Origin of the sequence: Nocardia sp. NPDC050630, assembly GCF_044457245.1 — a bacterium.
Lineage (GTDB): Bacteria > Actinomycetota > Actinomycetes > Mycobacteriales > Mycobacteriaceae > Nocardia.
Genome location: NZ_JBITGN010000004.1, coordinates 448,761 through 500,138, shown reverse-complemented (window position 1 = coordinate 500,138; position 51,378 = coordinate 448,761). Strand labels below are relative to the sequence as shown.

The window sequence follows — 51,378 nt, the reverse complement described above, 5'->3', positions numbered from 1 at the left end:
GTCCGAGTCGTCGAAGCGCATGCGACGAAGTCGCGAGTCTCGACGGCTCGGACGCGAGACACCAGGGGGCCGCGAACACGCGGCGCCGCAGGCGCCGCAATCAGACAGAGTCCGCGAACACGCGCTGCGGAGCCGCGGCCAACAATTCAGTCGGTGACGTAACCGTTCAAGCTGCTGCGCAGATCGGCGAGCAGTGCACGGGCCGCGGTGAGTCCGTTACCGTGCCACACGGTGTCTTCGACCGCGAAGACGCGCTTATCGGCGGAGGCGCTGAGATCCTTCCAGGCATCGCTGCGCAGCACTGCCTTACCGTGCTGCTCACCGGTTTCGCCCGCGAAGATGACGTAGATGATGTCGCCCTCGACCTTGGTCAGATCCTGTTCGGTCACCTCGAATGAGGTGCCGCGCTGCGCGGTCGGCCGCTGCACGCCCACATCGGCGAGGACCTGTCCCGCGAAACTATTGCTGCCTTGGACCTGATCCTGATCGGCCGTGAAGCGCACCACCGAGGCTTGGGACTGGCTGGCGCCCAGGGTATTACCGGTCTCGCGTGCTTCGTTGCGGTAGTTCTCCAATGCCGTTGCCGCGGCATTGCGACGCCCGAGACCGGCTGCGAGCGTGTTGAATTCGGCCTGCCAGCCGCTGGCGGGATCGGCCAGAACGGTCGGCGCGATCGCCTGCAACGCGGCGAAACCGCCTGGGCCACTGGATATATCGCCGACGATCAGATCCGGATGCAGGGCGGCGATCTGTCCGAGATCGGGCTGTACCGCCGAACCGACCGCGGGAATCTTCAGCACGCCGTAACCGAGATACATGGGCTGCGAGCGGGGTCCGTCGATCGGAACCGCGCCGACGACCCGTTCCCACAGGCCGACCGCGCAGGCGGCGTCCAAGGCGGAGGTGGACAACACCACGACGCGCTGCGGATCCGCGGGCACTTCCGAGGTGCCCGCGGCGTGGGTGACGGTGCGGGTCTTGCCGTTCGACGGATCGGGTGCGCTCGGCAGCGGACAGGCCTGCGAGGTGTCGCGCTCGAGGCCTACTACACCCGCGCCCGCGATATTCGTCGTGGTGCGAATGATCGAGCTGGCGTCGTCCTGCTGACTGCAGCCCGCGACCAGCAATGCGGCGCAGAGCAGGGCGACCGCGGTGCCCCCGTGCCGGACCGCGTGATTCCTGGCGGTGTCGTATCGGCGGAAGTCTGTGCGGTTTCGGGTGCGAACAAGAGCGCTCACCGGCATGCGGGTGAGGGTACCGCGTGGTGTGGGTGCCGGGACGCGAAGGCCACCACCGCGCGCATGCCGCGTCCGCGCCGGAGCGGCGGGCCGCGCGGAATCCTGCTGTCCTACAGCGGATTCCGTGCGGTCGATCGGCTACTTCGTATTGCCGCCGATGCTGAAACGTGCCCCGGTCGGGTCGGCGACCTGCGCGATCCGGCCGTAGGGGGTGTCCTCGGGCTGGGCCAGCACGGTGCCGCCCAACTCGACGACCTTGGCTACGGCCGCGTCGACGTCATCGGCGCCGAAGTAGATCTTCCAACCCGCCGGTACGCCCTTGGGCAGGTATGCCGAGGCATCCATGACACCGCCGAGCATCGGGGTGGTGGCGTGGATGGTGGTGTAGCGGAACTCCGGGGAGTCGGAGATGGCGAAGGTATCGTTCCAGCCGAAGACCTCGCGGTAGAAGTCGAGCGAGCGCGCGTAATCACGGGTGTGGAGTTCGAACCAGGACGGGATGCCGACGTGGTCGCTCCATTTGCCGCCCGAGGCGATGCCGATGGTCTCGAAACCGCCGAAGGTGCCGGGTTGCCAGATACCGACGCCCGCGCCGCCGACATCGCCGAGCACGGCCATCGCGCCGAGGTCGCCCACATCCATGGGTGGCACGACGACCACGCCGCCGTGCGCAGCGGCCGCATCTGCGGTGGCCTTGGCATCGGGCGAGGCGAGGTAGACCGTCCATTGGTCGGGTCCCTCGACTCCGTCCTTGCTCTTGCCCATGCCACCCGCGACGGCCTTTCCGTCCTTGCGGAAGGTGATGTAGCCGCCGAATTCCTCGTCCGCGCGATCGGCGGTCCAGCCGAACAACTGGCCGTAGAAGTCAATGGCACCGTCTGGATCAGAGGTGTAGACGTCGACCCAGCAGGGATCGCCGGTCTTTGGTGCGGGCCCACCGGTTGCCCGACTGCCGCCGCTCATCGAATCACTACGCGATGCTGTACTCATCAAGGATCTCCTTGCCGAGAGAGTGGATCACTGTCACCGATAGAGACGTCGGCGGGTCGGGAAAGTCATCGCACGCGCCGCGGCCGAATGCAGATTGTCGCCGTAGTTGCCCGCAGCGTGAAATACGACGCAGAGTAGGACCCGTGCGGATCGCCGCGACAGCACCGTTTACGATCTCAGGAGCGCAAGCGAACTCCTCGTCTGTCCCCGGTTGTGGGGCGGATGCGAGCAGCGGAGCCTGCGGAGCGACCTAAAGGCACCTTTCAGGAGGATCAGTGACTGCCGTAGAGCCAAAGCCAGTCCCTCAGTTGGAAGCGACTCGGCCGTATCCGGCTCGGACCGGGCCGAAGGGCTCGTTCATCGTCAAGATGGTCACCACCACCGACCCCAAGGTCCTCGGTGTCATGTACCTGACCACCTCGATGGCGTTCTTCCTCATCGGTGGTCTGATGGCCCTGCTGATGCGTGGTGAGCTGGCGCGGCCGGGTCTGCAGTTCCTGTCTCCGGAGCAGTTCAACCAGCTGTTCACCATGCACGGCACGATCATGCTGCTGTTCTACGCGACCGCGATCGTGTTCGGCTTCGCCAATATCGTGCTGCCGCTGCAGATCGGCGCACCCGACGTCGCCTTCCCGCGACTGAATGCCTTCAGCTACTGGCTGTACGCATTCGGCGCGACCATGGCGACCGCGGGCTTCATTACCCCCGGCGGCGCCGCGGACTTCGGGTGGACGGCGTACGTGCCGCTGACCGATATCCTGCACTCGCCCGGCGTGGGCACCGACCTGTGGATCCTCGGCCTTGCGGTCTCCGGTCTGGGCACCATCCTCGGTGGCGTCAACATGCTGACCACCGTGGTCTGCCTGCGTGCCCCCGGCATGACCATGTTCCGGCTGCCGATCTTCACCTGGAACATCGCCGTCACCAGCGTCTTGGTGCTGCTCGCCTTCCCGCTGCTGACCGCCGCGCTGTTCGGCTTGGCCTACGACCGCCACCTCGGTGGCCACATCTACGATCCGGCCACCGGCGGCATCCTGCTCTACCAGCACCTGTTCTGGTTCTTCGGCCACCCCGAGGTGTACATCATCGCGCTGCCGTTCTTCGGCATCGTTTCGGAGATCTTCCCGGTCTTCTCCCGTAAGCCGATCTTCGGTTACACCACATTGGTCTACGCGACCCTGGGAATCGCGGCGCTGTCGATCGCGGTGTGGGCGCACCACATGTACGCCACCGGTGCGGTGCTGCTGCCGTACTTCTCGTTCATGACCTTCCTGATCGCCGTCCCGACCGGTGTGAAGTTCTTCAACTGGATCGGCACCATGTGGCGCGGCCAGCTCACCTTCGAGACGCCGATGCTGTTCTCCCTCGGCTTCCTGGTCACCTTCCTCTTCGGCGGCCTGTCCGGCGTCATCCTGGCCAGCCCGCCCCTGGACTTCCACGTCACCGACTCGTACTTCGTCGTAGCCCACTTCCACTATGTGCTCTTCGGCACCATCGTGTTCGCCACCTACGCCGGTATCTACTTCTGGTTCCCGAAGATCACCGGACGCATGCTGGACGAGCGCCTGGGCAAATGGCACTTCTGGACCACCTTCATCGGCTTCCACACCACCTTCCTGGTGCAGCACTGGCTCGGCGCCGAAGGTATGCCGCGCCGCTACGCCGACTACCTGCCCGGTGACGGGTTCACCACGCTGAACACCATTTCCACCATCGGTGCCTTCATCCTGGGCGCGTCGATGCTGCCGTTCATCTGGAATGTGTTCAAGAGCTACCGTTACGGCGAGGTCGTCACGGTGGATGATCCGTGGGGTTACGGCAACTCACTGGAGTGGGCCACCACCTGCCCGCCGCCGCGGCACAACTTCTACGAACTGCCGCGCATCCGTTCCGAGCGTCCCGCTTTCGAACTGCACTACCCGCACATGGTGGAGCGGATGCGGGCCGAGGCACATGTCGGCTGGGGCTCGGGCAAACATGCCACCGAGGTACACGAAGGCGCCCTGGCAAAGCACTAGGCGCAGTAGCGTCACCACGATGAGTCGTGCACCTGCTGGTATCAGTGGGTGCACACTCATTTGTGGGAGAAGCATCAACCGGAGCGTTGCGACATCGGGGTCCAGCACAGCTCCGGCAAACAACTAACTTGGAGCACCTCAGTTGGCCGACACCACCGTCCTCGCCACCGTCACCGGACCCGACCGGCCCGGTGTGACCTCCGTGCTGCTCGCGGCGATGTCGCGGCATCACGTGAGCCTGCTGGATGTGGAGCAGGTCGTCATCCGTGGCCGATTGACCCTCGGCGTGCTTGTCACCTGCCCGAGTGATCCCGAGGCGCTGCAGGACGAGCTCGAAGAGGCGATGAATACCGTCGGTATGCATGTCGATGTCGAAGTCGACGCGCAGATCGGCAGGCAGCCGATGTCCACCCATGCGGTGGTCATCCTCGGCGCGCCGGTGACCGCGCGCGCATTCAGTTCGGTCTCGCGCCAGCTCGCCGCGCTCGGCGCCAATATCGACACCATCCGCGGCATTGCCGACTACCCGGTGACCGGCATGGAACTCATGGTTACCGCCACCGATACCGGCCCGGATTCCGATGCCAGGCTGCGCACGGCGCTGGCCGAGGTCGCGGTCGCCGAACAGGTCGACGTCGCGGTGGAGCGGGCCGGACTGGCCCGCCGGGGCAAACGACTGATCGTCTTCGATGTCGATTCGACCCTGATTCAGGGCGAGGTGATCGAGATGCTCGCCGCACACGCCGGGGTAGAGGATCAGGTCCGCGAGGTCACCGAGGCGGCCATGCGCGGCGAAATCGACTTCGCCGAGTCACTGCGTCAGCGGGTCGCGACCCTCGAGGGGCTGGACGAATCGGTGATCGAGGAGGTCGCGGAGCGGATCGAGCTGACGCCGGGCGCGCGCACCACCATCCGAACCTTGCGCCGCATCGGGTTCCGCTGCGGTGTGGTGTCGGGCGGCTTCCGGCAAGTGATCGAACCACTCGCGCATGAGCTGGAATTGGACTTCGTGCAGGCCAATACGCTCGAGGTTGTGGACGGCAAGCTCACCGGCCGGGTAGTCGGAGAAATCGTCGACCGTGCCTTCAAGGCCACTGCGCTGCGCAAGTTCGCCGCGGAGGCGGGGGTGCCGATGGAGCAGACCGTGGCGGTCGGCGACGGTGCCAACGACATCGACATGCTCAATGCGGCCGGGCTCGGTGTCGCCTTCAATGCGAAGCCGGCGTTGCGCGAGGTCGCCGATGCGGCTCTCTCGCACCCCTACTTGGACGCCGTCCTGTTCATCCTCGGCGTGACCCGCGACGAGGTGGAGGCTGCCGATGCACGCGACGGCGGAATACGTCGCGTGCCGCTCGTCGGCAGCTGACTCACGTCCGGCGATTATCTCCGGAGGATGTGGTGCTGGAAGTCGCTCCAGACGGTTCGGCGTACAGGACTCGAGCGGGAATTCGGCGGGCTTCACGAAACTTGCACTCGAGTGCGACCAGCCGAGAGAGGTCGCGTCCGCGCAGCATGTCGACGATCGAGGTGGAGTGATGTCGAGTATCCCGGAGAGCACCGCCGGATTCCGGGACGGTGGTACGGCGGAGCCCGAATTGTCAACGGGTGTCGAGGGTTTCCGCATTCGACATGCGGAACTGGCGCGCGGTTACGGCGGTCTCGGCGATCCCGAGGATCCCGCCCTGGTGCAGGCCATGCAGATGGTGCTGCACATTCCGAAGGTCGATCCGCCGCGACGCACTGCGCTGCTGGAGGCCGCTGCGGCGGCCACGGTGGCGCTGTGCCTGGATGAGCGGGTCGGACCTGAGGGGGTGTGGGAGCAGCGGTTCCTGGCCTGGAAGCGGTCCCGGATCCGCAAGGTGGCGCGGCGGGCGCGCGGTGCGCAGTGGCTGGCCGCCGATGAGGTCGACGGGGTGACCGTCGAGGTGGATGGTGCGCAGGCGCGGGCCTTCGTGCCGGGGCCGGTCGGTGCGGTCGACCCGCGGATCAGGCGGCTGCAGATCAATGGCACCGATCTCGAACACGACGATCCCGGACCCGCCGATCCCGACCTGCCGGTGCTGTGGGTGAATGCGAAGCTCGGCATGACGCTCGGCAAGGCCGCAGCGCAGGTCGGTCACGCCAGCATGTTGCTCGCCGGTGCGCTTACCGCGGAGGAGGCGCTGCGGTGGTCGCAGCGCGAGTTCCGATGCGCGGTGCGCGAATCCGGACCGCAGCGGTGGGCGTCGCTGTGCGAGCAGGTGTCTCGCGGACAGGCCGTCGCGGTCCGGGACGCCGGTTTCACCGAGGTCGCGCCGGGTTCGATAACTGTGATCGCGGTACCGGGACAATCATGATTGCCCGCTGGCAATGATCGTCGCGCGGATGTTCGGCTGCACCGATGAGTCCCCTGAAAATCCGCCACGAGCGGTGCGCCCACCGGCCGCGGCGGCCTGTCTTCGCGGCCGAATGGCCACGTCATGGCTACCGGCATGGGTCGGTCGTACGAACAGCGCGCATTTGGGCCAAGATGGAGCCCGTGCCGCAACCGGATCCCGATCTGCTCATTGATTTCACCGACGTGACCATCCGACGTTCGGGTCACACCCTCGTCGGCCCGGTCACCTGGCAGGTCGAGCTCGACGAACGCTGGGTGGTCCTCGGACCCAATGGCGCGGGCAAGACCTCGCTGCTCCGCATGGCCGCCGCCGAAGTGCATCCGACCTCGGGCATTGCCCATCTGCTCGGTGAAGTCATCGGCAAAACCGATGTCAGCGAGCTACGACCGCGCATCGGCTGGTCCTCGGCCGCGGTGGCCAGCCGGATTCCGCGCGAGGAGAAGGTCAGCGATCTGGTGGTCTCCGCCGGGTACGCGGTCCTCGGCCGCTGGCGCGAGCGTTATGACGATGTCGATACCGACCGCGCCATCGATATGCTCGAAAGTCTCGGAGCCGAACATCTTTCCGATCGCACCTACGGAACGTTGTCCGAGGGGGAGCGCAAGCGGGTGCTGATCGCGCGCGCGATGATGACCGATCCGGAGCTGCTGTTGCTCGACGAGCCCGCCGCCGGGCTCGATCTGGGCGGTCGCGAGGAATTGGTGGAACGTCTCGGCGATCTGGCATCGGATCCCGATTCCCCCGCCATGGTCCTGGTGACCCACCATGTCGAGGAGATTCCGCCGGGCTTCACCCATGGCCTGCTGCTGAACGAGGGCGCGGTCGTCGCACAGGGGTTGCTGCCGGATGTGCTGACCGCCGAGAACCTGAGCGAGGCGTTCCGACAGTCGATCGCGCTGGATCGCGTCGACGGTCGGTACTTCGCGCGGCGCGCGCGTCGTTTGGGGCGGCACCGTTCGCGCTGACGTCATACGAGTGATCTGGATTACGCCGTAAAACAAGCACGCGTTAGGGTGCAAGAGTGAGCGGGCGTGAATCAGCAACAGAGCGCGCAATCGCGCATGACAGAGCCGAGCGTGAGCGAGGTGCGGTCGTGCGCGGGCGTCAGCGAGTGAGCCGTCAGCACAAAGCGCGATCGCGCATGACGGCGCCGGATGTCAGCGCGGCACGGTCATGAGCGAGACGAACGCGCAGCAGCCGATTCCGTCGCTGAGGGACGCGTCGACGGTGATGTTGGTGCGTGACGGTGCCACCGGTCCCGAGGTATTCCTGCAGCGCCGGGTCGGGGCGATGGCCTTCGCCGCCGGTATGACCGTTTTCCCCGGCGGCGGTGTCGATCCGTCCGACGGCACCGCCGATATCGAATGGGCCGGACCCGAACCCGCTTGGTGGGCCGCGAAATTCGGCACCACCGAACCGAGGGCCAAGGCGCTGGTGGCCGCCGCCGTACGCGAAACCTTCGAGGAATGCGGTGTGCTGCTGGCCGGGCCGACCGGCGAAACCATCGTCTCCGATACCACCGGCTACCACGATGCCCGTGCTCGGCTGGAGCGGCGTGAGGTCTCGCTCGCGGCCTTCCTCGCCGAGGAGAAACTGGTGCTGCGCGCGGATCTGCTGCGGCCGTGGGCGAATTGGATCACCCCGGTGATCGAGCCGCGGCGCTACGACACCCGGTTCTTCGTCGCGGTCCTGCCGCAAGGACAACTCGCCGACGGTGCCACTTCCGAGGCAGCCGAGGTGCAATGGCGCACCGCGGCGGAGGCGCTCGAGCGTTGGCGCGCTGGCAGCGATGTGCTGTTGCCGCCGACCTGGTCGCAGCTCGACGCCATTGCCGAATTCGCTTCCACCGCGGAGATTCTGGCCGTCGACCGGGTGATCGAACCGATCATGCCGGTGCTCACCGGTGACAACGGGCGCCAGGTGCTCGAATTCCCCGAAAACCAGCGCTACTTCGCCGGATTGCCGGATACCAGCAGGCTCCGGGGATCCGCGCGTCCGTGAGGCAGTAGGTTTCCTGCCATGGCCGAATTCGTGACCCTGGAGTTGCCCGAGGATCCCGCCGTCCGCGGCGTTGCCGTCCTCCGGATCGACCGCCCGCCGCTGAACTTGCTGAACGCACAGCTGGTTCGGGAGGTGGCCGAGGCGGCGGCGGTTGTCGCCGCGCACCCCGGGGTAGCGGCATTGGTCGTCTACGGCGATGAGCGGGTCTTCTGCGCGGGCGATGACCTCGTCGAACTCTCCGGGCTCGGCCCGGATCAAGCCGCAGCCATGGCCGCCGATCTGCAGGTGGCACTGGGCTGCCTTGCCAAGGTGCCCCAGCCCACCGTCGCCGCGATCAGCGGCTACTGCCTCGGTGGCGGTCTGGAACTCGCCCTTTCCGCCGACCGCCGCATCGTCGGCGACAATGTCAAACTCGGCCTGCCGCAAATCAAAGCGGGCCTCATCCCGCTCGCGGGCATCCGCCGCCTGTCCCTACTGATCGGCCCCGGCCCCGCCAAAGACCTCGTCTACACCGGCCGCTTCCTCGAGGCCGAAGAGGCCCGCACGCTCGGCCTGGTCGACGAAGTCGTCGCCCCCGACGATGTCTACACCACCGCCCTGCGCTGGGCCCGACAATTCACCGACGCCCCGACCCGAGCCCTCGCCGCCGCCAAGTCCGTCTTCGAGGCAGGCCCCCACGGCCTGGACCGCGCCCGCACCGAATGGACCACCCTCTTCACCACCGACGACCGCCGCATCGGCACAGAGTCCTACCTTGCCGACGGCCCAGGTTCGGCAACGTTCGTCGGACGCTGACTCCATCGGTCGAGTGCGATCGACGGCTTCGTCCGGCTGACGCTTCGGCGTGTTTGTCGTTACTGCTCGGTAGCTCAGGTTTTGCGGTGCTGCGGTCGGTTGCCTCGGGATTGGGCGAGCCGAGTGCCGGCGTGGGGCATAAACAGGAACATGTTCCTGGGTGGTGGGTGGGGTGACTTCCGCAGCGCTCGATGATCGTGAGCCCCGCTCGAGCCCCAGGTTGCTGGCCGCATCCGGGGTAGTCGGCGACGCGCGGGTAGATCATCGGGCAGGATCAAAACCAGAACGAGTCTCGGGTTAAGTGACGGCAAGCCGAAATCAGGGTCCTGCTCACTGGTCCGCTGCACACGTGCGGCGCGGGGTTGGCTAGGCTTGCCCACCATGACGGTCCACCCCGATGACCCGGCGCCGAACCCGCATGCCACCGAGGCCGAGGTCGAAGCAGCGCTGAAGGATACGAAGCTCGCCCAGGTGCTCTATCACGACTGGGAAGCCGAGACCTATGACGACAAATGGTCGATTTCCTATGACGAGCGCTGTATCGACTATGCCCGCGGCCGGTTCGACGCCGCGGTCGGCCCGGCGCCGCTGCCGTACGAGCGTGCGCTGGAACTGGGCTGTGGCACCGGTTTCTTCCTGCTGAACCTCATGCAGGGCGGCATCGCGAAGTCCGGTTCGGTCACCGACCTGTCGCCGGGGATGGTGAAGGTCGCACTGCGCAATGCCGAGAACCTCGGGCTCGATGTCGACGGCCGTGTCGCCGATGCCGAGACCATCCCGTACGAGGACGACACCTTCGATCTCGTCGTCGGCCACGCGGTGCTGCACCACATCCCGGATGTGGAACTGGCGCTCAAGGAGTGCCTGCGTGTGCTGAAGCCGGGCGGACGTTTCGTCTTCGCCGGCGAACCGACCACCGCGGGCAACTTCTACGCTCGCTGGCTCGGCCGCATCACCTGGAAGGCCACCACCACCGTGACCAAGCTGCCCGCACTGTCGGGTTGGCGGCGTCCGCAAGCTGAACTGGACGAGTCCTCGCGCGCCGCGGCGCTGGAGGCGGTCGTCGACCTGCACACCTTCGATCCGAGCGACCTGGAGGCCATGGCCCGGCGTGCCGGTGCGACCGACGTCAAGGCGAGCACCGAGGAATTCGCGGCGGCGCTGTGGGGCTGGCCGGTGCGCACCTTCGAGGCGGCCGTGCCGGACGAGAAACTCACCATGGGCTACCGGATGGCCATGTACCGCGCGTGGCTGCGGCTGAGCTGGTTGGACGAGAACGTCATGCGCCGGGTGGTGCCGCGCCAGTTCTTCTACAACGCCATGATCACCGGCGTGAAGCCGGGCGCCGCCGCCAAGTAGTGGGTTACCGCTTCGGTCGCGAGGATGTCGTCTTCCTCGGCAGTGCGGCGGGTACCGCCGCGCTGACCGAGGTGGACCGGCTGGAGCTGACTCCCGCGACGCACCTGCGCGATTTGGAACGGGTGCGTCGCGAATTCGGCGAGCGGTCGGGGGCTCTCGTCGAAACGGTGCGCCTGCGCCGTCGTGCGGCGGCCAAACTCGTCGATACCGAGCAATGGCTGTTCACCGATGACGCGCTGCAACAGGCGACACCGACGCTGGTCGCCCGCCACCGTGCCACCCGCCTGTCCGGACGCGCCGTACACGATGTGACCTGCTCGATCGGCGCGGAACTCGCCGAGTTGGCCCGCACCTGCCCTTCCGTACTCGGCAGCGACCTCGACGACGTGCGCCTGTCCATGGCCGCACACAATCTCGCCGCATTCCGAAATGTCCTGCTGGCCAAGGCCGATGCCCTTGTCCCGACCAGTACCGGCACCGTAGTCATCGCCGATCCCGCCCGCCGCGCGGACGGCCGCCGCACCCACGATCCGGCCAAACTGCAACCGCCGCTTCCGGATCTGCTTGCCGCTTATCCCGGCCGCGACCTAGCCGTAAAGTGCGCTCCCGGACTGGATTTCGACCGCCTGAACTGGTCGGGCGAGATCGAGGTCGTCTCCCTCGACGGCGCGGTCCGCGAAGCCTGCCTGTGGTCAGCAGGTCTTTGCGACCCCGGCACAACGCGCCGTGCGACAGTCCTCACCTCCCGTGGCGAATCCGCCACCTACACCGACGCCGCCCCCGATGAGATTCCGCAACAGCCCCCCGGCGAGTGGATCATCGACCCCGACGGCGCCATCGTCCGCGCAGGCTTGGTCCGCCACTACGCCGCCGAACACGGTCTCTGGCAACTGGACCCGCAAATCGCCTACCTGACCGGCAACACCGTCCCTCGAGGCGTCCGCGGCTTCCGCATCCTCGACCGTCTCGAATTCCGCGAAAAATCCCTCCGCCAAGAACTGACCCGCCGCAACTGTGGCCCCCTGGAAATCCGCATCCGCGGCCTCGACATAGACCCCGACACCCTCCGCAAACGCCTCAAGCTCCGCGGCACCACCCCCTACACCCTCATCCTCACCCGCCTATCTCGTACCGCCGCCGCCTTCCTCTGCACCTAACCCCCCGGGAATGCACCTCAACCACCGGGAATGCACTTGCGCCACCGATAATGCACTGGCGGCGCCCCCGGTCCCGACGCAGACACGTGGCAATCAAGGCCCCAGAACTGCGCCCGCCCCCACACAGCGCCGTTGCCTTCTCGGCCCGGCCACCCCGTGCTAGCTGCGTCGAGAATGTAATGGGGCCGGGCCACTTCGGTGTTCGCCGCGACCAGCGCCTGGTGATCACGGGACCAGGACCGCGCTGCAACCAAACCGCACGCGACGCCGTCGACTAGCCCGTGGCCCCTCGCGCTCGCCGGCGTCGAGAATGCCACATGCTCTCGACAACCAGCAGCGCCTACCGCTCGGGCTTGAAGGTGAAGACTTCGCCTATCCGGGTCGCAAGGACTACCTCGCCCTTGGGGCCGATGGAGGTGCCGGTGGTGGTGCCCTTCGCGTTCGGGAGGACATCCGAGTCGACGGTTGTGCCGGTTTTGGTGTCGAAGGTGATCAGGTTGATGCCATCGCCGATGGCGGCGGCCGTGTAGCCGGTGTCACCCGCGGTTTGCACGGGGATGCCGCGTAGGGTGAGATCCTTACGTTCCCAAGCGATTTCGGCGGTATCGCCCTTATCGCGCAGTGCGAGCAGGTGGCCGTCGTCGCCCGCCGGGATGATCAGGCCGTCGCTGGAGACCGAAATGCCGCCGCGCGGAGCCCAATCCAGCGGCTGCACCCATTTGGTGCGACCGTCGGCGGCATCGACCGCGATGAGGCGCTTGGAATTGTCGCCGATGTAGACGGTGCGGCCGTCGGCGGACAGCGTCGGACTGGTCGCGCTGCCCTCGGTCAGCAGGTCCGCGCTCCATTCCTGCTGAATCTTATTGTCGGCGTAACGCAATGCGACCAGTGCGGCAACCGGCTTGCCCGGCTTCCACAGCGTGACGAAGAAGCGGCCGCTGGACACCTCGATCGGCGAGATATTGGCGACCGGGCACTGCGGCCCGCCGACCGCGCAGTCGTCCAGACCCTGACCGGATGCGGGGCGGATGAGGTCCGGGTACTCCAGGAAATCGGGGTCGCCGAGCAGTTGGGCGGTGCCGACGACGCGCTCGCCGGTCTGGCGGCTCAGCACATCCATCTGACCGGACTGGGTGACCGTCAGGATGTTCCCGTCACCGGTGAATTGCGCCGAAACCGGCACGCCCGCAACGGGAGTCCGCCAACGCGGCTGTCCGATGGAGTTGAACGCATTGACCCCGCTGTCGTCACCGACGTAGACATTGGTCCCGCTGTCGACCACCGACGGCGCGGAGATCGCATTCGGTCCCAGCGCGTTGCAGAAGCGCTTGCGGCCGGTCGGCATCTGCAGCGAGAGAATGGCGCAGTTGTTGGGGGCCGACGTGGTGAGGAACATTTGCCCGTCCGGGCCGATTGTCAAGGGTTCCTCGATCGGCCCACCGACCGGTCGTGACCAGCTCAGTGATAGCTTCCGCGAGCCGGTGACCGGGCTGACGCCACTGTTGCGGCCGCCGTTGTGCGCGGTGGTCCAGCCTTTGCCGGATCCGACGGTGATGTCGTCGACATCGGTACCGCAGCCCGTCAGTATCAGGGCCCCGATGGCCGCCACCGCACCCAGTCGGGACAGGGTCAGCCCGCGCGCCGGATTGGCCAGTACGCCGCCGCTTCGCACCTGCTGCACTCCTGTCGTCGTGGACGTGACCGAAAGCGTGTCCGCCCCCCGGGTACGTGCACCGCCCAAGTCGGGTTGCCCGCGTGGAGGTTCGCCGCCGTCGGCGGCGCAGCGATCACTGTACGGGAGGGGCTGCCGACGTTGTACGGGTCCCGGCGGTGTTTGTCGACCGGATAAGCTCTAAGCCGTCGCGACCGGGACGGTCGCCATGGAAGGACCACGACAGGAGATGAGTTCGTGACGAGCATGTGGGGCGCACCGTTGCGCTCGCGGTGGCGCGGCTCGCGCCGCCGGGATCCGCAGCAAGCGCGATTTCTGACGCTGGCTTCGCTGCGCTGGGTCCTCGCGAACAAGGCGTACACGCCTTGGTACCTGGTGCGGTACTACCGGCTGTTCAAATTCAAGGCGGCCAACCCGCATATCGTGCTGCGCGGCATGGTCTTCCTCGGCAAGCGCGTCGAAATCCACGCGACCCCTGAACTGGGCCGGATGGAGATCGGACGCTGGGTGCATATCGGCGACGGCAACGCCATTCGCTGCCATGAGGGTTCGCTGCGGATCGGCGACAAGGTCGTCTTCGGCAAGGACAATGTGGTCAACACCTACCTCGATATCGAGATCGGTGAATCCACGCTGGTCGCGGACTGGTGCTACATCTGCGACTTCGATCACCGCATGGACGACATCAATATGCCGATCAAGGATCAGGGCATCGTCAAGAGCCCGGTCCGCATCGGTCCGGACACCTGGATCGCCGCCAAGGTGACCGTGCTGCGCGAAACCCGCGTCGGCCGCGGCTGTGTGCTGGGCGCGCACGCGGTGGTCAAGGGCGAGATTCCGGACTACAGCATTGCCGTCGGGGCACCCGCCAAGGTTGTCAAGAATCGCAAGGCGACTTGGGAGGCCGGAGCCGAGGAGCGCGCCAAATACATTGCCGCGCTGGAAGATATCGAGCGCAAGAAGAACGGCGCCACCCAGTCGGTCTAAATACCATCGAGCCCCGGGATCCGGACTGGACCCGGGGTTCGTGTTATTTCGGACGTCGGGCGTCGGTGCCAGTCGGTACGGTCACGGCATGAACAGGTACGCGGCGCTGTTGCGCGGGATCATGCCGACGAACCCCAATATGAAGGGGGAGAAGCTGCGCGGGGTGTTCGAGGGACTCGGATTCGAGAAGGTCGCCACGGTATTGGCCAGTGGGAATGTGGTATTCCGTACCGCGGACACCGATATCGCGAAGTTGGAAGCCCGCATCCAGGACGCGCTGAACAGCGAACTCGGAATTCCAGGCGGCACCGTCGTGCGCACCTACGACGAACTGCGCGAGCTGCTCGATACTGATCCGTTTCCGGGCCTGACCCACGGTCGCGGCACCTACCTCACCGCGACCTTCCTCAAACAGGCACCGCCGAACGTTGCCGAAGAGCTGCGCGAACACTCCGAACCCGGCGTCCGGATCGTCGGCTACGACGCGGCGGCCCGCGTCGTCCTCGCGGTCATCGACAACACCGAACCGCGCACCCCGAACTTCATGGCCTGGATGGAGAAGACCTACAGCAAGGAGATCACCACCCGCACGTGGCTCACCGTCCAGAAGATCGTCAAGAAGATGGAGAGCTAGCGCTACTTCGGATCCCGCTCGGGGAGGGGGCGTTCGATGATGGTGGGGCGGCCGAGGGGGTTGCGGACGCGGCGTTTGGCCGAGGAGTAGACCAGGGCGGTTTCGGCGGCCACCACATCCCAGGCGAAGTCGGCGGTGAGGCGTTCGCGGGCGGCATAGGCGCGGTCCTGGGCGGCGGCCGGATCGTCGAGGGTGGCGCGCACCGCTTCGACGATGCCGTCCACGTCCGCCGGTTCGAACGACGCGCCGGTGACGCCGTCGATGACGGCCTCGCCGAGACCGCCAGCGGTGGAGGTGATCAGCGGAGTACCGGCGGCGGCGGCTTCGAGTGCGACGATTCCGAAGGGTTCGTAGCGGCTCGGCAGCACGATGGCATCGGCGCCGTGCAACCAGCCGAGCAGTTCCTCGTGATCGAGCTGACCGGCGAAGGTCACCGCCCGCGCGACCCGATGCACCCGGGTGCGTTCGCGCAGCCATTCGAACTGGGTGCCGATACCGGCGACGGTCAGTGTGGTGCCGGGGTGGGCGCGGCGAATGCGTGGCAGCGCGGCGATCGCGTCCTGCACGCCCTTCTCGTACTCGAGTCGACCCACGTAGAGCAGACGCGGCGGGCCGGTACGCGGTGCGCGCGGCCGAAAAGTCCAGGCGCCCACATCGATTCCATTGCGGATCACCGTCATCGGTACCCGCTCGGGCCCATAGAGCCGCTCCACCTCGTTCTGCATGGACGTGGAGCAGGTGATCAGGGCATCCGATTCATTGGCCAGCCACCACTCGACCGAATGCACCTGCTTATTGACCCGACCCGAGACCCACCCGCTGTGCCGCCCTGCCTCGGTGGCGTGGATGGTCGACACCAGCGGCACGTCGTAGTACTCGGCCAGCGCGATCGCCGGATGCGCGACCAGCCAATCGTGTGCGTGCACGACATCCGGGACCCAGCCGTCGCCGATGCCGGGCTTGCCGAGTGCGACACCCGCGCGCACCATGGCGTGGCCCATGGCCAGCGTCCAGGCGAGCATGTCCTCGCCGAAGTCGAAACACGGCGGATCCTCCGCGACCGCGACCACCAGCACGCCCTCGGCGATGAAGGAGTGGGTGGGGTGGGTCACGGAGTCGGTGCCGGAGGGGCGGCGGGCGAGCACGACAACTTCGTGACCGGCCGCGGCCAGTTCGACTGCCAGGTGATGCACATGGCGGCCCAACCCACCGACCACAACCGGTGGGTACTCCCACGACACCATCAAGATCTTCATGAATGTCCTTATCAGGCGGAGTCTCGGTCCGCGATCGCCAGCCGCCGTGCGTCCAAACTCGGGAAGAACCCGTCGGCCGCCCCCCATCCTGCCGCCAACTGGTGTGCTTTGGCGACTTGGCCCGCGCCGACGGCGGCCGCTATTTCCCGCACGGCGTGGGCGTGTCGGTGCGCGCGGTCGCGTGCGTAGCCGGCCGCGGAGTCCTTGCTGACCATGAATGCCCAGTCGCTGGAGACGGTGAGGATGGCCTCGCGCAGCAGCTGATCGGCGACCGGGTCGCGCAGTGCGGGGCCGCCGTCCGCAGCGCGCATTTTGTCGACCGTATCGAGGGTGAGCCGGACTATATCGTCGTTCAGTTCGACCAGGTCTTCGACCTGGTCACCGGCCCACACTCGCCAATCCTTACCCGAACCCCAGGACGAATCGGCCAGCGGCACCGGTTCGCCAACGAACCCACGCGCCCTGGCATCGGCCAGGGTGCCGACCGTGACGCCAGCCTCGGGCAGTGCCCGTAGCACCTTGGCCAGCCACTGTGGGCCCTCATGCCACCAGTGTCCGAACAATTCGGTATCGAATGCGGCGACGACCAGGGCCGGACGTCCGATCCGCGCCGATTCGTCGATCAGTCGTTCGCGCACGGTACGCACGAAATCGTCGACATCGCGAACCACCGCCGCGGCCGCCAGTTCCGGGTCGTACGGGGCCTTGTCCGGACCGGCGATCGTTTTGCCGGTGACGCGGGCGGGCTTGAGACCCGTGGCATGGTCATAGTGATGAAAGTCACGGTAGGCGCTCTGCCCCGGATAGCCGGACTTGGGCGACCAAACCCGGTAGCTCACTTGCAGATCGCGCCCGAAGGCCACCACATCCGATTCCCGGACCGGGCGGCCGAGGGTGGTATCGCCGCGCAAGGCGGGCCCGTCGACCATGAAATGCGTCACACCGGCGGCCGCGTATCCGGTCTCCATGTCGGGGGTGTAGCCGCACTCGGGTGCCCAGATGCCGGTCGGGGTGTGACCCCAACGGTGTCTGGCATCGATCAGACCCTCGCTGAGCTGGAACGCGCGTAACCGCGGGTGCAGCAGGGGCTGGAACGGATGCGCGAGCGGGCCGCCGAGTAGTTCGATGGCCTCGGCGTCGATCAGCTGCCGCCACACCGGCGCCGCGCCATGGCGCCAGTGCAGTTCGAATTCCGCGAGTGCCGCCGCGGCCAGCCGGTGCTCATGTCTGCCGAGCGCGATATTGCCCGCCATCGCGGCTTCGTCGGCGCGCAGCTGCCAATTGCCGAGCCAATGATGCATGCCCGCAAGACAATGTGGATCATCGAGCTGGGCGGCGAGCACCGGTGTGATGCCGAGGCTGAGCAGATGCGAATGACCCTCCGCGGCAAGGGTTCTCAGTACATCGACGACCGGAAGGTAAGAGGCTGCCCAGGATTGGTAGAGCCATTCCTCGCCGACTGGCCAGCGGCCGTGGTGGGCCAGCCAGGGCAGGTGGGAATGCAGGACCAGGGTGAACTGGCCCGGAACTTCTTGTCTACTCAAGGCTTCACCGCGATGGCGACCAGGTCGAGGCTCGCATCGATGTCCTCGGTGCTCAGTGCGAAATCATCGATGGCGACCGCTGCGACATCTGCGGTCAGCTCAGCGGGCCACGGCTGTCCGGCCAGCGCGCGCTCGATCTGTGCATCGATGAACGAACCACCGTGTTTGGCATCCAGCGCCTTCAGCGTCGGCCCGTGGTGCACACCGGTCATGAGCGTGACTCGGAAACCCGCGTCGACGAGCAGTTCGGTGAGTTCGTCGGCATTGAGTTCACGGGTGTGGAACGGGTTGAGCGGGGTATCGCGGCCGGGGGAGAAGGTGATCCGGTTCGGCGTGCTGATCAGCAGCTCGCCGCCGGGACGCAGCACCCGCAGGCACTCCCGGATGAACTGGCCCTGGTCCCAGAGGTGTTCGATCACTTGAAAATTCACCACGACATCGACCGACTCGTCCTCCAACGGCAGCGCGGCGAGATTGCCCTGGATCATCTCCACTCGCGGATAACGCGCGCGCACGTGCTCGACCGCACTGGTGTCGTAGTCGAGACCGATCACTTTGGTGGCCACATCGGCGATCATGTTCGCGCCGTAACCCTCACCGGATCCGGCCTCCAGCACCGTCTTTCCGGCGCATCGCTCGAGCAGGCGCGCATAGACGATCTCGTGCCGACGGAACCAGTAGTTCTCCTCGGCGATGCCGGGTACGGTCCGCTCGCCGGTCAGCGGCAACGGCTCCAAGGCCGACTCGGGAGTAATGCCCGGGGTGGTGCCCACTGCGGCAGGGATCACAGCCTCGCTCATCGCTCCGACGTTACTGGTACGGCGGCCGCACATTATCGCCAGGATCGCTGTTGTGAGAGAGAAGCAACTAAGTTACCCATGGGTAACTTAACGTAGGGTAGTGTCACGCCCTGAGCTACCAACAAGGACGTACGGCGCCGTTCGTGCGACCACCACACCCGTGTAACCAAGAACAGGAGGTCGACGAAGACCGATGCCGAACATCGTCGTACTCATCAAGCAGGTTCCCGACACCTGGTCCGAGCGCAAGCTGACCGACGGTGATTTCACCCTCGATCGCGAAGCCGCCGACGCCGTTCTCGACGAGATCAACGAGCGCGCCGTCGAAGAAGCGCTGCTGATCAAGGAGGCCCAGGGCGGCGAGGTCACCGTGCTGGCCGCCGGTCCGGACCGGGCCACCGAGGCCATCCGCAAGGCGCTGTCCATGGGTGCCGACAAGGCCATCCACATCAACGATCCGGCGATCCACGGCTCCGACGCCGTGCAGACCGCCTGGGTCCTTGCCAGCGCGCTGGGCCAGGTCGAGGGTGTCGAGCTGGTCATCGCGGGCAACGAGGCCACCGACGGTCGTTCCGGTGCGGTCCCCGCGATCATCGCCGAGTACCTGGGCCTGCCGCAGCTGACGCATCTGCGCAAGCTGACCGTCGACGGTGACAAGATCACCGGCGAGCGCGAGACCGACGAGGGTGTGTTCAAGCTGGAGGCCACCCTCCCGGCCATCGTCAGTGTCACCGAGAAGATCAACGAGCCGCGCTTCCCGTCCTTCAAGGGCATCATGGCCGCGAAGAAGAAGGAAGTGCAGACCTTCACGCTGGCCGACCTGGGCGTCGACCCGTCGACCGTCGGTGTCGCCAACGCGGGCACCGCCGTCACCGCGGCCACCCCGAAGCCCCCGCGCACCGCGGGCGAGAAGATCGCGGACGAGGGCGACGGCGGTACCAAGATCGCCGCGTACCTGGTTGGTCAGAAGATCATCTGATCCCGCCCGAGACTGCTTAGGAGAGAACACAAATGGCAGAAGTACTTGTGCTCGTCGAGCACGCCGACGGTGCGATCAAGAAGGTCAGCACCGAACTGCTCACCGCCGCGAGCACACTCGGTGAGCCCGCCGCCGTCGTGACCGGCCCGGCCGGTACCGGTGAGAAGCTGGCCGACGCGCTGGCCGCCGCGGGCGCCGCGAAGATCTACATCGCCGAATCCGACGATGTCGAGAACTTCCTGGTCACCCCGAAGGTCGATGTGCTCGCGGGTCTGGTCGAGTCGATTTCCCCGGCCGCCGTGATCGTCGCCGCCACCGCCGAGGGCAAGGAGGTGTCGGGCCGCCTCGCCGCGCGCATCGGCTCCGGCCTGCTCGTCGATGTCATCGACGTCAAGTCCGACGGTTCGGTCGTGCACTCCATCTTCGGTGGCGCGTTCACCGTCGACGCCAAGGCCACCGGCGATGTGCCGGTGATCTCGGTGCGCCCGGGCGCCGTCGAGGCCACCGCCTCGGCCGGTGCGGGTGAGAAGGTGACCGTCGAGGTACCCGCACAAGAAGAGGGCGTCGTGAAGGTGACCTCGCGCGAGCCGATCATCGGTGGCGACCGTCCGGAGCTCACCGAGGCGAGCATCGTCGTCTCCGGTGGTCGCGGTGTCGGTTCCGCCGACAACTTCGCGGTCGTCGAGGCGCTGGCCGATTCGCTCGGCGCCGCCGTCGGCGCCTCGCGGGCCGCGGTCGACTCCGGCTACTACCCGGGCCAGTTCCAGGTCGGGCAGACCGGTAAGACGGTCTCCCCGCAGCTCTACATCGCCCTCGGCATCTCCGGTGCCATCCAGCATCGCGCCGGTATGCAGACCTCGAAGACCATCGTCGCGGTCAACAAGGACGAAGAGGCCCCGATCTTCGAGATCGCCGACTACGGCATCGTCGGCGACCTGTTCAATGTCGCCCCGCAGCTGACCGAGGCTGTGAAGGCGCACAAGGGCTAGTCCGCGTCCCCGAATATTCAGGCGGATCGGTCAGACCCGGGGTGAGTTGTGTTTCCGGCCTGCGGGATCTCGGTTAGCTGGGTCAGCCCGTCCCCGGTGAGTTACCCCTGACTCGCCAAATCTGTTGTTGCGTAATGCGGCAACAGGTTTGGCGAGTCTTTGCGTTTCTGGGGAAACTCGCGACCACGTCCAGGTGGGATAACCTGCGGTTATGGCTGTTCCTACGACTCGGATGCTGGTGCTCGCCGTGGTGCGGCTGCTTGCGCCGGTGCACGGTTATGACGTTCGGCGCGAGTTGTTGTCGTGGCGGGCGGACAATTGGGCGAATGTGAAGCCGGGCTCGGTGTACGGCGCGCTGAATACCTTGCAGCGCGACGGGCTCATCGCGGTGGAGGGCGTCGGACAGGACGGTGCGCGACCGGAGCGCACGACCTATCGGCTCACCGCCGAGGGGGAGAAGGTTTTTGCCCAGATGTTGCGCGAAGCCCTGTGGGATGCCGAGCAGCCGAAGCATCCGTACGCCGCGGCGGTCGCGCTACTGCCGCAGGCACCTCGGGACGAGGTCATCGCCGCGCTGCGCAGTCGGATCAAGAAATTCGAGGCCGAACTCGATCAGTTCGATCGCGAGGAGCGTCGCGTGATGGCCGGTAGCGGCGATCCAGCGGAGACCGAACCGCATCATGTCGCCGACGCGATCCGGTTGGCCTCCGAGCATGTCCGTGCCGATCTGCGCTGGTCGCAGAAAACATTGGAGCGTATCGAAAGTGGCGAGTTGGAGATCTGGGATCGGTTCCCGACGCGGCTGGACGGCCGCAGTGCGATCATCGACTGATCAAGACTGAATAGTAAAGCTTGACTATTTGATCGATCGTTTCTACCGTTGTTCGGGTGGAAACGATCGATTCGGTTCGCGATCGCACCCGCACCTCGGTGATCCGGGTGCGCGGGCTGGCGCGGACGTTCGAAACCAAAACCGGCCCCGTCCAAGCGGTTACGGGCGTCGACTTCGATGTGTACGACGGTGAGATCCTCGGTCTGCTCGGCCCCAACGGCGCGGGTAAGACCACGACGCTGCGAATGCTCAGCACCCTGATCGCCCCGACCGAGGGTGAGGCGGTCATCTCCGACGCTGATCTACGGGCCGAACAGCGGACCGTGCGTTCGCGCATCGGTTACGTCGCCCAAGGCGGAATGACCAATGACGATGCGCTGGTCATCGATGAATTGGTGCTGCAGGCAAGGCTTTTCGGGCTGAGCAAGGCGCAGGCGGGCCGCAATGCCGAAGAACTGCTCGTCGCGCTCGACCTGGACGGACTCGGCAGGCGCAAATGCAATCAGCTCTCCGGCGGTCAGCGCCGCCGTGTCGATATCGCGCTCGGGCTGGTGCACGGCCCGAGACTGATCTATCTCGACGAGCCGACCAGCGGCCTGGATCCGCAGAGCCGCGCGAATCTGTGGAAGCACATCCGGCGCCTGCGCGAGCAGGGCACCACGGTCGTGCTCACCACTCACTATCTGGACGAGGCCGACGCACTATGTGATCGCCTGCTGATCATGGACCACGGCGGCATCGTCGCCGAGGGTTCGCCCGATGAACTCAAGCGCCGCATCTCCGGTGACGTGGTGAGCTTCGAAATCGATGACGACCACGTGGATCTCGCGATCCAGGTCGCCCGATCGGTGCTCGAAGTGCGTTCGCTGGTGCGCTCGGAAGATACGGGTGCGGACCGGATCGGCGCGACGCTGGTGCATCTCACCGTGGATCGCGGCGACGCCGCGGTCGTACCTCTGTTGCGTGCCATGGACGAGCGCGGTCTCGCACCGGGTGCGCTCACTGTCAAACGTCCCAGCCTCGATGATGTCTTCCTCACCATCACGGGGCGTTCGCTGCGGGAGGCGAGTCACTCATGAGGTTCATGCGCGAGACCGGACTGATCTTCTGGTCCCAACTGCGGAGCAATCTGCGAAATCCGGTGTGGGTCTTGATCGGGCTTTCCCAGCCGGTGCTGTACCTGGTGCTATTCGGGCCGTTGGTCAAGGGCATCGCGCCGGCGCTCGGCACGGATGCCGATCCGTGGAAGCTGCTCACGCCCGCGCTGGTCATTCAGACCGGACTGTTCGGCGCCATCTATGTCGGATTCAGCATTGTGGCGGAATTGCGCGCGGGGGTGGTCGAACGACAGCGGGTCACGCCCGCGAGCCGGGGCGCACTGCTGACCGGACGCGTGCTCAAAGACATGGTCGTGCTGGTGGTGCAGGCTCTGGTGCTCGTCGGAGTTGCCATGGCTGCCTTCGGGGTACGACCGGATCCACTCGGCGTTGTGCTGTCGGTCCTGTTGATCGCGGTAATGGCAGCCGGTTTGGCGGCCGCGTCCTATGCGCTGGGTTTGTGGGCCAAATCCGAGGATGTGCTGGCCTCGGTGCTCAATAGTCTCGCGGTGCCGCTGATGCTGCTGTCCGGGATTCTGCTGCCGTTGAGCGTCGGGCCGAGCTGGTTGCGCACGATCGGGAAGGTGAATCCGTTCTCGCACACCGTCGATGCGGCCAGGGCACTGTTCCGCGGTGACTTCGGCGCATCCGAGGTGTACCTCGGGACCGGGCTCACACTGGCCGTCGCCGCGGTGGCGATGGTGATCGGGGCGCGCGGTTTCACCCGCGAGAACGCCTGACACCGATGTCGCTGAGATCTGCTCGGTGACGGCGGATCTCAGCGGCGGTGCAGCCCCGCCAGCAGCGTAGTGAGGATCGGGGAGCGGCGGGCATCGCTGCGCAGGACCGCGGAGACCGGAATGCGTAGTCGGTGCTCGGCGAGGTGCAGCACGACCAGGCCCTCGGTCGGACTGTCGGCGTAGAGCACGGTCCAGGCGTCCGGGCGATTGATCAGTTCCATGGTCGCGGTGTGGTCCGGTGGAATCGGTGGACCGAAGGTGGGGCCCGCGGCTAGATCGGCGAAGGCGGCCCGAATCACATTGTGCAGCAGGACCTGTTCCTGCTCGGGCGGGAGCAGCAGCGGATACGGGCTCAGATCCGCCAGCGTCACCTGATCACGCGGGGCCAGCGGATGGGCGGCGGAAGTCGCGATGACGAGGTCCTCGATCCACAGCATCTCGACCGCCAGACCCGGCTCGTCGACACTGCCGCGGATGAGCGCGAGATCGCAGTCGCCGTCGGCTACCGCGGTGATCCGCTGCCGGAACGGTTTGATGACGAATTCGATCTCGGCATCCGGATGCGCGGCGCGCGCCCCGGCGATCGCGGACAGCGATCGGGTGGCGAAGGACATATTGGCGGCCAGCCGGATGCGGTGACCGGAGGTGCGCACGGTGGCGCGGATGGCCGACTCCAGACTGAGCATCTGTTTAGCCAGGGGAAGTAGCCGCATGGTCGCGTCGGTCGGCACAACGGCCCTGGTAGAGCGCTCGAACAAGGTTACGCCGAGGTCACGCTCCAGCCGGGCGATCTGATGGCTGATCGCCGATTGGGAGATGTAGCAGCGGGCCGCGGCCCTGCTGAAACTCAGCTCCTCGCACACCGCGACGAAGTAGGTGAGCTGGCGAAGCTCCACTTGATCTCCAATTCATGAGCAATCCAGATAAGAGTCATATCTATTATGCGCCTGAACACCTGAAATATCTGCGGATCGAATGACGGTTGGTAATGAGAGAAGGAGGCTGTCATGGAACACGCAGATGTTGTCATCGTTGGATCGGGATTCGGGGGGCTTGCCGCCGCTAAGCAGTTGGCCAAATCGGGCATTAGTTACGTTCTTATCTCGAGCACTCCGGAGCATCTCTTCCAACCGTTGCTCTACCAGGTCGCGACAGGTGTGCTGGCCTCGCACGAGATCGCTCCGCCGATCGCCTCGGTGCTGCGTAGGCATAAAGAGGCCGATGTCCGGCTCGGCAAGGTCGTCGCCATCGACGCCGACAACGCGGTGCTCACCTATGAGCACGACGGCGCGCGCACCCAGATCCGGTACGGCTCACTGATCGCCGCCACCGGCGCCTCGCAGTCGTACTTCGGCCGCGATGACTTCGCGGACAAGACGTTTTCGCTCAAGACCATCGACGATGCGAAGTTGCTGCGCGCACAGATCGAACGGGTCTTCACCGAGGCCGAGGACGCGGATGCGGAGACCCGCAAGCGACTGCTGAGCTTTGTGGTGGTCGGCGCGGGCGCGACCGGTGTCGAAGTTGCCGGTCAGCTGAAGGAACTCGCGAAACGGCATTACCACCAAGAGGTTTCGGTGACCCTGGTCGAGGGTGCGGGCGAGGTGCTGCCGCCCTTCGGTGGCGGACTCTCGGAATATGCGAAGGCGTCGCTGACCAAGAGCGGCGTCGAGGTGCTGCTCGGCACGTTCGTGACCGATATCGAATACGGCAAGGTGACCGTCAAGGATAAGCAGGGCCATGAGCGCCGTATCGCTGCCGAGACGGTGGTCTGGTCGGCGGGTGTGCAGGCCGGCGGATTCGCGCGGATCCTGGCCGAAGCCACCGGCTGCGAAACCGACCGGGCCGGAAGGCTTTTGATCAACCCGGATCTGACCGTCGGCGGACATGCCGATATCTACGCGATCGGCGATATGACCTCGCTCAACGGCTATCCGGGCCAGTCGCCGGTCGCCATGCAGGAGGGCAGGCACGCCGCCGACATCATTCGCCGCAAGCAGCTCCCCGGCACCCCGTTCAAGTACTGGGACAAGGGCAGCATGGCGGTGATCAGCCGGTTCAGCGCGGTGGTGAAACTCAACGAGCACATCACCTTCCGCGGCGTCATCGCCTGGACCATGTGGCTCGCGGTGCATCTGCTCTACCTGGTCGGGTTCCGCAACCGCTTCGCCGCCGTGGCCTCGTGGCTGGTCGCCTTCATCGGCACGGGTCGTCCCGGTTTTGACGAGGTGGACGCGGCCCGAGAGCCCGAACGTCTGCCGGAGCGCGATGCCGCTTGATCCACTCCGACATCGCGTCGGGTCGATGTGACCCGACGCGGTCCCGCATCTTCGGGTGGTCGCCACCGCAACGACTGATTTCCTGAGGCGCACCTGAGTCTGCCCTGAAGACGCGGGGAGGCGGCCAAGCTCATCATCTCGTTCACCGAACCGGCATCGCGGCGACACTTCGAGGTTGCTCCTGCGCAGTTTCGGGCTGGCTTCATCACGGATATGACTATTTCGTCCGTGTTGACAGCCCCGGCTCGACCGACGGACTCCGGGGCGGAACGGTCTCGGTATTCGCTGGTCGTCTCATCCGATTCGGCGCACCGGCTGGCCGCGCAGCGCCTGCGCTACGGCGTGTTCGCCAGTGAGCCCGGCTTCCACATTCCCGATAACGGAACGGGTCTGGACGCCGACCGTTTCGACGAGCACTGCGATCACCTGCTGGTCCGCGACGATCGGACCGAGAAATTCGTCGGCTGCTACCGAATGCTGCCGCCGGACAAGGTGACTGCCGCGGGCGGTTACTACACGGCCACCGAATTCGATCTGGCCCAACTGGATCCGCAGGGAAACCGGATCGTGGAAATGGGCCGTGCGTGCGTGGTGCCCGACCACCGCAACGGCTCGGTGCTGACCCTCATGTGGGCGGGCATCCTGCACTACATCCAGCTCACCGGATACGAGTGGGTGATGGGCTGCGTATCGGTGCCTATGCAGGACACCCCCGCCGATCCGGTCGGTGTGAATGTGCGCGGGGTGCGCGATATGCTGCTCGGCCGTCACGGATCCGATCCCGAGCGGCGGGTACATCCGCACCGCCCGGTGGTCGTCGACGGGCTGACGCTGGACGAGATGACACCGCCCGCGCGCCCGAAGCTGCCCCCGCTGCTGCGCGGCTACCTGCGCCTGGGCGCGGAGATCTGCGGTGAACCCGCGCACGATCCGGACTTCGCGGTCGCCGATTTCGTCGCACTGCTCGGCCTGGACACGATCAACACCCGCTACCTCAACCGATTACAAGACGCGGCCAATGCACTCGACGGGGGACGGTGAGTCAGATGGTGTTCGACGCGCCGCCCGCGCAGCGCACCGCGCATTCCTGGATGCCGTCGAGCCCGTGTGGGCCCGGCTGTATCGATTCCGTCGACGAGATCGGCACCGCACGGGTGATCGGCCGACTATTCGGTGTGGTCGGGTTGTTGGTCAGCTTTCCGGTTGTCAATGTCGTGACGCCGCGCGGTCGGCGCGAACAGTTGCAGCGGCGGTATGCGCGAACTGTTTTGAGCTGTCTCGGGATTCGGTTGCGCGTTGTCGACAACCGAGCCGATGCGGGGGATACGGCCGATGCCCGCTTCGGCGATTCGGGTGCCGGGTTGCTGATCGTGGCCGGACATATCGGCTGGACCGATGTGGTCGTCCTGGCCGCGGTGCAGCCACTTGGTTTCGTGGCCCGCGCCGATATGGTCGACTGGCCGCTACTCGGTGGACTGGCCAAACTGATGCGGGTCATTCCGATCGAGCGCGAACGGCTGCGCGAATTGCCCGGTGTGGTGGCGCGTCTGGGCGAGCGGCTGGCGGCGGGGGATCGAGTCGCGGTCTTCCCGGAGGGCACCACCTGGTGTGGCCGCGCCTACGGCACGATGCGGCCCGCGCTCTTCCAAGCGGCGGTGGACACCGGAACATCGGTGCAGCCGGTGCGGCTGCGGTATCTGGACGCACACGGCACTCGGTCGACCGTTCCCGGATTCGTTGGTGACGACAGCTTCGGCACTTCGGCGAGGCGGGTGCTGCGCTCGCGCGGCATGGTGGCCGAGGTGGTGCTCGAACCGGTGGAGTATCCCGGACTCGATCGTCGTGATCTGGCTCATCGGTGTGAACAAGCGGTGCGCGGTGCCGATCTGTCGCGCCACGGCGCCATCGAGGCCTCGGATTGGATCGAGGCGACGGCGACCCGCGTACAGGATCCGGAATCGGCCGATGCGCAGCCACAACGGCCGTCGCGGCGGTTGCGACCGTTCCGGCGCAGGGGCTCCGGACACCGGGTCGCGGTGTCGACAGACTGATCCGTCCGGCTGGCGATGCCGACATGACCCGTGGCACGGCCGCGCCCGTGCAGGTGAAGCACAGCTCGCGAACGAGTTGATCCGCGACCGCAGCGTGGTGGCTGCGGATTTGCTGGCCGGGGTGTCGGAGGGTCGGGTACGTTGAGCCAAGGCGAGAACGGCGATGCCCGTGCACGGGCGGATTCATCGAGCGAACTCGGCGGGCGATCGGCGGCACCTTCGCAGCGGGAGCGGCGCTATGGATCTGAATACGATCACCGATATTGTTCGGCGTCCTTCCGAGCAACCGGGCGCGGACTGGCGCGACGGCGATGCGTGGCTGGCCGGGGGGACGTGGTTGTTCTCGACCGAGCAGCCGGAACTGCGCCGTCTCGTCGATATCACCGCACTCGGCTGGGACAGTCTGGTGCCGAGTCCCTCGGGACTGGAGATCGGCGCGACATGCACCGTCCGCGAGCTGAATGCTTTTGCGCCGCCGCGTGATTGGCTCGCCGGGACGCTGTTCTCCACGTGTTGCGATGCGTTTCTGTCCTCGTTCAAGGTCTGGAATGCGGCGACGGTCGGCGGCAATATCTGCATGTCGCTGCCAGCGGGGCCGATGATCACGCTGACGGTCGCACTGGACGCCACGTACACCGTGTGGGCCACCGACGGCTCCGAACGCACCATCGATGCGGGCGACTTCGTCATCGGTGACCACCGAAACATCCTCGGCCCCGGCGAGATCCTGCGCCGCATCGATATCCCGGTGACCGGACTTCACAAGCGGTGTACGCACCGGCGGTTCAGCCTGACGCGCCTTGGCCGCTCGACGCTGTTCCTGATCGCCACCCAATCGCCGGAGTCCCGGGACCTGCAGCTCACCATCACCGCGGGCACCACCCGCCCGGTGCGCTTGGCGTTCGACACCATGCCCGACGCCGAGACGCTGCGCGAGCGCGTCGACGCCATCCCCGAAGACCTGTGGTTCAGCGACCCGAACGGCACACCCGAGCACCGTCATCACCTCACCAGGTACTTCGCCGAGGAGATCCGCGTCGAACTCACCGAAGGCGGTCGGCCGTGACGTACACCGTGAACGCGAACACCTTCGACGCCGAGCCCAATCCGGGTCAATGCCTGCGCACATTCCTGCGCTCGCTCGGCTTCCACGGTGCCAAGAAGGGGTGCGACGCGGGCGATTGCGGTGCATGCACGGTATGGCTGGACGGTGCGCCCGTGCACAGCTGCATCACGCCCGCGTTCCGTGCCGATGGACGTGCGGTCACCACCATCGAGGGCCTCGGTTCGCCCGAAGATATGCACCCGATGCAGCGGCAGTTCCGCGACGCTCCCGGCTTCCAATGCGGCTTCTGCACCGCTGGCATGATCATGACCGCGGTGGCGCTCACCGACGCCCAGCGGGAAGACCTCTCGCGCGCGCTGAAGGGCAACCTCTGCCGCTGCACCGGCTACCGGGCGATCGAAGACGCGATGCACGGTGTCGCCGAGATCGAAGTCGCTCAGCCGGGCCGGGTCGTCGGGACCAGCGTCGGCGCTCCGGCGGGCACCGAGGTGGTGACCGGTAGCGCCGAATTCACCATGGACACCGTGATCGACGGCATGTTGCACCTGAAGCTGCTGCGCTCTCCGCACGCCCATGCCCGCATCGTGTCGATCGATAAGACCGCGGCGCTCGCGGTTCCCGGCGTGCATCGCGTCTACACCTGGGAAGACGTGCCGCGCAAGCACTTCACGACCGCCATTCACACCGATCACCTCGTCGATCCCAGCGACACCTACATCCTCGACGACGTGGTGCGCTTCGTCGGTCAGCGCGTGGTCGCGGTGTTGGCCGACACCGTGGGAGCTGCCGAGCAGGGCTGCCGCGAGGTGGTCGTCGAGTACGAGGTGTTGCCCGCGGTTTTCGATCCGGAAGCGGCCATGGCCGACGGCGCTCCGCAATTGCACGGTTCCCAAGATCCGTTCGTGCGCGATCCCGAGCACAACATTCTGCTCGAGATCCACGGGGATATCGGTGATGTCGCGGCGGGTTTCGCCGAGGCCGATGTTGTCCATGAGGGCACCTACTACTCGCCGCCCGTGCAGCATGCGCATCTCGAGACGCACGGATCGATCGCGTGGATGCAGGACGGTCGCCTGCATGTACGCACCAGCTCACAATCGCCCTCGATCGCCAAGAACAAGCTCGGCTATCTGTTCGACCTGCGTCCCGATCAGCTGCGCGTGTTCTGCAAGCGGGTCGGCGGCGCTTTCGGCGGTAAGCAAGAGGTCATCACCGAGGACTTGGTTGCCTTGGCCACGTTGGATACCGGGCGGCCGGTCTGTTTTGAGTTCACGCGCGAGGAGGAGTTCACGACAGCATCACCGCGGCACCCGATGTCGCTGACAGTGAAGCTGGGCGCACGGTCCGACGGCACGCTCACCGCGATCCAGGTCCGCAATGTGTCCAATACCGGCGCCTACGGCAACCACGGCGGCGAGACGCTGTTCGCCGGTGGGACGGCCGTCGCGGCCTACCGCTGTCCCAGCAAGAGGTTCGACGCATATTCCGTCTATACGAACAACGTGCCGGGTGGCGCGCTGCGCGGCTACGGCATGACCCAGCCCGCCTTCGCGATGGAGTCGGCCATGCACGAGCTGGCGGTGGCGCTCGATATGGATCCGCTCGAGCTGCGGCGGCGCAATATCGTGCGTCCCGGTGATGCTCTCGTCGCATTCGACGACGGTCCGGACGATGTCATGTTCCGCGAGGACGGCCTCGTCGAATGCATCGATCTCGTCGATGACGCGTTGCGGCGCAACACCGTCGAGCCGCCACCGAGTATCGATTGGCTCATCGGTACCGGCACCGCCAGCTCGCTGCACGAAACCGCGCCCCCGACCGACCACCTCTCCGAGGCCTGGCTGACCCTCGGTGACGACGGTAGCTACGAACTCGCCGTCGGTACCGTCGAATTCGGCGAGGGCACCTCGACCGCCCACGTGCAGATCGCCGCCGACCGGCTCGGCACGACGCCGTCACGGGTGCGGCTCATCCAATCCGATACCGACCGAACGGGATTCGACACCGGCGCGTTCGCCAGCGCGGGTCTCTTCGTCGCCGGGAACGCCGTGCTGCGAGCAGCGGAGGCTCTGCGCGATCGCATTCTGTTCTTGGCGGCCGAACACACGCGAGTCGATATCGCTTCGTGCGCGATGGACGACAACGGTGTCATCTGCGGTGACAGCCACCTATCCCTGTCGGAACTGATCGAGGTGGCGCACCGCCGCGGCATCCGATTGACCGAGGCGCGCAAGGCTTTCGGGTCGCCGCGCAGTGTCATCTTCAACACGCACGGCTTTCGGATCGCGGTGCACCGGATGACTGGTGAGATCCGCATCCTCTACAGCGTGCACGCCACCGACGCCGGAGTCCTCATCAACCCGGCGCAGGTGCGGGGCCAGATCGAGGGCGGCGTCGCACAGGGCATCGGCTTCGTGCTGACCGAGAACTTCCACGTCGACGCGAACGGCGCGATGGTCAACCCGAACCTGCGCAACTACCGCATCCCGACCTATGCCGATATTCCCCGCATCGAAGTACTGACGGTGGACTCCGCAGATTCCGTCGGTGCGATGCACTCGAAAGGTATTGCGGAGTGCTGCATCAACCCGGTCGCGCCCGCGCTGGCCAATGCGCTAGAGGACGCGACGGGCGTCCGATTCCGCGCGCTGCCGCTCACACCCGAGCGCATCTATCGGCGTCTCATATCGGTTCCGGCTCGAAAGCGGTGAGGAGACCGCGATGGGAGCCGGGAAACTCACCGACAGCGCGGCGACGGTCATCATCGGCCAGAAGGTGCGCCCGGGTTTCGAGAAGGCCTTCAAGTCCTGGCAGGAGGACCTGAACGCCGCGGCGTCGGGCTATCCGGGATTCGTCGGCGCCGAGATCGCCGCCCCCACCGCGGTGCAGCCCGAATGGGTGGTGGTCTACCGCTTCGACTCCGTCGGTCATCTACAGGATTGGATAAACAGCGCAACCCGTCAGGAATTCTTGGACAGCGGGCAGCAATACTTCGACGGCCCCGCCACCCAGCAGGTCATCGGCGGCGGCACGCGACCCTCAGATCCCCTCGTGACGGTCGTGGTCACCCATCGTGTGACGCCCGAGAGCGTCGCGGATTTCCTTGCGTGGCAAGCGGATATGAGTCGTGAGGAGGCGAAATTCGAAGGCTTCCGCGGCACCGAGCTCTTCCGTCCCATCGAGGGTGTGCAGGACGAGTGGACGGCGCTCTATCGCTTTGACACCGCGGCGAATCTGGCCACCTGGCTCACCTCGAAGCGGCGTCAGGAACTCCTCGCCGAGGGCAGGAAGTTCAGCGATTTCGAGTTGCGCACTATCGATAACTCGTTCGGCAGCTGGTTCGCCTTCGATGAGGACGGCAACGAGACTCCGTCGGATACCAAGACGGCAATCGCGGTATGGGTGGGCCTCTATCCGACCGTGGTGCTGCTGACCCTCGCCCTGGCGCCCTTGCAGATGCCGCTGTGGCTGGGGTTGCTGATCGGCAACCTGCTGTCCAGTTTCGTGATGAGCTACGTCACGATGCCGTACTACGTGAATCGGCTGCTGCGGCGGTGGCTGCGCCCGCCCCCGGATATCCCGGCGGCGAAAACGAACCTCCATGGCATTGCCATCGTCGTCGCGGTCATGCTGGCCTGGGTCGTCATCTTCTACGTGGCCACGACCAAGCTCTGGTCGTTGCCCTAACGGCCACCCAGCGGTGTGGGTCCCGTCGGTTCGGGGATTGTGCTCACTGGCTTCGGTGTCAGGGCTGTGGCATGCGGGTCGGCCAGGTCCGGTCCGAACTTGCGGACCTGGAAGGCGTTCATCGCCGCGGCTGGTGCATGTCGGGTCAGGATCGCGGCCACCGTCGGAGCCACGTAGGCAGGGATACTGCCAGCCGCGCATCGGAGTACGCACTCGTTACGGGCGACGGGGCCGCCGCGGGTCGGTATAGGTATCACACCGGGCTCACCAAACGTCGCCCGGTCTCGAGTCTCGGGCGCAACGCGGTCCGCGGGGGCCGGTGATCGTCCGGTGGCGTTCGGCCTGTCAGGCGCGGTCGTGGAGAGTGACCTGGTAGCCGTCGGGGTCGGCGAAGGTGAAGGTCCGACCGAAGGGGCCGTCGATCGGTGCGGAGACGATGGTGTGACCGTCGGCGACCAGAGCATCGTGAATGGCCTGGACGTCTGTGGCGTGGAGCCAGATCGCGGCACCGATGCCGGGCTGAGCAACGGATGCGAGATCGGTGCCGGGAACGACGTCGCGGAGTGCGAACGCGATCGGCTTCGTCTCGAAGACGACGGCGTGCGGAGGTCCGGTCTGCGAGCGGACGAGGCCGAGGTACTGCTCGTAAAACGCCTGCGAAGCGTCGAGGTCGCGCGCTTGGAGCGAGATGAAGTCGGGGCCGGTGGCGGGCATGATGATGCTCCTTCTGTTCGTGTCAGTCTTCTGACACGGCTCAATCTATGTCAGAATGCTGACATGAGTCAAGACGGTGTCGGCGTCGACCTGGAGACGTCACTGGGCTACCTGCTGAAAGAGGCGTCGAGCGCCCTGCGTGCAGCCATGGAGGAGGTGCTGCGGCCGCTCGGGATGAGCGTGACGCACTACTCCTGCCTCGAGCTGCTGGCTCAACGACCGGGCTTGTCGAACTCCGAGCTCGCGCGGGGCGCGTTCGTGACACGGCAGACGATGAACGTGCTGCTCCAGGCCCTGGAACGAGACGGCTACGTGACCAGGCCCGCGGAGGCACCCGTCGGGAAGGTTCTTCCCACGCGGCTCACGCCTCGCGGCCGACGGAGCCTCGAGAAGGCGACCGTAGCGGTCCGGTCCGTCGAGGTCAGATTGCTGGCGGGGATGACCGAGACCGAGCAGGCAGACGCGTTCCGGATCCTGCGGAGCATGATCCATTCCCTGCGTGATGGCAACGACGGTGCATAGCTCGTTCCCCGGCGCACGTCTCGCCGCGAACAACACCACCACCTTGGACGTCTACACGCACTGGTAGACGGACAGCAGGCGGGGGCGTTGATGCTGGGAGAGCCATTGGCGCGGGGGGTTGCGGGAATACCGTCGCGCCCGGCTCGGCTTGCATGGGGTGGGTGAATCGTAGACAGATCGTAGACAGCGGCGGGATACCCCGAAGATATGCAGGTCAACGGTGGGATAAGGTTTGTAGGTCATGAAGTCGGCTTTTGCGGGTTCGGTCCATGGGGCGCCCCGGACGGTCTACCTCGATCATGCGGCGACCACTCCGATGGTGCCTGCCGCGATCGAGGCGATGACGGCCGCGCTCGCGATGACAGGCAATGCCTCGTCGCTGCACGGTTCCGGGCGTGCGGCCCGGCGGATGCTGGAGGAGGCGCGCGAGTCGATCGCCGCCGATCTGGGCGCCAGGCCGTCGGAGGTGATATTCACCTCGGGCGGGACCGAGAGCGACAATCTGGCGATCAAGGGCATCTACTGGGCCCGTCGCGATGCCGAACCGCGCCGCACCAGGATTATCGCGGGTTCGACCGAACATCATGCCGTCATCGATACCGTCGAGTGGCTCGAGCAGCACGAGGGCGCGCAGGTGACTTGGCTGCCGGTCGACTCCGACGGTGTGGTGTCGCCGCGGGTGCTGCGCGCGGCGCTGGCCGAACACGTCGACGAGGTCGCGCTGGTCAGCATCATGTGGGCCAATAATGAGGTCGGCACTATCGCGCCGATCGTCGAATTGGCCGCGGTGGCACAGGAATTCGGCGTGCCGATGCACAGTGACGCGATCCAGGCGGCCGCGCAGCTGCCGATCGATTTCGCGGCCAGTGGGCTTTCGGCGGCGAGTTTCGCCGGGCACAAGGTCGGTGGCCCGCATGGTGTCGGCGTGCTGCTGCTCGGCAGGCAGGTACCGTGTGTGCCACTGATGCACGGCGGCGGGCACGAGCGCGATCTGCGGTCCGGGACTTCGGATACCGCCGCCGCCGTCGGGCTGGCGACGGCACTGAACTACACCGTGAACGAGTTGCCCATGCGTACAAAGGAATTGATCGCGCTACGGGACGAATTGATCAAGGGTATCCGCGATACCGTTCCGGATGCGGTGCTCAGCGGTCCCGACGGAGAGCGACGCTTGCCGGGCAATGTGCACTTCACTTTCCCTGGCTGCGAAGGGGATTCGCTGCTGATGCTGCTGGACGCGGCCGGGATCGAATGCTCTACCGGGTCTGCTTGCAATGCGGGTGTGGCCACCCCGAGTCATGTGCTGATCGCCATGGGCATGCAGCCGTGGCAGGCTCGCGGATCATTGCGATTTTCATTGGGGCACACCTCGACTCACGCCGATGTGGACGCGGTGCTGAATGTCTTGCCCCAGATTGTGGAAAGGGCCATGGCCGCGGGTCTGGCCGGTGCGAAGGGAGGTGTCTGATGCGAGTACTCGCCGCGATGAGTGGTGGTGTGGATTCGGCCGTGGCGGCGGCACGAGCCGTCGACGCTGGTCATGAGGTGGTCGGCGTACACCTGGCGTTGTCCGCGACACCGGGCACCCTGCGCACCGGTTCGCGCGGTTGCTGCTCGAAGGAGGACGCGGGCGACGCCCGGCGAGCCGCCGACGTGCTCGGAATTCCCTTCTATGTCTGGGATTTCGCGGACCGTTTCAAGGAAGACGTGATCGACGATTTCGTCGCCGCCTACGCTGCCGGGGAGACACCCAACCCGTGCCTGCGCTGCAACGAGAAGATCAAGTTCTCCGCCCTCGCCGATCGCGCGGTGGCCCTCGGCTTCGACGCCGTGGTCACCGGCCACTACGCGCGGCTCGAGGACGGTGTGCTGCGTCGTGCCGTCGACGCCGACAAGGACCAGTCCTATGTGCTCGCGGTGCTGACCGCACAGCAGTTGTCGCGGGCCATGTTCCCGGTGGGTGACACCCCGAAGCCGCAGATCCGCGCCGAAGCCGCCGAGCGTGGGCTCGCGGTGGCGAATAAGCCCGACAGCCACGACATCTGCTTCATCCCCTCCGGCGACACCAGGGCCTTCCTCGGCGCGAAGATCGGCATCCGGCCCGGCGCGGTCGTCGATGCCGACGGGCAGGTGCTCGCGAATCACGAAGGCGTGCACGGATTTACGATCGGTCAGCGCAAGGGTCTCGGACTGCCCGGACCGGCCGCCGACGGTAAGCCGCGCTATGTCACCGAGATCGATCCCGACTCCGGCACCGTGCGCGTGGGCTCGGCCGAGGATCTGCAGGTGTGGACCGTCCAGGCCGAGCGCGCCATCTGGACTTCCGGTGCGGCGCCCGAGGGGCCGATCGAGTGTGTGGCGCAGGTGCGCGCGCACGGCGGCACCGCACCGGCCGTAGCCGAGGCGGTCGGCGACGGGCTCATCGTGCGACTGCGCGAGCCGCTGACCGGTGTTGCCCGCGGCCAAGCCGTCGTGGTGTATCGCCAGGATGCGTTGGGCGATCAGGTGATCGGCAGCGGCACCATCACAGACACCGCGCGTGATGCGTCGGAATCTGTGAGTAGCGCGGGCGCGAGCACAAGGCAGTGAGCGACGCCCACATCGGGCGGCGCGGCAAGCGAGATCGCTTCGTCCCGGCGCAGACTGGGATCCACCACACGATGGGGTGCATACCCCGCATAGGGGCAACGCAGTGAGCAAGCGTCAGCGAGTGAGCCATCGACCCGGCGCGCAATCGCGCACGATGGAGCCGAGCGGCAGCGAGGCGCAGTCGTGAGCGAAATCGCCAAGGAATCACGCGAAATTCCGGCGAAGCAACCGGTGCGGATTTCGGGCGGCATCGCGACCGCCGTCGGGTCCTGGCCGGGTACGGATCCGCGGGAGGCCGCGGCCACCATCATCGGCGAGTTGCCCGATCTGCCGCATCTGGTCGAATTGCCTGGTCGCGGTGTCGGTTCGGACATGATCGGCCGCGTATCGGCACTCCTGGTGGATATGCGATTCGACACCACCACGCGGGGTTATCGGTTGGCGGCCAGGCCCGGTGCGGTCGCGCGGCGTGCGCGCGATCTGCTCAGGTCGGATCTGGACGCACTCGAACAGGCCTGGGCGACATCGGGTTCGGCGGGCACGGTCAAACTACAGGCCACCGGACCATTGAGCCTCGCGGCCCAACTCGAACTCCCCGTCGGACACCGGGTGCTCACCGATTCCGGCGCGGTGCGCGATATTTCGGAATCTCTGGCCGAAGGTCTCGTCCAGCACGTGGACGAGGTGCGCAAACGCCTCGGTGCGCACGTCGTTCTGCAACTGGATGAACCGTCACTTACCGATGTGCTCAACGGCTCCCTGCGTGGCGTCAGCGTGCTGGACACGGTGCGCGCGGTCCCCGAACCGGAGGCACTGGCGGTCTTGGATGCGGTCATCACCGCTCAGGCTGTTCCTGTCCTGGTCCACACCTGCGCCGATGTGCCCGCCCTTTCCTTCCTGCGCGGTAGCGCGGCCACCGCCATCGGCTTCGACACCACCACCATCACCACCCGCGCTCTGGACGATATCGGCGAAATACTGGACGCCGGAAAGCAATTGGCCCTCGGACTGATTCCGACGATGCCGCCCGGCAAGCCCCCGACCTGGCGCGATATCGCCGAGCCCGGTGTCCGCCTCATCGACCGCCTCGGCCTGCGTCGCTCCGTGCTGGCCACCCAGATCCTGGTCGCCCCCGCTTGCGGCCTGGCCGGTGCCCCCCTCGAATGGGCCCGCCAAGCCCTCCGCTTGTCCACCGAAGTGGCGCGCGCCTACGCCGAAGAGCCGGAATCGCTCGACTTCTCCTGACGCTCGGACGTATCGCCGCCGTTCGAGTTGCGATCGTCATCGGCATGAACGCGCGAAGACCAGGCGGTGTCCCAGGTTGTCGATCGGCGCGGTTGATCGCCACCCTGACCAATGCCGCCGCGGACGGCGATACGATCACCGCGTCGGGTGGGTGCGAAACGGCGATGATCGACCTCCGGATTCGCGGCGGTGCGAGCGGCGGGCAGCGTCACCTCGGACCGGATCCGCCGCCCGGATAGTCCGCCGCGACGTGCGGGAATGTGACGGTGACTTGTCGGTGGGCTCGACTAATGTGCGATGGGTGAGTGACAGCGACATTGCGGCGGACCCGGCTACGGCGGAGCAGCGGGTGGAGTGGCAGCGGCTTGCGGACGAGGTTCGGGAGCACCAGTTCCGGTATTACGTGCGGGACGCGCCCATCATCTCCGACGGTGAGTTCGACAAGCTGCTGCGGCAACTGGAGGCGCTCGAGGACGCGCATCCGGATCTGCGCACGCCCGATTCGCCGACGCAGCTGGTCGGCGGCGGATTCGCGACGGATTTCACCGCTGTGGACCATCTCGAGCGAATGCTGTCACTGGACAATGTCTTCGACTTCGACGAGCTGCGCACCTGGGCGAGCCGGGTCGAGGCCGAAACCGGGTCGAATCTGCACTATCTGTGCGAGGTGAAGATCGACGGTGTCGCGCTGAACCTGGTCTACGAGAAGGGGCGGCTGGTGCGCGGCGCGACCCGCGGCGACGGACGCACCGGTGAGGACGTCACGCTCAATGCGCGCACCATCGATGACATTCCGACCGAGCTGACCGCGACCGCGGAGTTCCCGGTCCCGGACGTGCTCGAGGTGCGTGGTGAGGTCTACTTCCGGCTGGAGGATTTCGAGACGCTCAATGCGGCGATCGTGGCCGAGGGTAAACCGCCGTATGCGAATCCGCGCAATACCGCGGCGGGTTCGCTACGCCAGAAGGATCCGGCGGTCACCGCGCGGCGTCGGCTCCGGATGATCTGCCACGGATTCGGACGCATCGAGGGCTATACCCCGACCTCACAGCACGAGGCCTACCGCGCGCTGGCCGCATGGGGTCTGCCGGTCTCCGAACACACCAAATTGGTGCAGGGCATCGATGCGGTGATCGAGCGCGTCAACTATTGGGGCGAGCACCGTCACGATATCGAGCACGAAATCGACGGCCAGGTGATCAAGGTCGACGAGATGGCGCTGCAGCGTAGGCTCGGCTCGACCTCGCGCGCCCCGCGCTGGGCCATCGCCTACAAGTACCCGCCCGAAGAGGCCACCACCAAGCTACTGAATATCGAGGTGAATGTCGGGCGCACCGGCCGGGTCACTCCGTTCGCGGTGATGGAGCCGGTATCCATCGCGGGCTCCACGGTCGCCATGGCCACGCTGCACAATGCCTCCGAGGTGAAGCGCAAGGGCGTGCTCATCGGCGACACCGTTACCATCCGCAAGGCCGGTGACGTGATTCCGGAGGTGCTCGGCCCGGTGGTCGACGCACGCACCGGTGACGAGCGCGAATTCGTCATGCCGACGCACTGTCCGGAGTGCGGTACCGAGCTGGCGCCGCAGAAGGAGGGCGACGCCGATATCCGCTGTCCCAACCAACAGTTCTGCCCGGCGCAGCTGCGGGAGCGGGTATTCCATGTGGCCGGGCGCGGCGCTTTCGATATCGAATCGCTCGGCTACGAGGCCGCCAACGATCTGCTGAAATCGAGCGCGATCACCGACGAGGGCGATCTGTTCGACCTCGACGAGGCGCGGCTGCTCACCACTACGTTGTTCGCCAATAAGAACGGTGGCCTGTCCGCCAACGGCAAGCGACTGCTGGAGAACTTGCAGACCGCCAAGAACCGGCCGCTGTGGCGGGTGCTGGTCGGGTTGTCCATCCGGCATGTGGGGCCCACCGCGGCGCGGGTGTTGGCCAGGGAATTCGGCAGTATCGACCGGATCCAGGACGCCGCGGTCGAGGAACTGGCCGCCGCCGACGGCGTCGGCCCGACCATTGCCGCCGCGGTCGCCGAATGGTTCACCGTCGATTGGCATCGCGCGATCGTCGACAAATGGCGTGCCGCGGGTGTGCGAATGGCCGATGAACGCGACGAGTCCATCGAACGCACCCTCGAGGGGTTATCGATCGTGGTAACCGGGTCGCTGGAGGGGTTCTCCCGCGACGGCGCCAAGGAGGCGATCCTGGTGCGCGGTGGTAAGGCCGCGGGTTCGGTCTCGAAGAAGACGGCCTTCGTGGTGATCGGTGATTCGCCGGGCTCCAAGGCCGCCAAAGCGGAGGAACTCGGTGTGCCGATCCTGGACGAGGACGGATTCCGCAAGCTACTCGAGGAGGGTCCGGCGGCGGTGACGCCGGAGACGGCCGCGGAGGATGCCGAAGCCGAGGAGTAGATATGCCGTCGGCGAATACGCCTTGACCTGAACCTGGCTTCAGGTATGAGGATCGACTGGTAGGTAACTATCAGGAGATTCGATATGACTCACCGCTCTACCGCTCTGGTCACCGGTGCTTCGGCGGGATTCGGTCTGGCTCTTGCGCGTTCACTCATCGCCCGCGGCTGGCGGGTGATCGGTACCGCCCGCCGCGTCGACCGGCTCGCCCGGGTGGGCTCCGAGCTCGGCGAAGCATTTCTCGCGGTGCCGGGCGATATCACCGATCCGGCGCATCGTGCTGAACTGGCCGAGGTCGCGGGCGAGTTCGGACACCTCGATCTGCTCGTGAACAACGCCAGCAACCTCGGGCCGAGTCCGATGCCGCGTCTGGCGAACTATCCGCTCGATCAGCTCGAGCTGGTGTATCGAACCAATGTCATTGCGCCGCTGGCGGTTCTGCAGTTCGCACTGCCGCTGTTGGATCCGGATGGTGTCGTGGTGAATATCAGCTCCGACGCGGGTGTCGAACCGTATCCGGATTGGGGCGGATACGGCTCGTCGAAGGCGGCCCTGGATCAACTCACCGCCATCCTGGCCGCCGAACATCCGGAGCTGTCGATCTACGCCTTCGATCCCGGCGATATGCGCACCGAAATGCATCAGGCGGCATTTCCCGACGACGATATCTCCGATCGTCCCGAACCCGAGACCGTCGTGCCCGCGCTGCTGGGTTTGCTCGAGCAGCGACCCAAGAACGGCCGTTATACCGCCGCTGATTTCGCCGCGGGGGTCGGCAGATGACGACAGCGTTGAATGAATGGGCCGATGTCCTGCCGCCCGAGCGCAATGCCGCCGCTCCGCCGGAGGCGCGCGGCCTGGCCCGCGACGAGGTCCGGATGCTGGTGGCCGCGGAGCGCCTCAGCCACCACATATTCCGTGAACTACCACGGCATCTGAACGCGGGTGACCTTGTGGTGGTGAACAATTCGTCGACCGTGGCCGCGGCGGTCGATGGCACCCTCGACGGCATACCGGTCACGCTGCATCTGTCCACCTGGCTCAACGGACCCGTCGACGAGGCCAGCGGTGCTCCGGATACCTTCGGCGGTTGCAACGGACTGTGGGTGCTGGAGGTGCGCACCCGCGAACGCACACCGTATCCGGGTGACCTGCACCCGGGCAATGAGATCCAGCTGCCGGAGGGTGCCACGGCAACCCTGCGCGAACCCTGGCTACCGGGCGCGCGCCGACTCTGGATCGTCGAACTCAGCGCCGATCCCGCCTGGCTGCTGGCGATCCACGGCTATCCGATCACCTATTCGTATGTGCCACAACGTTGGTCGCCGTCGTACTACACGACGGTGTTCGGCCGAATCCCCGGTAGTGCCGAAATGCCCAGTGCGGCACGCCCTTTCACGCAGAGGCTGGTGCTCGATCTGGTGACCTCGGGCGTCGCGATCGCGCCGATCACTCTGCACACCGGCGTCTCCTCACCCGAGGTCGGCGAACCCCCGAGTCCGGAGCGGTTCGCGGTACCGGCGGCGACCGCCCGTCTGGTGAACGACACCAGGGCGGCGGGCGGCCGCATCATCGCGGTCGGCACCACGGTGACGCGAGCGTTGGAGACCACCGCCGATCACCACGGAATCGTGCATCCGGCCCGAGGGTGGACCGAACTGGTCCTCGGTCCGCGCCGCCTCGCCCGGGTGGTCGACGGCATCATTACCGGCTGGCACGCTCCCGGCGCATCGCATCTGGATCTCCTCGTCGCGGTCGCGGGCGCGGCCACCGTCCATGACGCATATGCCACCGCCCTCGATACCGGATATCTCTGGCACGAGTTCGGCGACAGCGCATTGCTGTTCGGTCCCGGTGCTAGGAGGGACTGATGCTCACGGTGGAGTCGAGTTGGCCGCCGACCTCGATCCGGCCGCACTGACCGTTGCTGAGATCGAGATGGGCGTTCCTGGTCTTGGTCCGGCTCTTCTGGATGGTGGTGTCGACAATGACCTGGACCTTGCCGACCGAGCACACCTTCACAAGGGCGGGCGAGCCGTCGAAGCTGTAGGTGCCGCCACTCTGGCAGGTATTGGTCTCGTCGTGGAAGAAGATCCGGGCGGTACCGTCCGGACATGGCGCCTCGGCGGCGGCTTGCGGCGGCCCGAGCACGACCAGCGGGCCCAGTGCGAGCGCGGCCGCGACGGAGCTGCGGGCCACTAGACGACTAATCGTCAGTTCCATCGTTGAATCCCTCATCAATACATTTCCGGCAGATGCCAGCGGGTAGCCGCGGCGCCTGCATGATAACGCGTGACGTGCGCATTTGTCCGCCGGAAGCTCCGCCGGCAGTGCCGATCCCGACCCGTGACCCGGGTGCGGTGTCGCGGTCGGGTGGGTGAACCGACAGGATGGCGGGATGCTGCGCAGTTTTCAGGTGACCAATCACAGATCGCTGGCCGAACGGCAGGACTTGCGTTTGAGCCGGGGGAGCGGACCGGTCGCGGTTCCGGTGACGGCCGTGCACGGTGCCAGTGCCGCGGGCAAGACAAGCCTGATCGATGCACTGGGGCAAATGCGCGACGCGGTGCTGAATTCGGTGATCGGCTGGGATCCGTATGCGGGACCGGTGCGTGCGCCGCATCGCGGATTCCCCGATCGCCCCTCGGAATTCGTGGCGAGCTTCGTCGCGGAGGGCGTGCCGTACACCTATGGATTCCGGCTGGACAACGCGGATGTGACGGCCGAATGGCTCTACACGCATCCGCGCTCGCGCAAGCGAATCGTGTTCGAACGCAACGGCGAACAGATCAAGATCGGTCCGATGTTCGAGGCCGCGCGTTATGGCATCGCCGCATTGTTACCGCTGGTGCGGCCGAACGCGTTGCTGCTCAGTCTCGCCGGGCAGATGTATGCCGAGGCGCTGGTGCCCGCGTATCGGTGGTTCTCGACGATGCTGGAGGTGCAGCACGGTGCGATGGATGCGACGGCGGTCGCGCATCGGCTCGGCAGTCATCTCTCTGCCGCCCCGGACCATGCGATGCGGCTGCTCATGCTGCTGCGCACCGCCGAACTCGGCATTACCGATCTGCTGATCGCCGAGCCCGACCCGATGTACGCGGATTATCTGCGCGAACTCGACGCCGATATCGCGGGGACGGCCGAACAAGTGGAGCTGTGTGCGATCTCGCCCGCGCATGCTGATCAGTTGCTGCGGGACAACGGCATCACCGAGGTCATGCTAGAGCGCGAGCTGAGCAATCTGAAGGCGGCACGCGATGCCCTCTACACCCGGATGGTCGAGCGTCGCGGTGTCGGCCTCGGACTGGTGCACGCTGGTATCGACTCCGCCTTCGATATCACCGAAGAATCCGCCGCCACCCTCTCGATGCTGCGCTTGCTGCCGACCATGCTCGACGCACTGGACTCCGGCCGGGTGCTCGCGATCGACGATATCGGCGCACATCTGCCGGTCGAGGAGACCGACCGACTGATCCAGCTGTTCCAGAATCCGGAAACCAATTCCCGTGGCGCACAACTGATCTTCACCACGAACAGTCGGTCGCTGATCGATCGGACGAACGGTCGCTCACAGCGCACTCGCACCGCCGTCTGGCAGATCCGCCGTACCGAGCACGGCACCAGCGAACTCGCCTCGCTGTAGTGCACGGGCATGAGGCTCAGCGGTGACGGCCGCCAGCCCACTGAGCTGTCAGCGCCGCGGTTCGAGTGCCGTCGCGTGGTGCAGTTTGCGACGGCGGTGAGTGTGCTGTGCTGGCGTCGGTCGCTGCCCGCGCCTCGAGGCGCGTCGGTTCGCGTGCCTGGACCGGGCGCGGTGACATGGTGTGGCCAGCGTTGCATCGGACTCATTGCCGCCGTGCCGAGCAGCGCCACATATGGCTTCCCGGAGCAATAGCATGGGTGCCATGGTGCAGTTCGGGATGCTGGTGATCATGGTCGGCGCGCTGGTGGCGATGGTCATGCTCTACCTGCGTGGGCGCAACGGTGTCCGGCTCATGAATCCGGAGAGCGGGACGCTGTATGTCAGCGGGGTGAGTCCGCGGCCCGACGCGACCGGCGAGCAATACGTGACCATTACCGGCAATCTCACCGGGCCTTCGGTTCCCGGCACCGTGGTGTACGGCCGATTGGTGTGGGATGTGGACAACTGGCCTGCCATCGGAGATCTCATCCCGGTCGTCTACCCGGCCGGCAAACCGGAACGCTGGCAGATCTCGCATCCGGGTGCGCGTCCAGGGCTCGGATCCTGACCAGTTCGGTCGACCGACCGGGTTGTTGTGAATCGGCCGCTCGGGCGATGGGAGGATGCGGATATGGATGCGCAGGACTCCGAAGTCGTCATTCGCGACGCTCGCCCGGACGAATACGACGCCGTAGGTGCCCTGACGGTCGAGGTCTATGTCGGCGAGGGCTATGTGCGTCCCGGCAGCCCGTATGTCACCGAACTCGCCGATATCACCCATCGCGCGGGTGCGGCGCAGGTGCTGGTCGCGGTGCACGACGATCGGGTGGTTGGTTCGCTGGCGGTGGCTCGGCCGGGAACGCCGTATGCCGAGATCGCCCGACCGGGTGAGTTGGAATTCCGGATGCTCGCCGTCGCGAAGTCGGCGCGCGGGCTCGGTGCGGGAACGGCATTGGTGCGCACCGTCATCGAGATCGCACGTGCGGAATCCTTTGCCGCCGTACTGCTTACCACGATGCCAGCCATGGTCGACGCTCGGCGGATCTATGACCGATTCGGTTTCGTCCCCGCGCCGGAACGGGATTGGAAGACCGACGCGGGCGAGTGGCTGTCGGTGCTTCGACTGGATATCCCCGCCTGAATCCGATAGCGCGCAAGGACCGGCGCGGCGGTCGAAATGTCGGGCGTCCTCAGCCCAGTGCCGTCGCGACGATCCCCGCGAGATAACCGAGCCGTGCCACCTCCGACGGACGGAAGTCGGGCCCACCGGGACGTCCGAGCAGCAGCACCTTGCCGGTGTTTCCGAGCGGGGCGGCGGCCAGCTTGGTGTCCATATCGCGCCAGATCTGCGGCACCCAGTCGCCCTCGGGATCCAGGACGGCAGGCTTCTCCAACGGCATCCACGGCGCTGAACCAGCCTGCGTCTGCGGCGCACTCTGGCTGCCGACGAGACGATAGGCACCCTGCGGCCCCATATCGATGATCGTGCTCCAGCCGACGCGCAGCACTCGCGGCACTCCGTCGACGAGCACCTGCAGCCGATCGTCGCGGGCACTGGCGACCTGATCGATCAACTCGAGTTCGCGATGGGTATCGAGCACCCCGGAATACGGGCGAATGGAGTCCACGTGCACATCGCCGATGGACTCGGCGGCGGTGATCAAGGTGTCCGGTAGCGCACCCTGTGGCACCTCGACCACGAGATCGTCGACCGCGTACCCAGCACCCCGTTCGACCACATCGAGGGAGAGGATGTCGGCGCCGACGGAGCCGAGTGCGAGCGCGAGCGCACCGAGGCTTCCCGGTCGATCCGGAAGTTGCACGCGGAGCAGGTAAGACACGCGCGTTCCTTTCCTTGGCGGCCGAGGCTCTGAAACGAATACCCGGGTCTCGCAATACTTACACCCACAAGTCCCGGTTATCGACTCGAAGTGCGTCCAGTGACGGATGCCACAGCGCGAATTCGCGCGGCAGCGGCGTGTCACGCTAGCCGCAGGGGTGTGTCGTTGCCTGCGCGGCTCCTGTGAAAGTTGTGGAGTGGGGAGTCGCTAGGCTGTTCGGTGGCCGTTCACCAAGCTCAATCATGCCGAAAGGGGTCCGCGGTGCCCGCCATTTCCCGCGACGAGGTCGCACACCTCGCCCGGCTGTCCAGGCTCGCCCTGTCCGAAGCCGAACTGGATCAGTTCGCCGGTCAGTTGGATTCGATCCTGAGTCACGTGCGGACCATCTCCGAGGTCGCCGCCGCCGATGTTCCAGCGACCGCGTCGCCGAATCCGACGACCAATGTGACGCGTCCGGATCAGGTCATTCCCGGCCTCACCCCGGACGATGCGCTCTCGGGCGCCCCCGCGGTCGAGGACCAGCGGTTCCTGGTCCCGCAGATTCTGGGAGAGGGCGAATGAGTTCAGCATCGCGTAGCGATTCCGTGGGAGGTGGCGGTGGGCGCGACCTGACCGCGCTGTCGGCCGCCGAACTGGCGGCGAAGATCCACGGCCGCGAGGTGACCTCGGTGGAGGTCACCCAGGCACATCTGGATCGGATCGCCGCCGTCGACGGCGAGTACCACGCCTTCCTGCACGTGGCCGGGAACGAAGCGCTCAGCGCGGCCGCCGCGGTGGACGCCGCGCTCGCCGCGGGTGCGGCGCCCGCCTCGCCGCTGGCCGGAGTTCCGTTGGCGCTCAAGGACGTATTCACGACCACGGATATGCCGACCACGTGTGCCTCGAAGATTCTCGAGGGCTGGGTCGCACCCTATGACGCGACGCTAACCACCCGGTTGCGCGCCGCGGGCATTCCGATCCTCGGCAAGACCAATATGGACGAGTTCGCGATGGGCTCCTCCACCGAGAACTCGGCCTACGGTCCGACCCGGAATCCGTGGGATACCACCAGGATTCCCGGCGGTTCGGGCGGTGGTTCGGCGGCCGCGCTGGCTTCACATCAGGCGCCGCTCGCGATCGGCACCGATACCGGCGGCTCGATTCGGCAGCCCGCCGCGGTGACCGCGACGGTCGGCACCAAGCCGACCTACGGCACCGTGTCCCGGTTCGGTCTGGTCGCGTGCGCGTCTTCGCTGGATCAGGGCGGACCGTGCGGACGCACCGTGCTCGACACCGCGCTGTTGCACGAGGTGGTCGCCGGATACGACCCGCGCGACTCCACCTCCCGCAATGTGCCGGTGCCGCCGGTGGTCGCCGCCGCGCGCGAAGGTGCGACAGGTGATCTGCGCGGCGTGAAGGTCGGTGTGGTGAAGGAACTGCACTCCGACAGTTACCAGCCGGGTGTCATCGCATCCTTCGATGCGGCGGTGGGTGTGCTGAAGGATTTGGGCGCCGAGGTCGTCGAAGTGTCTTGTCCGCACTTCGAATACGCGCTCGCCTCCTACTACCTGATCCTGCCGAGCGAGGTGTCCTCGAACCTGGCCCGCTTCGACGCCATGCGCTACGGACTGCGCGTCGACGACGACGGCAACCACAGCGCGGAACAGGTCATGGCCGCGACCCGTGCCGCCGGATTCGGCCCGGAAGTCAAGCGCCGCATCATGATCGGCACCTACGCGCTGTCGGCCGGGTACTACGACGCCTATTACGGTCAGGCGCTCAAGGTGCGCACGCTGATCGCCCGTGACTTCGACAAGGCTTACGAGCAGGTCGACGTGCTGGTCTCTCCGACCAGCCCGTTCACCCCGTGGAAGCTGGGTGAGAAGGTCGACGATCCGCTGGCGATGTACCTGTCCGACCTGTGCACGCTGCCCACGAATCTGGCTGGGCATCCGGCGATGTCGGTGCCGTCCGGATTGAGCAAGGACGATGGGATGCCGGTGGGTCTGCAGATCATGGCTCCCGCGCTCGCCGATGACCGGCTGTACCGCGTCGGTGCGGCGTACGAGGCCGCGCGCGGGCCGATCGCCTGAGAAGTGCTGGCCTGAGCGCCCATTCCGGTTTCGGTCCCGACGGGAATGGGCGCTCTGGGCATCCCTATGCGGGCCAGACGAACTCTGGATCGCTGAGGTAGTCCTGCCGCCGCTGGTCCAATGCCATCGCGACCATGTGGTGTGCCCCGGGGCCGATTACCTTGCGCACCGGCGGGTTCGGCATATTCACCAGTGCGATCAGTTCTGTCGCAGCGACTTCCGGAGGCGCTTCCACCCACTCGCCATCGGTATCTGTCTCCGGCGGTGGGGCGGTGGGGTCCGGGTAGTTCAGCATACCAAGGATGCCGGTACGCAGGTCGTCGTACGCCGGGAGCGCCATCGCGAACTTCATGCTGGACTTCGCCCAGTCGGTATCGAAACCGCCGAGCTGTGCCAGCGTGACGTGAATTCCGAAGGGCCGCAACTCATCCGCGAGTGACGTGCCGAAACCCTCCAGCGCCCATTTGCTGGCGTTGTACATGCTGAAAAGCGGCAGGCTGCCGACCGCGCCGACGGTCGAGATCTGCACGATATGCCCCGATCCCTGCTTGCGCAGGTGCGGCACCGCAGCCTGCGAAACCCACAGCGCGCCATAGAAATTGGTATCCATCTGGGCGCGGATCTCGGCTTCGGTCAGTTCCTCGACCGCACCGACCAAACCGTATCCGGCGTTATTCACAATCACGTCGATGCTGCCCGCGGCCGCGAATGCCTCGTTCACCGTGGCGATCGCACGGTCGCGGTCGCGAACATCCAAGGGCAGCACCGTCAATCGTTCGTCATCGATATCGGACATCGATCGCAGGTCGCGAGCGGTCGCGACAACGCGGTCGCCACCGGCGAGGACGGCGAGTGTGAAAGCCCGACCGAGCCCGCGATTCGCGCCGGTGATGAACCAGGTTCTGGTCATTGTCGATCCTTTCGTCACGAGACGCACCGTCTCGTTTGGCGATCAATCAGGAACTCGCCAACGCCTACCGCGAGCGACTCCTGCTCCCACAGCGTGCCGCCATCGCCGAACGGCTGACTGCCGCTGTCCGAGCCGGGCAGCTGCGCTCCGATCTCGATTCGGACTTCGCCATCGATCTGCTGCTCGGCCCGATCCAATCCCGGTGGTCGCTCGGGCTTGCGGGCCTGACCGATTCCTACGCCGACGCCACTGTCGAAGCCGTGCTGGCCCACCTCGGGCCCTGACCTGTTGATCGCGTGCGCGATACGATCAGTCCGGACAGCGAGGTGGGTGCCCGGGTGCGGCGGAGGCGAGATGATGTTCGAGGACCGGCCTCATCGGCGGTTGGCCCCGGAAAATACGGATCGAGGTGATTCGGCTCGCGCCGAGTGCTCGGGGTTGGACTGCCTTCCGCAGGCGTGATGGAGAGGTGGGTTAGCGGATGTCGGCGGGGTTGATGGTTGCGGCCATGGTGCGGTACCCGGCGTCATTGGGGTGGAGATGGTCGCCGCTGTCGTAGGCGGGGGCCAGCCGGTGCGGGTTGGTCGGGTCGGCGAGGGCGGCGTCGAGGTCGACGATGGCGTCGTATTCGCCTGCGGTGCGGATCCATTCGTTGACCGCGAGACGTTTGGCTTCGGCGGCATCGTTGAAGTAGGGCGAATCGCCGAAGGGCAGGATGGTCGCACCGAGGACGCGGAGTCCGGCGGCGCGGGCCTGGCGGATCAGGTCACGGTAGGTGGTGATGAGCTGGTCGGGGGAAACATCGACGACGGTGTCCAGTGCGGCCAGACCCGAGCTGAGGCCGATGTCATTGGTGCCCTCCAGGATGATCACGGTGCCTACGCCGGGCTGGTCGAGCACATCGTGGCGGAACCGGGTCCGGGCGCTGTCACCGAGCCAGCTCGAGTCGACGGTGACACGGTTACCACCGATGCCCTCGTTCAGCACGGCGCGCGGGGTGCCTGCCGCGGCCAGGCGTTCGGCGAGTTCATCCGGGTAGCGGTTGTCGGCATTTCCGGTGGAGCCGACGCCGTCGGTGATCGAATCGCCGAAGGCGACCACCGCCGAGCGCGGCGGCACGACATCGGCGACCTCGACTGCGGCCAGGTAGTACCAGGATTGGCTGGTCTCGGTGAAGGCCGCGGCGGTCGGGTCGGCGCGGTGGTCGCCAGCGGCGCGGTAGGTGGTGGCGAAGGACTGGGCGTGCTGGGTGGCTGGGCCGGTCGGGTCGGCCAGGTACAGGGTGATGGTGACCGACTCCAACGGCGCCAGCGGCAGCGCGACCGGATCGGTCGCGAGATCGGCTCCCGGTTCGATGTGGAACGACGGTGCGAGGCCGACCGTCAGGTTCTGTAGGGTCTCCGGATGGATCGCGCCATCGGCGGCGCTGCGGGCAATGGTCGCGCCCGCGACCGCGAGCGGTGTCGTGCCGTAGCGGTTGGTCAGCCGAACCCGAATGGCCGGACCGCCGTCACTGACCCGAACTACCTGCCGCACAGTCTGATTCGCGAATCCGGTCTCGGCCCAATTGGCCACGAAGGCCTTGCTCGGCCGATGCGCCGAGGTCGACCAGACCGTAGTCCAAATGCATTTTTCCGGTGGCGTCGCACTGGCGGTGACGACGGCGGCGGGCAATAAGAACAGCAGCATAGTTATCAGGGCACGAACTGTACGCACGCGAAATCCATTCTGTTGCGGTCTGGTCCGTTTCACCGGACCGTCCGCACAACCACCCGGCCCGAATCCACATTCCCCCCTTACCCCGAAGAGACCCTGACCACACCCCGCCCCGATCGACACCCGAACGTCGCGCACATCTCGTCTGGGGTGGTGCGCCTGCATCAACCTCGATGCCGCAATAGCGATCGTCCATCCCGCCCGCGCACACGTTCGCACAGTGCTGCCCCAGCACATCGCGCGGCCGGTATCGAGCTCGAACTGTGCGCCCCTGGTTCCGCCGACACAGCCGCTCCTGCGCGTGTTCGTGCGAGCGTGGTCTGGGTTTGTATTGCGCGGCCAGACGGTGACGTCGAGTCTCAGCCCGACCACGCGCTCCCGCGCACGGTCGTATGCGCACGGTCTGGGCTGTCGGACAGCCCGGTATCGAGCTGCGTGCCCGGGCTTACTCGACGCCCGACCTTTCGCACAAGTTCTTATGCGAGACGCGGCGCGGCGGGCGGCAGGTCGCTGTGTGAGGTATGCGATAACGCCGCGGGGATTGGGCGGTTCGGTACCTCCGAGGGGGCGCTAGTGGGCGCGCAGGGATTCGGCTTGCTTTTGGATGCCTTCGGTCATGCCTGCGAAACCGCGCCGCAGGTTCTTGCCGAGGGCGGCCTCGACGACGGGGTGCAGCCACCCGCCGAGTTCGAAGTGGGATTCGTAGCGGGTGTGGTCGGGGCCGAGGGAAGTGACTCGGTGTGAGCGCAGGCTGTGCAGGGCGCCGAGGGGGACTGGCTTCATCGAGTAGCTGAGTTCGGTGCCGGGGGTGTGCGAGACCATCCATTCGCGCTGGCGGCGCGGCGTGGAGCCGGAGAGTACGACCAGCATATCGATCGGCTCGCCAGGGACGAGGGTGCTGCGGCATTCGATGCAGAAGGGGTTCCACTCGCCGTAGCGGGGGAGGTCGGTGATCACCTGCCACACCAGTTCGGCGGGGGCGTCGATCTCGACGGTGGCATCGATGACAAAGGGCATGGTTAGCAAATTAGAACAAGTTCTATAGCTGATCAAGCCTCTCAGCAGGGAAGTCGCGGGTCAACATGTGCCCATGGCGGTGCCCTGATCGGTGCCGTAGCGGTG

General features: G+C 66.3%; 50 protein-coding genes (1 of these 50 cut by a window edge). 35 read left to right on the top strand and 15 right to left on the bottom strand.

Going from position 1 to position 51,378, the window contains the following annotated elements:
* Nucleotides 1-146: 146 nt before the first annotated feature.
* Together ACIBG0_RS14900 and ACIBG0_RS14895 are read right to left on the bottom strand one after the other, a co-directional pair.
* Entirely contained in the window at nucleotides 147-1,244 is a 1,098-nt protein-coding gene (locus ACIBG0_RS14900; protein WP_397032660.1) for an ABC transporter substrate-binding protein, read from the bottom strand.
* A 132-nt stretch (nucleotides 1,245-1,376) separates the two neighbouring features.
* Nucleotides 1,377-2,201, bottom strand: coding sequence for a VOC family protein (locus ACIBG0_RS14895; RefSeq protein ID WP_397032712.1), 825 nt, complete (start codon nucleotides 2,199-2,201; stop codon nucleotides 1,377-1,379).
* Nucleotides 2,202-2,503: 302 nt separating this feature from the next.
* Here ACIBG0_RS14895 and ctaD point away from each other — a divergent pair, with 302 nt between their 5' ends.
* The 8 genes from ctaD to ACIBG0_RS14855 all read left to right on the top strand — a co-directional run bounded on the left by ctaD (nucleotide 2,504) and on the right by ACIBG0_RS14855 (nucleotide 11,936).
* Nucleotides 2,504-4,246: a cytochrome c oxidase subunit I gene (gene ctaD, locus ACIBG0_RS14890; RefSeq protein WP_397032658.1), complete on the top strand. Its 1,743-nt coding sequence runs from the start codon at nucleotides 2,504-2,506 to the stop codon at nucleotides 4,244-4,246.
* A 142-nt stretch (nucleotides 4,247-4,388) separates the two neighbouring features.
* Nucleotides 4,389-5,612 carry a phosphoserine phosphatase SerB gene (serB, locus tag ACIBG0_RS14885; RefSeq protein WP_397032656.1) on the top strand — a complete coding sequence of 408 codons (1,224 nt, stop codon included), beginning with the start codon at nucleotides 4,389-4,391 and terminating at the stop codon, nucleotides 5,610-5,612.
* A gap of 169 nt (nucleotides 5,613-5,781) precedes the next feature.
* A complete protein-coding gene (locus tag ACIBG0_RS14880) occupies nucleotides 5,782-6,582 on the top strand; it encodes a peptidyl-tRNA hydrolase (RefSeq protein ID WP_397032654.1) in 801 nt (266 codons plus the stop codon).
* Nucleotides 6,583-6,755: 173 nt separating this feature from the next.
* Nucleotides 6,756-7,589, top strand: a complete 834-nt coding sequence (locus tag ACIBG0_RS14875) for an ABC transporter ATP-binding protein (protein ID WP_397032710.1) — start codon at nucleotides 6,756-6,758, stop codon at nucleotides 7,587-7,589.
* A gap of 208 nt (nucleotides 7,590-7,797) precedes the next feature.
* Nucleotides 7,798-8,625 (top strand): NUDIX hydrolase, encoded by an 828-nt coding sequence (locus ACIBG0_RS14870; RefSeq protein WP_397032653.1) that lies wholly within the window; start codon nucleotides 7,798-7,800, stop codon nucleotides 8,623-8,625.
* An 18-nt stretch (nucleotides 8,626-8,643) separates the two neighbouring features.
* The gene (locus tag ACIBG0_RS14865; RefSeq protein WP_397032652.1) at nucleotides 8,644-9,420 is read left to right on the top strand and encodes an enoyl-CoA hydratase-related protein; all 777 of its coding nucleotides are present in this window, start codon (nucleotides 8,644-8,646) and stop codon (nucleotides 9,418-9,420) included.
* 381 nt (nucleotides 9,421-9,801) lie between these two features.
* Entirely contained in the window at nucleotides 9,802-10,779 is a 978-nt protein-coding gene (locus ACIBG0_RS14860) for a class I SAM-dependent methyltransferase (RefSeq protein ID WP_397032650.1), read from the top strand.
* A complete protein-coding gene (locus tag ACIBG0_RS14855; RefSeq protein WP_397032648.1) occupies nucleotides 10,779-11,936 on the top strand; it encodes a class I SAM-dependent methyltransferase in 1,158 nt (385 codons plus the stop codon). The genes ACIBG0_RS14860 and ACIBG0_RS14855 overlap by 1 nt, the downstream gene beginning before the upstream one ends.
* A 340-nt stretch (nucleotides 11,937-12,276) precedes the next feature.
* Here ACIBG0_RS14855 and ACIBG0_RS14850 read toward each other — a convergent pair whose 3' ends face one another.
* Nucleotides 12,277-13,608, bottom strand: coding sequence for a PQQ-binding-like beta-propeller repeat protein (locus ACIBG0_RS14850; RefSeq protein WP_397032646.1), 1,332 nt, complete (start codon nucleotides 13,606-13,608; stop codon nucleotides 12,277-12,279).
* A gap of 237 nt (nucleotides 13,609-13,845) precedes the next feature.
* On the opposite strand from ACIBG0_RS14850, the gene ACIBG0_RS14845 reads away from it, so the two are divergent.
* Together ACIBG0_RS14845 and ACIBG0_RS14840 are read left to right on the top strand one after the other, a co-directional pair.
* Nucleotides 13,846-14,595: an acyltransferase gene (locus ACIBG0_RS14845; protein WP_397032644.1), complete on the top strand. Its 750-nt coding sequence runs from the start codon at nucleotides 13,846-13,848 to the stop codon at nucleotides 14,593-14,595.
* Between the two features lie 88 nt (nucleotides 14,596-14,683).
* Nucleotides 14,684-15,229 carry a DUF1697 domain-containing protein gene (locus tag ACIBG0_RS14840; RefSeq protein ID WP_397032643.1) on the top strand — a complete coding sequence of 182 codons (546 nt, stop codon included), beginning with the start codon at nucleotides 14,684-14,686 and terminating at the stop codon, nucleotides 15,227-15,229.
* Between the two features lie 2 nt (nucleotides 15,230-15,231).
* On the opposite strand, the gene ACIBG0_RS14835 is transcribed toward ACIBG0_RS14840, so the two are convergent.
* The 3 genes from ACIBG0_RS14835 to ACIBG0_RS14825 are packed head-to-tail and all read right to left on the bottom strand — an operon-like array spanning nucleotide 15,232 to nucleotide 18,829.
* The gene (locus ACIBG0_RS14835) at nucleotides 15,232-16,485 is read right to left on the bottom strand and encodes a glycosyltransferase family 4 protein (RefSeq protein ID WP_397032641.1); all 1,254 of its coding nucleotides are present in this window, start codon (nucleotides 16,483-16,485) and stop codon (nucleotides 15,232-15,234) included.
* Between the two features lie 11 nt (nucleotides 16,486-16,496).
* On the bottom strand, nucleotides 16,497-18,029 hold the full coding sequence (locus ACIBG0_RS14830; RefSeq protein WP_397032639.1) for a 1,4-alpha-glucan branching protein domain-containing protein: 1,533 nt from the start codon (nucleotides 18,027-18,029) through the stop codon (nucleotides 16,497-16,499).
* On the bottom strand, nucleotides 18,026-18,829 hold the full coding sequence (locus tag ACIBG0_RS14825) for a class I SAM-dependent methyltransferase (protein WP_397032638.1): 804 nt from the start codon (nucleotides 18,827-18,829) through the stop codon (nucleotides 18,026-18,028). Before ACIBG0_RS14825 ends, ACIBG0_RS14830 begins: the two co-directional genes overlap by 4 nt.
* A gap of 193 nt (nucleotides 18,830-19,022) precedes the next feature.
* Between ACIBG0_RS14825 and ACIBG0_RS14820 the strand changes: the two genes are divergently transcribed.
* From ACIBG0_RS14820 to ACIBG0_RS14800, 5 genes are all read left to right on the top strand, one after another.
* On the top strand, nucleotides 19,023-19,808 hold the full coding sequence (locus ACIBG0_RS14820; RefSeq protein ID WP_062984976.1) for an electron transfer flavoprotein subunit beta/FixA family protein: 786 nt from the start codon (nucleotides 19,023-19,025) through the stop codon (nucleotides 19,806-19,808).
* Between the two features lie 32 nt (nucleotides 19,809-19,840).
* A complete protein-coding gene (locus ACIBG0_RS14815) occupies nucleotides 19,841-20,797 on the top strand; it encodes an electron transfer flavoprotein subunit alpha/FixB family protein (protein ID WP_397032636.1) in 957 nt (318 codons plus the stop codon).
* 211 nt (nucleotides 20,798-21,008) lie between these two features.
* Nucleotides 21,009-21,629 (top strand): PadR family transcriptional regulator, encoded by a 621-nt coding sequence (locus ACIBG0_RS14810; protein ID WP_397032634.1) that lies wholly within the window; start codon nucleotides 21,009-21,011, stop codon nucleotides 21,627-21,629.
* Nucleotides 21,630-21,685: 56 nt separating this feature from the next.
* Nucleotides 21,686-22,708 carry an ATP-binding cassette domain-containing protein gene (locus tag ACIBG0_RS14805; RefSeq protein WP_397032632.1) on the top strand — a complete coding sequence of 341 codons (1,023 nt, stop codon included), beginning with the start codon at nucleotides 21,686-21,688 and terminating at the stop codon, nucleotides 22,706-22,708.
* On the top strand, nucleotides 22,705-23,466 hold the full coding sequence (locus ACIBG0_RS14800) for an ABC transporter permease (RefSeq protein WP_397032631.1): 762 nt from the start codon (nucleotides 22,705-22,707) through the stop codon (nucleotides 23,464-23,466). Before ACIBG0_RS14805 ends, ACIBG0_RS14800 begins: the two co-directional genes overlap by 4 nt.
* A 38-nt stretch (nucleotides 23,467-23,504) precedes the next feature.
* Here ACIBG0_RS14800 and ACIBG0_RS14795 read toward each other — a convergent pair whose 3' ends face one another.
* Complete coding sequence (locus ACIBG0_RS14795) at nucleotides 23,505-24,362, bottom strand: LysR family transcriptional regulator (protein ID WP_397032629.1); 858 nt, start codon at nucleotides 24,360-24,362, stop codon at nucleotides 23,505-23,507.
* A 111-nt stretch (nucleotides 24,363-24,473) separates the two neighbouring features.
* Here ACIBG0_RS14795 and ACIBG0_RS14790 point away from each other — a divergent pair, with 111 nt between their 5' ends.
* The 6 genes from ACIBG0_RS14790 to ACIBG0_RS14765 all read left to right on the top strand — a co-directional run bounded on the left by ACIBG0_RS14790 (nucleotide 24,474) and on the right by ACIBG0_RS14765 (nucleotide 32,549).
* Nucleotides 24,474-25,745 (top strand): NAD(P)/FAD-dependent oxidoreductase, encoded by a 1,272-nt coding sequence (locus tag ACIBG0_RS14790; protein WP_397032627.1) that lies wholly within the window; start codon nucleotides 24,474-24,476, stop codon nucleotides 25,743-25,745.
* Nucleotides 25,746-25,958: 213 nt separating this feature from the next.
* Entirely contained in the window at nucleotides 25,959-26,786 is an 828-nt protein-coding gene (locus tag ACIBG0_RS14785; RefSeq protein ID WP_397032625.1) for a GNAT family N-acetyltransferase, read from the top strand.
* Complete coding sequence (locus ACIBG0_RS14780; protein ID WP_397032623.1) at nucleotides 26,783-27,796, top strand: lysophospholipid acyltransferase family protein; 1,014 nt, start codon at nucleotides 26,783-26,785, stop codon at nucleotides 27,794-27,796. The genes ACIBG0_RS14785 and ACIBG0_RS14780 overlap by 4 nt, the downstream gene beginning before the upstream one ends.
* A gap of 238 nt (nucleotides 27,797-28,034) precedes the next feature.
* Complete coding sequence (locus ACIBG0_RS14775) at nucleotides 28,035-28,862, top strand: FAD binding domain-containing protein (protein WP_397032621.1); 828 nt, start codon at nucleotides 28,035-28,037, stop codon at nucleotides 28,860-28,862.
* Nucleotides 28,859-31,573: a molybdopterin-dependent oxidoreductase gene (locus ACIBG0_RS14770; RefSeq protein WP_397032619.1), complete on the top strand. Its 2,715-nt coding sequence runs from the start codon at nucleotides 28,859-28,861 to the stop codon at nucleotides 31,571-31,573. The genes ACIBG0_RS14775 and ACIBG0_RS14770 overlap by 4 nt, the downstream gene beginning before the upstream one ends.
* A gap of 10 nt (nucleotides 31,574-31,583) precedes the next feature.
* Nucleotides 31,584-32,549: an antibiotic biosynthesis monooxygenase gene (locus tag ACIBG0_RS14765; protein WP_397032617.1), complete on the top strand. Its 966-nt coding sequence runs from the start codon at nucleotides 31,584-31,586 to the stop codon at nucleotides 32,547-32,549.
* On the opposite strand, the gene ACIBG0_RS14760 is transcribed toward ACIBG0_RS14765, so the two are convergent.
* Nucleotides 32,546-32,722, bottom strand: a complete 177-nt coding sequence (locus tag ACIBG0_RS14760; RefSeq protein ID WP_397032616.1) for a hypothetical protein — start codon at nucleotides 32,720-32,722, stop codon at nucleotides 32,546-32,548. The genes ACIBG0_RS14765 and ACIBG0_RS14760 overlap by 4 nt on opposite strands.
* 172 nt (nucleotides 32,723-32,894) lie before the next feature.
* On the bottom strand, nucleotides 32,895-33,263 hold the full coding sequence (locus ACIBG0_RS14755; protein ID WP_319753851.1) for a VOC family protein: 369 nt from the start codon (nucleotides 33,261-33,263) through the stop codon (nucleotides 32,895-32,897).
* Nucleotides 33,264-33,326: 63 nt separating this feature from the next.
* Between ACIBG0_RS14755 and ACIBG0_RS14750 the strand changes: the two genes are divergently transcribed.
* From ACIBG0_RS14750 to ACIBG0_RS14715, 8 genes are all read left to right on the top strand, one after another.
* On the top strand, nucleotides 33,327-33,785 hold the full coding sequence (locus ACIBG0_RS14750) for a MarR family winged helix-turn-helix transcriptional regulator (protein WP_397032613.1): 459 nt from the start codon (nucleotides 33,327-33,329) through the stop codon (nucleotides 33,783-33,785).
* 241 nt (nucleotides 33,786-34,026) lie between these two features.
* Nucleotides 34,027-35,253: a cysteine desulfurase family protein gene (locus tag ACIBG0_RS14745; protein WP_397032612.1), complete on the top strand. Its 1,227-nt coding sequence runs from the start codon at nucleotides 34,027-34,029 to the stop codon at nucleotides 35,251-35,253.
* The gene (gene mnmA, locus ACIBG0_RS14740) at nucleotides 35,253-36,374 is read left to right on the top strand and encodes a tRNA 2-thiouridine(34) synthase MnmA (RefSeq protein WP_397032610.1); all 1,122 of its coding nucleotides are present in this window, start codon (nucleotides 35,253-35,255) and stop codon (nucleotides 36,372-36,374) included. Before ACIBG0_RS14745 ends, mnmA begins: the two co-directional genes overlap by 1 nt.
* Nucleotides 36,375-36,566: 192 nt before the next feature.
* A complete protein-coding gene (locus tag ACIBG0_RS14735; RefSeq protein ID WP_397032708.1) occupies nucleotides 36,567-37,619 on the top strand; it encodes a methionine synthase in 1,053 nt (350 codons plus the stop codon).
* Nucleotides 37,620-37,663: 44 nt separating this feature from the next.
* A complete protein-coding gene (locus ACIBG0_RS14730) occupies nucleotides 37,664-37,858 on the top strand; it encodes a hypothetical protein (protein ID WP_397032608.1) in 195 nt (64 codons plus the stop codon).
* A gap of 62 nt (nucleotides 37,859-37,920) precedes the next feature.
* Nucleotides 37,921-40,035, top strand: coding sequence for an NAD-dependent DNA ligase LigA (gene ligA / locus ACIBG0_RS14725; protein ID WP_397032606.1), 2,115 nt, complete (start codon nucleotides 37,921-37,923; stop codon nucleotides 40,033-40,035).
* A gap of 84 nt (nucleotides 40,036-40,119) precedes the next feature.
* On the top strand, nucleotides 40,120-40,818 hold the full coding sequence (locus tag ACIBG0_RS14720) for an SDR family oxidoreductase (protein ID WP_397032604.1): 699 nt from the start codon (nucleotides 40,120-40,122) through the stop codon (nucleotides 40,816-40,818).
* Nucleotides 40,815-41,906: an S-adenosylmethionine:tRNA ribosyltransferase-isomerase gene (locus tag ACIBG0_RS14715; RefSeq protein ID WP_397032603.1), complete on the top strand. Its 1,092-nt coding sequence runs from the start codon at nucleotides 40,815-40,817 to the stop codon at nucleotides 41,904-41,906. Before ACIBG0_RS14720 ends, ACIBG0_RS14715 begins: the two co-directional genes overlap by 4 nt.
* On the opposite strand, the gene ACIBG0_RS14710 is transcribed toward ACIBG0_RS14715, so the two are convergent.
* Nucleotides 41,893-42,258 carry a hypothetical protein gene (locus ACIBG0_RS14710; RefSeq protein ID WP_397032601.1) on the bottom strand — a complete coding sequence of 122 codons (366 nt, stop codon included), beginning with the start codon at nucleotides 42,256-42,258 and terminating at the stop codon, nucleotides 41,893-41,895. The two genes, ACIBG0_RS14715 and ACIBG0_RS14710, sit on opposite strands and share 14 nt — an antisense overlap.
* A 175-nt stretch (nucleotides 42,259-42,433) precedes the next feature.
* On the opposite strand from ACIBG0_RS14710, the gene ACIBG0_RS14705 reads away from it, so the two are divergent.
* The 3 genes from ACIBG0_RS14705 to ACIBG0_RS14695 all read left to right on the top strand — a co-directional run bounded on the left by ACIBG0_RS14705 (nucleotide 42,434) and on the right by ACIBG0_RS14695 (nucleotide 44,858).
* Nucleotides 42,434-43,678, top strand: a complete 1,245-nt coding sequence (locus ACIBG0_RS14705) for an ATP/GTP-binding protein (protein ID WP_397032599.1) — start codon at nucleotides 42,434-42,436, stop codon at nucleotides 43,676-43,678.
* A gap of 262 nt (nucleotides 43,679-43,940) precedes the next feature.
* The gene (locus tag ACIBG0_RS14700) at nucleotides 43,941-44,285 is read left to right on the top strand and encodes a hypothetical protein (protein ID WP_397032598.1); all 345 of its coding nucleotides are present in this window, start codon (nucleotides 43,941-43,943) and stop codon (nucleotides 44,283-44,285) included.
* A 63-nt stretch (nucleotides 44,286-44,348) separates the two neighbouring features.
* Entirely contained in the window at nucleotides 44,349-44,858 is a 510-nt protein-coding gene (locus ACIBG0_RS14695; RefSeq protein ID WP_397032597.1) for a GNAT family N-acetyltransferase, read from the top strand.
* A gap of 49 nt (nucleotides 44,859-44,907) precedes the next feature.
* Here ACIBG0_RS14695 and ACIBG0_RS14690 read toward each other — a convergent pair whose 3' ends face one another.
* Nucleotides 44,908-45,558, bottom strand: coding sequence for an amino acid-binding protein (locus tag ACIBG0_RS14690; protein WP_397032596.1), 651 nt, complete (start codon nucleotides 45,556-45,558; stop codon nucleotides 44,908-44,910).
* A gap of 261 nt (nucleotides 45,559-45,819) precedes the next feature.
* On the opposite strand from ACIBG0_RS14690, the gene gatC reads away from it, so the two are divergent.
* Nucleotides 45,820-46,119 (top strand): Asp-tRNA(Asn)/Glu-tRNA(Gln) amidotransferase subunit GatC, encoded by a 300-nt coding sequence (gene gatC / locus ACIBG0_RS14685; RefSeq protein ID WP_397032595.1) that lies wholly within the window; start codon nucleotides 45,820-45,822, stop codon nucleotides 46,117-46,119.
* Nucleotides 46,116-47,630: an Asp-tRNA(Asn)/Glu-tRNA(Gln) amidotransferase subunit GatA gene (gatA, locus tag ACIBG0_RS14680; RefSeq protein ID WP_397032593.1), complete on the top strand. Its 1,515-nt coding sequence runs from the start codon at nucleotides 46,116-46,118 to the stop codon at nucleotides 47,628-47,630. Before gatC ends, gatA begins: the two co-directional genes overlap by 4 nt.
* A gap of 64 nt (nucleotides 47,631-47,694) precedes the next feature.
* On the opposite strand, the gene ACIBG0_RS14675 is transcribed toward gatA, so the two are convergent.
* Complete coding sequence (locus ACIBG0_RS14675; protein WP_397032591.1) at nucleotides 47,695-48,540, bottom strand: SDR family NAD(P)-dependent oxidoreductase; 846 nt, start codon at nucleotides 48,538-48,540, stop codon at nucleotides 47,695-47,697.
* A gap of 35 nt (nucleotides 48,541-48,575) precedes the next feature.
* Here ACIBG0_RS14675 and ACIBG0_RS14670 point away from each other — a divergent pair, with 35 nt between their 5' ends.
* Nucleotides 48,576-48,824, top strand: coding sequence for a TetR-like C-terminal domain-containing protein (locus ACIBG0_RS14670; protein WP_397032589.1), 249 nt, complete (start codon nucleotides 48,576-48,578; stop codon nucleotides 48,822-48,824).
* A gap of 190 nt (nucleotides 48,825-49,014) precedes the next feature.
* Here ACIBG0_RS14670 and ACIBG0_RS14665 read toward each other — a convergent pair whose 3' ends face one another.
* The 3 genes from ACIBG0_RS14665 to ACIBG0_RS14655 form a co-directional block, all read right to left on the bottom strand.
* Nucleotides 49,015-50,256 carry an SGNH/GDSL hydrolase family protein gene (locus ACIBG0_RS14665; RefSeq protein WP_397032588.1) on the bottom strand — a complete coding sequence of 414 codons (1,242 nt, stop codon included), beginning with the start codon at nucleotides 50,254-50,256 and terminating at the stop codon, nucleotides 49,015-49,017.
* Between the two features lie 570 nt (nucleotides 50,257-50,826).
* On the bottom strand, nucleotides 50,827-51,273 hold the full coding sequence (locus ACIBG0_RS14660) for an SRPBCC family protein (RefSeq protein ID WP_397032587.1): 447 nt from the start codon (nucleotides 51,271-51,273) through the stop codon (nucleotides 50,827-50,829).
* Nucleotides 51,274-51,333: 60 nt separating this feature from the next.
* On the bottom strand, nucleotides 51,334-51,378 hold the end of the coding sequence (locus ACIBG0_RS14655) for an alpha/beta-hydrolase family protein (protein ID WP_397032585.1). Its footprint extends 1,275 nt past the window's final position; the window shows 45 of its 1,320 coding nt (coding positions 1,276-1,320); its start codon lies beyond the right edge, outside the window; its stop codon occupies nucleotides 51,334-51,336.

What these genes read in the sequence shown, in the direction of transcription:
- ACIBG0_RS14900 (WP_397032660.1), bottom strand. Translation starts at nt 1,244, where the DNA reads ATGCCGGTGAGCGCTCTTGTTCGCACCCGAAACCGCACAGACTTCCGC.
- ACIBG0_RS14895 (WP_397032712.1), bottom strand. Translation starts at nt 2,201, where the DNA reads ATGAGCGGCGGCAGTCGGGCAACCGGTGGGCCCGCACCAAAGACCGGC.
- ACIBG0_RS14880 (WP_397032654.1), top strand. Translation starts at nt 5,782, where the DNA reads ATGTCGAGTATCCCGGAGAGCACCGCCGGATTCCGGGACGGTGGTACG.
- ACIBG0_RS14875 (WP_397032710.1), top strand. Translation starts at nt 6,756, where the DNA reads ATGGAGCCCGTGCCGCAACCGGATCCCGATCTGCTCATTGATTTCACC.
- ACIBG0_RS14870 (WP_397032653.1), top strand. Translation starts at nt 7,798, where the DNA reads ATGAGCGAGACGAACGCGCAGCAGCCGATTCCGTCGCTGAGGGACGCG.
- ACIBG0_RS14865 (WP_397032652.1), top strand. Translation starts at nt 8,644, where the DNA reads ATGGCCGAATTCGTGACCCTGGAGTTGCCCGAGGATCCCGCCGTCCGC.
- ACIBG0_RS14860 (WP_397032650.1), top strand. Translation starts at nt 9,802, where the DNA reads ATGACGGTCCACCCCGATGACCCGGCGCCGAACCCGCATGCCACCGAG.
- ACIBG0_RS14840 (WP_397032643.1), top strand. Translation starts at nt 14,684, where the DNA reads ATGAACAGGTACGCGGCGCTGTTGCGCGGGATCATGCCGACGAACCCC.
- ACIBG0_RS14835 (WP_397032641.1), bottom strand. Translation starts at nt 16,485, where the DNA reads ATGAAGATCTTGATGGTGTCGTGGGAGTACCCACCGGTTGTGGTCGGT.
- ACIBG0_RS14825 (WP_397032638.1), bottom strand. Translation starts at nt 18,829, where the DNA reads ATGAGCGAGGCTGTGATCCCTGCCGCAGTGGGCACCACCCCGGGCATT.
- ACIBG0_RS14820 (WP_062984976.1), top strand. Translation starts at nt 19,023, where the DNA reads ATGCCGAACATCGTCGTACTCATCAAGCAGGTTCCCGACACCTGGTCC.
- ACIBG0_RS14815 (WP_397032636.1), top strand. Translation starts at nt 19,841, where the DNA reads ATGGCAGAAGTACTTGTGCTCGTCGAGCACGCCGACGGTGCGATCAAG.
- ACIBG0_RS14810 (WP_397032634.1), top strand. Translation starts at nt 21,009, where the DNA reads ATGGCTGTTCCTACGACTCGGATGCTGGTGCTCGCCGTGGTGCGGCTG.
- ACIBG0_RS14800 (WP_397032631.1), top strand. Translation starts at nt 22,705, where the DNA reads ATGAGGTTCATGCGCGAGACCGGACTGATCTTCTGGTCCCAACTGCGG.
- ACIBG0_RS14790 (WP_397032627.1), top strand. Translation starts at nt 24,474, where the DNA reads ATGGAACACGCAGATGTTGTCATCGTTGGATCGGGATTCGGGGGGCTT.
- ACIBG0_RS14785 (WP_397032625.1), top strand. Translation starts at nt 25,959, where the DNA reads ATGACTATTTCGTCCGTGTTGACAGCCCCGGCTCGACCGACGGACTCC.
- ACIBG0_RS14775 (WP_397032621.1), top strand. Translation starts at nt 28,035, where the DNA reads ATGGATCTGAATACGATCACCGATATTGTTCGGCGTCCTTCCGAGCAA.
- ACIBG0_RS14765 (WP_397032617.1), top strand. Translation starts at nt 31,584, where the DNA reads ATGGGAGCCGGGAAACTCACCGACAGCGCGGCGACGGTCATCATCGGC.
- ACIBG0_RS14755 (WP_319753851.1), bottom strand. Translation starts at nt 33,263, where the DNA reads ATGCCCGCCACCGGCCCCGACTTCATCTCGCTCCAAGCGCGCGACCTC.
- ACIBG0_RS14750 (WP_397032613.1), top strand. Translation starts at nt 33,327, where the DNA reads ATGAGTCAAGACGGTGTCGGCGTCGACCTGGAGACGTCACTGGGCTAC.
- ACIBG0_RS14745 (WP_397032612.1), top strand. Translation starts at nt 34,027, where the DNA reads ATGAAGTCGGCTTTTGCGGGTTCGGTCCATGGGGCGCCCCGGACGGTC.
- mnmA (WP_397032610.1), top strand. Translation starts at nt 35,253, where the DNA reads ATGCGAGTACTCGCCGCGATGAGTGGTGGTGTGGATTCGGCCGTGGCG.
- ACIBG0_RS14730 (WP_397032608.1), top strand. Translation starts at nt 37,664, where the DNA reads ATGAACGCGCGAAGACCAGGCGGTGTCCCAGGTTGTCGATCGGCGCGG.
- ACIBG0_RS14720 (WP_397032604.1), top strand. Translation starts at nt 40,120, where the DNA reads ATGACTCACCGCTCTACCGCTCTGGTCACCGGTGCTTCGGCGGGATTC.
- ACIBG0_RS14715 (WP_397032603.1), top strand. Translation starts at nt 40,815, where the DNA reads ATGACGACAGCGTTGAATGAATGGGCCGATGTCCTGCCGCCCGAGCGC.
- ACIBG0_RS14710 (WP_397032601.1), bottom strand. Translation starts at nt 42,258, where the DNA reads ATGGAACTGACGATTAGTCGTCTAGTGGCCCGCAGCTCCGTCGCGGCC.
- ACIBG0_RS14705 (WP_397032599.1), top strand. Translation starts at nt 42,434, where the DNA reads ATGCTGCGCAGTTTTCAGGTGACCAATCACAGATCGCTGGCCGAACGG.
- ACIBG0_RS14700 (WP_397032598.1), top strand. Translation starts at nt 43,941, where the DNA reads ATGGTGCAGTTCGGGATGCTGGTGATCATGGTCGGCGCGCTGGTGGCG.
- ACIBG0_RS14695 (WP_397032597.1), top strand. Translation starts at nt 44,349, where the DNA reads ATGGATGCGCAGGACTCCGAAGTCGTCATTCGCGACGCTCGCCCGGAC.
- gatA (WP_397032593.1), top strand. Translation starts at nt 46,116, where the DNA reads ATGAGTTCAGCATCGCGTAGCGATTCCGTGGGAGGTGGCGGTGGGCGC.
- ACIBG0_RS14675 (WP_397032591.1), bottom strand. Translation starts at nt 48,540, where the DNA reads ATGACCAGAACCTGGTTCATCACCGGCGCGAATCGCGGGCTCGGTCGG.
- ACIBG0_RS14660 (WP_397032587.1), bottom strand. Translation starts at nt 51,273, where the DNA reads ATGCCCTTTGTCATCGATGCCACCGTCGAGATCGACGCCCCCGCCGAA.